Origin of the sequence: Bradyrhizobium icense, assembly GCF_001693385.1 — a bacterium.
GTDB lineage: Bacteria > Pseudomonadota > Alphaproteobacteria > Rhizobiales > Xanthobacteraceae > Bradyrhizobium > Bradyrhizobium icense.
The window spans coordinates 7,883,230-7,940,518 of the sequence record NZ_CP016428.1; the positions used below are offsets into that span (position 1 = coordinate 7,883,230).

54 protein-coding genes and 1 riboswitch (2 of these 55 running past the window's edge) are annotated in these 57,289 nt (G+C 63.2%); of the genes, 37 read left to right on the top strand and 17 right to left on the bottom strand.

The features are described 5' to 3' along the window. From LMTR13_RS36555 to LMTR13_RS36595, 10 genes are all read left to right on the top strand, one after another. Positions 1-1,518: the 3' portion of an ATP-binding response regulator gene (locus tag LMTR13_RS36555; RefSeq protein WP_065731972.1), read on the top strand. It extends 228 nt beyond the left edge of the window; only the last 1,518 of its 1,746 coding nucleotides appear in the window; its start codon lies beyond the left edge, outside the window; its stop codon occupies positions 1,516-1,518. Continuing rightward, positions 1,515-2,252, top strand: a complete 738-nt coding sequence (locus tag LMTR13_RS36560; protein WP_065731973.1) for a response regulator — start codon at positions 1,515-1,517, stop codon at positions 2,250-2,252. Before LMTR13_RS36555 ends, LMTR13_RS36560 begins: the two co-directional genes overlap by 4 nt. Positions 2,253-2,599: 347 nt before the next feature. Continuing rightward, positions 2,600-3,211, top strand: a complete 612-nt coding sequence (locus LMTR13_RS36565) for a sigma-70 family RNA polymerase sigma factor (RefSeq protein WP_065731974.1) — start codon at positions 2,600-2,602, stop codon at positions 3,209-3,211. Between the two features lie 178 nt (positions 3,212-3,389). Next, complete coding sequence (locus LMTR13_RS36570; protein ID WP_065731975.1) at positions 3,390-3,590, top strand: hypothetical protein; 201 nt, start codon at positions 3,390-3,392, stop codon at positions 3,588-3,590. Positions 3,591-3,773: 183 nt separating this feature from the next. Further along, complete coding sequence (locus tag LMTR13_RS36575; RefSeq protein WP_065733269.1) at positions 3,774-4,742, top strand: hypothetical protein; 969 nt, start codon at positions 3,774-3,776, stop codon at positions 4,740-4,742. A 149-nt stretch (positions 4,743-4,891) separates the two neighbouring features. After that, entirely contained in the window at positions 4,892-6,292 is a 1,401-nt protein-coding gene (locus LMTR13_RS36580; RefSeq protein WP_065731976.1) for a cytochrome ubiquinol oxidase subunit I, read from the top strand. Beyond that, positions 6,289-7,299, top strand: a complete 1,011-nt coding sequence (gene cydB, locus LMTR13_RS36585) for a cytochrome d ubiquinol oxidase subunit II (protein WP_065731977.1) — start codon at positions 6,289-6,291, stop codon at positions 7,297-7,299. The genes LMTR13_RS36580 and cydB overlap by 4 nt, the downstream gene beginning before the upstream one ends. Positions 7,300-7,328: 29 nt before the next feature. Next, complete coding sequence (locus tag LMTR13_RS41455; RefSeq protein WP_197427214.1) at positions 7,329-7,427, top strand: DUF2474 domain-containing protein; 99 nt, start codon at positions 7,329-7,331, stop codon at positions 7,425-7,427. A 177-nt stretch (positions 7,428-7,604) separates the two neighbouring features. After that, complete coding sequence (locus tag LMTR13_RS36590; RefSeq protein WP_065731978.1) at positions 7,605-8,204, top strand: L,D-transpeptidase; 600 nt, start codon at positions 7,605-7,607, stop codon at positions 8,202-8,204. 57 nt (positions 8,205-8,261) lie between these two features. Further along, positions 8,262-9,302 carry an amino acid ABC transporter substrate-binding protein gene (locus LMTR13_RS36595; protein WP_065731979.1) on the top strand — a complete coding sequence of 347 codons (1,041 nt, stop codon included), beginning with the start codon at positions 8,262-8,264 and terminating at the stop codon, positions 9,300-9,302. A 164-nt stretch (positions 9,303-9,466) separates the two neighbouring features. On the opposite strand, the gene LMTR13_RS36600 is transcribed toward LMTR13_RS36595, so the two are convergent. Together LMTR13_RS36600 and LMTR13_RS36605 are read right to left on the bottom strand one after the other, a co-directional pair. After that, the gene (locus tag LMTR13_RS36600; protein ID WP_065731980.1) at positions 9,467-10,606 is read right to left on the bottom strand and encodes an acyl-CoA dehydrogenase family protein; all 1,140 of its coding nucleotides are present in this window, start codon (positions 10,604-10,606) and stop codon (positions 9,467-9,469) included. Between the two features lie 173 nt (positions 10,607-10,779). Then, entirely contained in the window at positions 10,780-11,964 is a 1,185-nt protein-coding gene (locus LMTR13_RS36605) for an acyl-CoA dehydrogenase family protein (protein ID WP_065733270.1), read from the bottom strand. A 163-nt stretch (positions 11,965-12,127) separates the two neighbouring features. Between LMTR13_RS36605 and LMTR13_RS36610 the strand changes: the two genes are divergently transcribed. Together LMTR13_RS36610 and LMTR13_RS36615 are read left to right on the top strand one after the other, a co-directional pair. Then, complete coding sequence (locus LMTR13_RS36610; protein WP_065733271.1) at positions 12,128-12,673, top strand: carboxymuconolactone decarboxylase family protein; 546 nt, start codon at positions 12,128-12,130, stop codon at positions 12,671-12,673. Between the two features lie 65 nt (positions 12,674-12,738). Beyond that, on the top strand, positions 12,739-13,233 hold the full coding sequence (locus LMTR13_RS36615) for a VOC family protein (protein WP_065733272.1): 495 nt from the start codon (positions 12,739-12,741) through the stop codon (positions 13,231-13,233). A gap of 72 nt (positions 13,234-13,305) precedes the next feature. Here LMTR13_RS36615 and LMTR13_RS36620 read toward each other — a convergent pair whose 3' ends face one another. From LMTR13_RS36620 to LMTR13_RS36640, 5 genes are all read right to left on the bottom strand, one after another. Then, on the bottom strand, positions 13,306-14,541 hold the full coding sequence (locus LMTR13_RS36620; protein WP_065731981.1) for an MFS transporter: 1,236 nt from the start codon (positions 14,539-14,541) through the stop codon (positions 13,306-13,308). A 179-nt stretch (positions 14,542-14,720) separates the two neighbouring features. After that, positions 14,721-15,080 carry a nuclear transport factor 2 family protein gene (locus tag LMTR13_RS36625; protein ID WP_065731982.1) on the bottom strand — a complete coding sequence of 120 codons (360 nt, stop codon included), beginning with the start codon at positions 15,078-15,080 and terminating at the stop codon, positions 14,721-14,723. Positions 15,081-15,108: 28 nt separating this feature from the next. Next, the gene (locus LMTR13_RS36630; RefSeq protein ID WP_065731983.1) at positions 15,109-16,353 is read right to left on the bottom strand and encodes an MFS transporter; all 1,245 of its coding nucleotides are present in this window, start codon (positions 16,351-16,353) and stop codon (positions 15,109-15,111) included. 105 nt (positions 16,354-16,458) lie between these two features. Continuing rightward, entirely contained in the window at positions 16,459-17,154 is a 696-nt protein-coding gene (locus tag LMTR13_RS36635) for a DUF938 domain-containing protein (RefSeq protein WP_065731984.1), read from the bottom strand. A gap of 46 nt (positions 17,155-17,200) precedes the next feature. After that, complete coding sequence (locus tag LMTR13_RS36640) at positions 17,201-17,566, bottom strand: ArsR/SmtB family transcription factor (RefSeq protein ID WP_083219372.1); 366 nt, start codon at positions 17,564-17,566, stop codon at positions 17,201-17,203. A 218-nt stretch (positions 17,567-17,784) separates the two neighbouring features. Between LMTR13_RS36640 and soxC the strand changes: the two genes are divergently transcribed. The 10 genes from soxC (at position 17,785) to LMTR13_RS36690 (ending at position 25,586) form a co-directional block, all read left to right on the top strand. After that, entirely contained in the window at positions 17,785-19,029 is a 1,245-nt protein-coding gene (gene soxC, locus LMTR13_RS36645) for a sulfite dehydrogenase (RefSeq protein WP_083219373.1), read from the top strand. Beyond that, positions 19,013-19,687 carry a c-type cytochrome gene (locus LMTR13_RS36650; protein ID WP_083219374.1) on the top strand — a complete coding sequence of 225 codons (675 nt, stop codon included), beginning with the start codon at positions 19,013-19,015 and terminating at the stop codon, positions 19,685-19,687. Before soxC ends, LMTR13_RS36650 begins: the two co-directional genes overlap by 17 nt. Positions 19,688-19,755: 68 nt before the next feature. After that, on the top strand, positions 19,756-20,079 hold the full coding sequence (gene soxX, locus LMTR13_RS36655) for a sulfur oxidation c-type cytochrome SoxX (protein ID WP_065733276.1): 324 nt from the start codon (positions 19,756-19,758) through the stop codon (positions 20,077-20,079). A 56-nt stretch (positions 20,080-20,135) separates the two neighbouring features. Further along, positions 20,136-20,627 (top strand): thiosulfate oxidation carrier protein SoxY, encoded by a 492-nt coding sequence (soxY, locus tag LMTR13_RS36660; RefSeq protein ID WP_065731985.1) that lies wholly within the window; start codon positions 20,136-20,138, stop codon positions 20,625-20,627. A 20-nt stretch (positions 20,628-20,647) separates the two neighbouring features. Next, on the top strand, positions 20,648-20,959 hold the full coding sequence (soxZ, locus tag LMTR13_RS36665; RefSeq protein WP_065731986.1) for a thiosulfate oxidation carrier complex protein SoxZ: 312 nt from the start codon (positions 20,648-20,650) through the stop codon (positions 20,957-20,959). Beyond that, complete coding sequence (soxA, locus tag LMTR13_RS36670; RefSeq protein WP_065731987.1) at positions 20,956-21,822, top strand: sulfur oxidation c-type cytochrome SoxA; 867 nt, start codon at positions 20,956-20,958, stop codon at positions 21,820-21,822. The genes soxZ and soxA overlap by 4 nt, the downstream gene beginning before the upstream one ends. Before the next feature lie 8 nt (positions 21,823-21,830). Next, entirely contained in the window at positions 21,831-22,136 is a 306-nt protein-coding gene (locus LMTR13_RS36675) for a hypothetical protein (RefSeq protein ID WP_065733277.1), read from the top strand. Positions 22,137-22,299: 163 nt separating this feature from the next. Further along, positions 22,300-24,048, top strand: a complete 1,749-nt coding sequence (gene soxB, locus LMTR13_RS36680; protein WP_065731988.1) for a thiosulfohydrolase SoxB — start codon at positions 22,300-22,302, stop codon at positions 24,046-24,048. A gap of 14 nt (positions 24,049-24,062) precedes the next feature. Then, entirely contained in the window at positions 24,063-24,506 is a 444-nt protein-coding gene (locus LMTR13_RS36685; protein ID WP_083219535.1) for a DsrE family protein, read from the top strand. Between the two features lie 39 nt (positions 24,507-24,545). Further along, positions 24,546-25,586 carry an MBL fold metallo-hydrolase gene (locus LMTR13_RS36690; protein ID WP_065731990.1) on the top strand — a complete coding sequence of 347 codons (1,041 nt, stop codon included), beginning with the start codon at positions 24,546-24,548 and terminating at the stop codon, positions 25,584-25,586. 146 nt (positions 25,587-25,732) lie between these two features. Here LMTR13_RS36690 and LMTR13_RS36695 read toward each other — a convergent pair whose 3' ends face one another. From LMTR13_RS36695 to LMTR13_RS36705, 3 genes are read right to left on the bottom strand one after another with little or no spacing between them, the layout of a single operon-like run. Then, positions 25,733-26,569, bottom strand: a complete 837-nt coding sequence (locus LMTR13_RS36695; protein WP_236843238.1) for an ABC transporter substrate-binding protein — start codon at positions 26,567-26,569, stop codon at positions 25,733-25,735. Then, complete coding sequence (locus LMTR13_RS36700; protein ID WP_065731991.1) at positions 26,569-27,351, bottom strand: ABC transporter ATP-binding protein; 783 nt, start codon at positions 27,349-27,351, stop codon at positions 26,569-26,571. Before LMTR13_RS36700 ends, LMTR13_RS36695 begins: the two co-directional genes overlap by 1 nt. Further along, positions 27,348-28,391 carry a FecCD family ABC transporter permease gene (locus LMTR13_RS36705; protein ID WP_065731992.1) on the bottom strand — a complete coding sequence of 348 codons (1,044 nt, stop codon included), beginning with the start codon at positions 28,389-28,391 and terminating at the stop codon, positions 27,348-27,350. Before LMTR13_RS36705 ends, LMTR13_RS36700 begins: the two co-directional genes overlap by 4 nt. Before the next feature lie 145 nt (positions 28,392-28,536). Further along, a riboswitch (cobalamin riboswitch) is annotated at positions 28,537-28,736 on the top strand. Between the two features lie 113 nt (positions 28,737-28,849). On the opposite strand from LMTR13_RS36705, the gene LMTR13_RS36710 reads away from it, so the two are divergent. From LMTR13_RS36710 to LMTR13_RS36720, 3 genes are all read left to right on the top strand, one after another. Continuing rightward, a complete protein-coding gene (locus LMTR13_RS36710; protein ID WP_065731993.1) occupies positions 28,850-31,144 on the top strand; it encodes a TonB-dependent receptor in 2,295 nt (764 codons plus the stop codon). A gap of 294 nt (positions 31,145-31,438) precedes the next feature. Beyond that, entirely contained in the window at positions 31,439-31,678 is a 240-nt protein-coding gene (locus LMTR13_RS36715; protein ID WP_051379883.1) for a hypothetical protein, read from the top strand. 6 nt (positions 31,679-31,684) lie between these two features. Then, complete coding sequence (locus tag LMTR13_RS36720; protein WP_065731994.1) at positions 31,685-31,975, top strand: hypothetical protein; 291 nt, start codon at positions 31,685-31,687, stop codon at positions 31,973-31,975. 30 nt (positions 31,976-32,005) lie between these two features. Here LMTR13_RS36720 and LMTR13_RS36725 read toward each other — a convergent pair whose 3' ends face one another. Beyond that, a complete protein-coding gene (locus tag LMTR13_RS36725; protein WP_065731995.1) occupies positions 32,006-32,248 on the bottom strand; it encodes a hypothetical protein in 243 nt (80 codons plus the stop codon). Between the two features lie 173 nt (positions 32,249-32,421). On the opposite strand from LMTR13_RS36725, the gene LMTR13_RS42035 reads away from it, so the two are divergent. Then, positions 32,422-32,583 (top strand): hypothetical protein, encoded by a 162-nt coding sequence (locus LMTR13_RS42035; RefSeq protein WP_197520970.1) that lies wholly within the window; start codon positions 32,422-32,424, stop codon positions 32,581-32,583. Positions 32,584-32,612: 29 nt separating this feature from the next. On the opposite strand, the gene LMTR13_RS36730 is transcribed toward LMTR13_RS42035, so the two are convergent. Further along, positions 32,613-33,908 (bottom strand): ATP-grasp domain-containing protein, encoded by a 1,296-nt coding sequence (locus tag LMTR13_RS36730; protein WP_065731996.1) that lies wholly within the window; start codon positions 33,906-33,908, stop codon positions 32,613-32,615. Between the two features lie 173 nt (positions 33,909-34,081). On the opposite strand from LMTR13_RS36730, the gene LMTR13_RS36735 reads away from it, so the two are divergent. Beyond that, complete coding sequence (locus LMTR13_RS36735; RefSeq protein WP_065731997.1) at positions 34,082-35,296, top strand: MFS transporter; 1,215 nt, start codon at positions 34,082-34,084, stop codon at positions 35,294-35,296. A gap of 98 nt (positions 35,297-35,394) precedes the next feature. After that, the gene (locus tag LMTR13_RS36740) at positions 35,395-37,137 is read left to right on the top strand and encodes an N-acyl-D-amino-acid deacylase family protein (protein ID WP_065733279.1); all 1,743 of its coding nucleotides are present in this window, start codon (positions 35,395-35,397) and stop codon (positions 37,135-37,137) included. A 316-nt stretch (positions 37,138-37,453) separates the two neighbouring features. Here LMTR13_RS36740 and LMTR13_RS36745 read toward each other — a convergent pair whose 3' ends face one another. Together LMTR13_RS36745 and LMTR13_RS36750 are read right to left on the bottom strand one after the other, a co-directional pair. After that, positions 37,454-38,536, bottom strand: coding sequence for a transposase (locus tag LMTR13_RS36745; RefSeq protein WP_197520971.1), 1,083 nt, complete (start codon positions 38,534-38,536; stop codon positions 37,454-37,456). A 108-nt stretch (positions 38,537-38,644) separates the two neighbouring features. Beyond that, on the bottom strand, positions 38,645-39,943 hold the full coding sequence (locus LMTR13_RS36750) for an MFS transporter (RefSeq protein ID WP_065731999.1): 1,299 nt from the start codon (positions 39,941-39,943) through the stop codon (positions 38,645-38,647). 244 nt (positions 39,944-40,187) lie between these two features. Here LMTR13_RS36750 and LMTR13_RS36755 point away from each other — a divergent pair, with 244 nt between their 5' ends. Genes LMTR13_RS36755 through LMTR13_RS36770 form a run of 4 tightly spaced genes read left to right on the top strand, consistent with a single transcriptional unit; the run spans position 40,188 to position 44,831 of the window. Further along, entirely contained in the window at positions 40,188-40,874 is a 687-nt protein-coding gene (locus LMTR13_RS36755; RefSeq protein WP_197520972.1) for an ABC transporter ATP-binding protein, read from the top strand. After that, positions 40,871-43,333 (top strand): ABC transporter permease, encoded by a 2,463-nt coding sequence (locus LMTR13_RS36760; RefSeq protein WP_065732000.1) that lies wholly within the window; start codon positions 40,871-40,873, stop codon positions 43,331-43,333. The genes LMTR13_RS36755 and LMTR13_RS36760 overlap by 4 nt, the downstream gene beginning before the upstream one ends. Beyond that, positions 43,323-44,408 carry a lipocalin-like domain-containing protein gene (locus LMTR13_RS36765; RefSeq protein ID WP_065732001.1) on the top strand — a complete coding sequence of 362 codons (1,086 nt, stop codon included), beginning with the start codon at positions 43,323-43,325 and terminating at the stop codon, positions 44,406-44,408. Before LMTR13_RS36760 ends, LMTR13_RS36765 begins: the two co-directional genes overlap by 11 nt. 30 nt (positions 44,409-44,438) lie before the next feature. Then, a complete protein-coding gene (locus tag LMTR13_RS36770) occupies positions 44,439-44,831 on the top strand; it encodes an MAPEG family protein (protein WP_065732002.1) in 393 nt (130 codons plus the stop codon). 161 nt (positions 44,832-44,992) lie between these two features. On the opposite strand, the gene LMTR13_RS36775 is transcribed toward LMTR13_RS36770, so the two are convergent. From LMTR13_RS36775 to LMTR13_RS36785, 3 genes are all read right to left on the bottom strand, one after another. Continuing rightward, the gene (locus LMTR13_RS36775; RefSeq protein WP_065732003.1) at positions 44,993-46,186 is read right to left on the bottom strand and encodes an ABC transporter substrate-binding protein; all 1,194 of its coding nucleotides are present in this window, start codon (positions 46,184-46,186) and stop codon (positions 44,993-44,995) included. Positions 46,187-46,312: 126 nt separating this feature from the next. Further along, entirely contained in the window at positions 46,313-49,465 is a 3,153-nt protein-coding gene (locus LMTR13_RS36780) for an efflux RND transporter permease subunit (protein ID WP_065732004.1), read from the bottom strand. Further along, a complete protein-coding gene (locus LMTR13_RS36785; RefSeq protein ID WP_083219375.1) occupies positions 49,462-50,670 on the bottom strand; it encodes an efflux RND transporter periplasmic adaptor subunit in 1,209 nt (402 codons plus the stop codon). The genes LMTR13_RS36780 and LMTR13_RS36785 overlap by 4 nt, the downstream gene beginning before the upstream one ends. Positions 50,671-51,170: 500 nt before the next feature. Here LMTR13_RS36785 and LMTR13_RS36790 point away from each other — a divergent pair, with 500 nt between their 5' ends. From LMTR13_RS36790 to LMTR13_RS36810, 5 genes are all read left to right on the top strand, one after another. Further along, positions 51,171-52,325, top strand: a complete 1,155-nt coding sequence (locus LMTR13_RS36790; protein WP_065732006.1) for an iron-containing alcohol dehydrogenase — start codon at positions 51,171-51,173, stop codon at positions 52,323-52,325. A 16-nt stretch (positions 52,326-52,341) separates the two neighbouring features. After that, positions 52,342-53,892, top strand: coding sequence for an AMP-binding protein (locus LMTR13_RS36795; RefSeq protein ID WP_065732007.1), 1,551 nt, complete (start codon positions 52,342-52,344; stop codon positions 53,890-53,892). A gap of 293 nt (positions 53,893-54,185) precedes the next feature. After that, positions 54,186-55,781, top strand: a complete 1,596-nt coding sequence (locus LMTR13_RS36800; protein ID WP_065732008.1) for an ABC transporter substrate-binding protein — start codon at positions 54,186-54,188, stop codon at positions 55,779-55,781. Between the two features lie 146 nt (positions 55,782-55,927). Beyond that, positions 55,928-56,875 (top strand): ABC transporter permease, encoded by a 948-nt coding sequence (locus LMTR13_RS36805; protein WP_065732009.1) that lies wholly within the window; start codon positions 55,928-55,930, stop codon positions 56,873-56,875. A 4-nt stretch (positions 56,876-56,879) separates the two neighbouring features. Beyond that, positions 56,880-57,289: the 5' portion of an ABC transporter permease gene (locus tag LMTR13_RS36810; RefSeq protein ID WP_065732010.1), read on the top strand. The gene runs 484 nt beyond the window's last position; the window shows 410 of its 894 coding nt (coding positions 1-410); its start codon is at positions 56,880-56,882; its stop codon lies off the right edge, out of view.

Consider the following 57,289-nt stretch of genomic DNA (forward strand, 5'->3'; position numbering starts at 1 on the left):
GCAGCCGTGCTGCTCGACGTCATCATGGAGACCGACGTCGCGGGGCTGGAGCTCGTCGAATACATCCGCAACGAGATCAAGAACGAGACCGTCCGCATCATCCTGCGCACCGGCCAGCCGGGACAGGCGCCCGAGCGCCGCGTCATCGTCCAGTACGACATCAACGATTACAAGGCCAAGACCGAGCTGACGGCCGACAAGCTGTTCACCTCGCTGACGGCAGCGCTGCGCAGCTACCAGCAGCTCGAGCGCATGGTGCAGACGAGGCGCGGGCTCGAGATCATCATCGACGCCGCCTCGACGCTGTACGATTTCAAATCGATGCAGCGGCTGGCCGAAGGCGTACTGACCCAGCTCGCCTCGCTGCTCAATGTCGATTGCGCCGGCATTCTGGTGCTGCGCGACGACGGCGCCCCGGGGAGCGAATTCTCGGTGCTGGCCGGTTCGGGCTGCTACAGCCGCTTCATCGGCAGCACGAGCTCCAAGGCGCTCGATCCGGACTTGCGGGCCATGGTCGAAGCGGCCTTCCAGCGCCGCAAGAACGAGTTCGCCGACCACCGCAGCGTGCTCTATTTGCGCACCGGTTCTGGCCGCGAAGTGGTGGTGCTGCTGCAGGCCGAGCGCCAGCTCTCCGACACCGACCGCGCGCTGGTCGAGATTTTCTCCAGCCGGCTGTCGATCGCGTTCGACAACGTCATCCTCTACCGGCAACTGCACGAGGCCAATACCCAGCTCGAAGACCGCGTCGCCCAGCGCACCCGCGCGCTGATGCAGGCCAACCGCAGGCTCTCGGCGCAGTGGCTGCGGCTGCAGCGCGCCAACGGCTTCAAGAACGAAATCCTCGGTACTGTCGCCCATGATTTGAAGAATCCGCTCGGCGTGATCCTCGGCCGCACCGAGATGCTGACCGAATTGATTGGCGCGGGCTCGCCGAAGGAGAACGTCACCGCGCAGGTCGAGCACATCAGGGACGCCACCAAGCGCCTGACATCGATGGTCGATCACCTGATCTCGGATGCGATGGCTGATGCCTTCGACATCACCATCCGCCGCGAGGCGGTCGATGTCGCAGCCCTCGTGACCGAGGTCACCGATTCCAACCTGCCCTCGGCCGTCAACAAGCAGCAAGCCATCACGGTATCAGCTCCGCCGAACATCGTTACCATGTGCGACGCCGACCGGATCCGCGAGGCGATCGACAACCTCGTCAGCAACGCCATCAAATATTCGCCGATCGGCGGCAAGATCACGGTGACCGTCAGCCAAGAGGGCGGCGGCACGGCGATCCGCATCGCCGACCAGGGTGCCGGCCTTTCGCCGGAGGATCTCGGCCGGCTGTTCGGCCGTTTTCAACGCTTATCGGCCAAGCCGACCGCCGGCGAAAGCTCGACCGGCCTCGGCCTATCGATCGTCAAACGTATCATCGACATGCATGGCGGCCATGTGACTGCGGAAAGCGCCGGCCCCGGACAGGGATCGATGTTTACGGTTACACTGCCTGCGACAGAGACGACATGACCCAGAGCCCGCACATCTTCATCGTCGACGACGAGGCGCCGGCCCGCGAGATGGTCGGCGATTACCTCAAGATGCACGGTTTCGGCGTTACCTTGTGCGACGGGGGCAAAAGCCTGCGCAAGGAGATCGAAAACGCCGTGCCCGATCTCGTGGTGCTCGACCTCAACATGCCCGAGGAAGACGGGCTTTCGATCATCCGCGACCTCAAGAGCCGCATCAACGTTCCTGTCATCATGCTGACCGCGACCGCAAGTCCGATCGACCGCGTCGTGGGGCTCGAACTCGGCGCCGACGATTACATCGCAAAGCCCTGCGAGCTGCGCGAACTGATGGCGCGCATCCGCTCGGTGCTTCGCCGCAGCACGCCGGCCAAGGCGGCGACGCCCGAGCCAGCGGCGGCCAAGGCGGAAAAGGAGCAACTGGTGCGGTTCGGCACCAAATGGCTCGACCTCGAAGCCCAGGCGCTGCGCGACGACGAAGGCAACGAGCATCCGCTGACGGCGTCCGAATTCGGCCTGTTGAAGGTGTTCGCGGCGAACCCGAAGCGGGTGTTGTCGCGCGAGCGGCTGCTGGAGCTGGCCAATGCGCGCGACGCCGAAGCCTTCGACCGCGCCGTCGATCTGCGCATCATGCGTATCCGCCGCAAGATCGAGATCGATCCCACCAAGCCCGCCGTGATCCGCACGATCAGAGGCGGTGGCTACCTATTCTCGCCGACCGGCGAGAAGGGCTAGCTTTCTCCGTCCGCGAACGCAGGGACCCATACCACAGGCGTTCGTAATTTCGCCCGGCTAAGGCTCCAGCGTATTTTGACAATCAACACAGGTGGTCATGGGTCCCCGATCGCGCTTGTCCGGGACGCCGGGATTTGTTCCCAGGACCCAAATCTCATCCCTTCCAATTTTCCGCATATTGAAATTATTGGCATTTCTGGCCCGAATGTTTCGTCGCAGGGTCCGCGACGAAACAATTCTCTCCCGCACGAAACCATTTTCCTCTTTTGGTGCAGACATCCCGAAACCGAGCCTAATTAACAATTCTCCCAACGAAACGCCGCCCGGCGTGGAATTGGGAGCCTGTCATGTCGAACGTCATCGCCATCAACGCCGCAGCCAAGAAGTCGATTGCCGCCGCCCGTGCGACATCCGACGAGATGCTGCTGCAGGATATTGCCAAAGGCGGCCGTACGGCGATGCATGTGCTTTACTCCCGCCATAACGTCCGCGTTTACCGCTTCGTGTTGCGCATGGTGCGCGATACCACGATGGCGGAAGACCTCGTCAGCCAGGTGTTCCTCGACGTGTGGCGGACCGCAGCCCAGTTCGAGGGCCGCTCGCAGGTTTCGACGTGGCTGCTGTCGATCGCCCGTTTCAAGGCGCTGACCGCGCTGCGCCAGCGCAAGCATGAGGACATCGAGCAGGAGGACGTGCTGGAGATCGCCGACGAGGCCGACACGCCGGAAGCCTCGCTCGACCGCAGCAACACCAGCGCCATCCTGCGTGCCTGCGTCGCCAAGCTGTCGCCGGCGCATCGCGAGATCATCAACCTGGTCTACTACCACGAGAAGTCGGTGGAAGAGGCCGGCGCGATCATCGGTATTCCCCAGAGCACGGTGAAGACCCGCATGTTCTATGCCCGCAAACAATTGGCCGAGTTGCTTAAGGGCGCCGGCGTGGACAGCATCGCCGCTTAAAGATAAGCGACTTCAAATACTTAGATCGGAGATAGGGGCGGAAAAACGGGGCGGTTTCGACGGACTAAGGTTACTTCCGGCGAAACAAATGAAACATTTCACGACATCACCCGGAAAAACTCACCCCCTATACCGATCATCAACGACTTGAACGCCAACGCCGAACACGAGAGCGATCATGCTGAAGCCGTCCTTCCGCTTTTTCATCGTCCCGCTCGGCGCCGTCGCAACGCTGGCCACCCTGTCGGCCCAGAACGTCCAACCCCGCGCTCAGCGCGATGCCGGTTCGACGTTCGTGCGCGAACAGGTGGTCGATTGCGGCACCAAGAATCCCAAGGAGGTCTGTGTGATCTCCTACGACAGCGAGACCAGCCGCTGAACTTCCTCTCACCTCCCAAGCGACCTCCAACGACCCGGCCGGGATGCCCCCCAGCCGGGTCGCTCTGTTTTGGGAAGGCAAACAGCAAAGCCTTGCTGCGCGCGCAACCATCTGGCTTGCCGTATTTCAGCCGTACACTTGGCCGCTTACGTGACCACGTCGGTCATTATGCTTGCGCCATCGATGGACGCTGCGGCAAACGAAAATGAAGTCAGGCTACGCAAGGGCACGTCGCTCAACGAGCGGCTCGTTCTCGCAAGCCTTGCCGTAGTTTTGTGTCTGATCGCTTTGCCCGGCCTCGCTCACCTGGCAACTGGCCATTGGCTTGGCATCGCCGCTCTCTTTGCGCTGCTGTTCGGATGCCTCCTGCTGGGCGCAGCCCTGCTCGATCGCAATGTCGTCTGGATCATTACGTCAGGCGAAATCCTGATCGGCGAACAGCGTCCATTCGGCAAGCTGCACCGAAGATTGATCAGGGATGACGAAATATCGGGGATGCGTCTGCGAAAGAGCGTCGGCAAATCAGCGGAGTTCAGCCTCGTATTCGAGACCGAATCGGGAGACTTGCTCACCTCGCCTCCCCTGCCTGATATCACCCAGGTGCACCAAACCACCGTCCGAATTGCCCGGTTGCTTCGGCTTCCCGATCCCGAACCGATCGAGAACCCGCTCGACGCCGCCAATGCCGGAATACGACTGGGCAAGCCGGTCAACCGCCATAAAGTGCGAGGACTCAAGATTCTCATCGTACTGCTCGCCGGCTTGCCTAGCGTTCACTTCATCTATGCGCTCTGGAGCGGCAAAATGTCCGCGCTCGTGATTGCCGTCTGGTCGCTCGGCGCGATCGTGGCCTTCGTGCTGCTCAGATATCTCCATCGGATCAATGCATGCTGGATCGTCCACGATGGCGCGATCAGGATCGAACGGCTTTCATGGAACGGCGCGACAGAGGTGGAGACAATCGGCGGTGACGATATCGACGCCATCGACGTCGAGAGTGGCGGTCGCAAGCATAGCCTCTATGCGATCGCAATCCGGCCTCGTACGGGAAAGAAGATCCGCAGTCCCCCGCTGGCTGGCAAGGATCAAACCCGAGCCGTGCAGGCCGAGATCATCAGGCGATTGGGACTGAAACGATCGGCTGCCGGATAGGCTTGCACGCCTGTCCCGCGCGTCACGCAGTATAATCGTCGCATCGGCCGTGGTAAGGTACACGTCTGGTTCGGACGCAATTTTCGAAAACTGTAGTTCCGTTTTTCGAAGAAGATTGTGCCCGGCGAAACTAGCGACGGGTGGTGCCGATGTTCGAAGGCTGGGATGCGGTCGTATTGGCCCGGGCGCAGTTTGCTTTCACGATGTCGTTCCACATCATATTTCCCGCCTTCTCGATCGGACTCGCCAGCTATCTCGCCGTGCTCGAAGCGCTGTGGCTCGCGACCGGGCGGGAGGTCTACATCAACCTGTTCAACTACTGGCTGAAGATCTTCGCCGTCGCTTTCGCGATGGGCGTGGTGTCGGGCATCGTGATGTCCTACCAGTTCGGCACCAACTGGTCGGCCTTTTCCGACAAGACCGGCCCGGTGATCGGCCCGCTGATGGCCTACGAGGTGCTCACCGCATTCTTCCTCGAGGCGGGTTTCCTCGGTGTGATGCTGTTCGGCCTGAATCGCGTCGGCCCAAAACTGCATTTTCTGGCGACGCTGATGGTCGCGATCGGGACGCTGATTTCGGCGTTCTGGATCCTGTCGGCCAATTCCTGGATGCAGACGCCGACCGGGCACACCGTCAATGAGGCCGGACAGTTCATCGCCGCCGACTGGCTCAAGGTGATCTTCAATCCGTCGTTTCCCTATCGCCTCGTGCACATGGTGCTGGCGGCGTATCTGACCACGGCGCTGGTGGTCGGCGCGGTCGGTGCCTGGCACCTGTTGCGCGACCGGCACCTCGCCGGTCCGCGCGTGATGTTTTCGATGGCGATGTGGATGGCGACGCTGGTGGCGCCGATCCAGATCATCGCCGGCGATCAGCACGGCCTCAACACGCTGGAGCACCAGCCGGTGAAGATCATGGCGATGGAAGGTCATTTCCACAGCCACAAGGATGGCGCACCTTTGATCCTGTTCGGCCTGCCCAACCAGAGCGCCGGCAGGGTCGACTACGCGGTCGAAGTGCCTAAGCTCGGTTCGCTGATTCTAAAACACTCGACGGATGCGCCGATGGCCGGCCTCGACACGATTCCGCGCGAAAACTGGCCGCCCGTGGCGATCACGTTCTGGTCGTTCCGGATCATGGTCGGCATGGGATTGCTCATGCTGGCGCTTGGCCTGTTCAGCCTGTTGATGCGTGTGCAGGGCAAGCTCTACGATTCCCGGCTGTTGCACATGTTCGCGGTCGCAATGGCCCCCGCGGGCTTCATCGCCGTGCTCGCGGGCTGGATCACCACCGAAGTCGGCCGACAGCCGTTCACGGTCTATGGATTGCTGCGCACGGCTGAATCCGCCTCGCCGTTGGCGGCGCCCGCGGTCGCCTCCTCGCTGGTCGCCTTCATCATCGTCTATTTCGCGGTGTTTGCGGCCGGCGTGATCTACCTGCTGCGCCTGATGGCGGCGCCGCCGCATCCGGGCGAAGAGGGACCGTCGCAGCACGAGGCGCCGATCCGCACCGCGGGCATCACGCCGGCTGCCCAGGGGGCCGGCTCATGAACGTCGCGGTCGATCTCGCCACCGTCTGGGCCTTCATCATCGCTTTTGCCGTGTTCGTCTATGTCGTGATGGACGGCTTCGATCTCGGCCTCGGCATTCTGTTTCCGCTGTTTCCGGAGAAGCGCGACCGCGACATCATCATGAACAGCGTCGCCCCGGTGTGGGACGGCAACGAAACCTGGCTGGTGCTCGGCGGCGGCGGCCTGATGGCGGCCTTCCCGCTGGCCTATGCGGTGCTGATGCCGGCGCTCTACACGCCGATGATCGCGATGCTGCTCGGCCTGGTATTCCGCGGCGTCGCCTTCGAATTCCGCTGGCGGACGACCAAGGCGCGAAACAGGTGGGACATCGCCTTTTTCGGCGGTTCGTTGCTGGCAACATTGGCGCAAGGCATTGCGCTCGGCGCTATCCTGCAAGGCGTGCATGTCGAAGGCCGGAGTTATGCCGGTGGCTGGTGGGACTGGCTGACGCCGTTCAGCATTCTAACCGGCATCTCGCTCGTGATCGGTTACTCGCTGCTCGGCGCGACATGGCTGGTCATGAAAACCGAAGGCGAATTGCGTGACCGCGCCTATCACCTGAGCTGGATATTTTTGCTCGCGATGCTGGGCGCGATCGGCGCTGTCAGTATCGCGACGCCGTTCCTGCACGTGCAGTACACGCAGCGCTGGTTTGCCTGGCCGAACGTCCTCCTGACCGCGCAGGTGCCGATCTCGGTGGCCGCCATCACCGCGCTCTTGCTGCGCAGCCTCGCCAACAAATACGATTATCAGCCGTTCTTTCTGGCGCTGGCGTTGTTCGCCCTGTCCTATGCCGGCCTCGGCATCAGCATGTATCCCTATATCGTGCCGCAGAGCATCACGATCTGGCAGGCGGCGGCGCCGGAAAACAGCCAGCTCTTCATGCTGGTCGGCGTCGCCGGGCTGATCCCGCTGATCCTCGGCTATACCGCCTGGGCCTATTGGGTGTTCCGCGGCAAGGTCAAACCCGAGAGTGGATACCATTGAAGCCCAACGAGCCGGCCCCTCGTCCTCTCATGCAGCGCTTGCTGTGGTTTGCCGCGCTCTGGCTCGGCGGCGTCGGCACCGTCGCGCTGATTTCGTTTTGCCTGCGGCTGTGGATCGCGCCGAAATGAGGCAGGCGGGATATCCCATGAATTTGGTGGATGGCGAAAATGGACGACATTTCAGTCACGTATCCGCCGCATTCGCCCTAAACTTGCCATCAAGCTGGCCCTGAGATTTGATGGTTCCGCTGATTTGCCAAAGCGCCAATCATTTTGGCCGCCGCGCCAACAAGGAGAATTTCCGCGATGAAAAAATTTCGGCACCTGATCTGGATGTTGATCGCCGCGGGCGGTCTGGTCCTTTCGGCCTCGCAGAGCCAGGCGCAGATGCGGCAGCCCGACGTCGGCGACCAGCCCGGCCTGCTTCCCGATGAATCCGTCGAACTCGATCCGCAGTTCAGGAAGACCGCGGTGCTCTATCGCACCAACGAACCGCCGGGCACCATCATCATCTCGACGCAGGATCGCCATCTCTATCTGGTGCAGGGCAATGGCCGCGCGTTGCGTTACGGAATCGGCGTCGGCCGCGAAGGATTTCAATGGCAGGGGCTTGTGAACATCACCCGCAAGGCGGAGTGGCCGGACTGGACGCCGCCGCCGGAGATGATCGCGCGCCAGCCCTATCTGCCGCGTTTCATGGCTGGCGGCCCCGGCAACCCGCTCGGTGCGCGTGCGATGTATCTCGGCACCACCGTCTACCGCATCCACGGCACCAACCGGCCCGACACCATCGGCACCGCCGTCTCTTCCGGCTGCTTCCGGCTGGTCAATGCCGACGTCGCGGATCTCTATGAGCGCGTGCCCGTCGGCACCAAGGTGATTATCCGGCAGAAGCCCGCACTGTAATTGCGACGCGGCCGCTCTGGCCGATCCGTTCCCCCCGACATTAGCGAGTTCAAAAAAATGCTACGGACATTTCGAGGCGGCCTCCTGATTGGGCTGGCGGTCGCAATCGCGATTGCGGCTGGCGCGATCACCTATGAGCGTTACGACACCAAGACGCTGAAGCGGACCATCCGCCGCGGCGAAGTGCTGTGCGGCGTCAACAAGGGCCTGCCCGGCTTCTCGATTCCCGACAACAAGGGCGACTGGACCGGCTTCGACGTCGATTTCTGTCGCGCAGTGGCCGCGGCGATCTTTGATGATCCCAAGAAGGCGAAATTCGTAGCCCTCGATGCCAACGAACGCTTCAAGGAGCTGCAGAGCCGCAAGGTCGACATCCTCTCCCGCAACACGACCTGGAGCATGTCCCGCGAGAGCAACTACGCCCTCTATTTCCCGGCGGTCGCCTATTATGACGGCCAGGGCTTCATGCTGCCGCGCTCGCGCAACATCGATTCCGCGCTGGACCTCAACAACAGCAAGGTTTGCGTGCAGGAAGGGACGACGACGGTGCTCAATGCCGCCGACCATTTCCGCGCCAACAACATGAAATATACCGAGGTCAAGTTTCCCAAGCTGGAAGACGTGCTCAAGGCCTATGAGGGCGGCAAGTGTGACACGTTCACCGCCGACGTCTCTCAGCTCTATGCGCTTCGCTTGAACCTGATCCAGCCGAGCGATCATGTCATCCTGCCCGACGTGATTTCCAAGGAGCCGCTGGCGCCCGTGGTGCGCCAGCGCGACGACGACTGGATGATGCTCGTGAAGTGGACGCTGTATGCGATGATCAACGCCGAGGAACTCGGCATCACCTCGAAGAACATCGACGAAGCGCTGAAGTCGAAGAAGCCCGACGTGATGCGGCTGGTCGGCACCGAAGGCAGTTATGGCGAGGACCTCGGCCTGCCCAAGGACTGGGCCGCCCGCATCATCCGCCACGTCGGCAATTACGGCGAAGTCTACGAGCGCAATGTCGGCGAAGGATCGAAGCTGAAGATCCCGCGCGGCCTGAATTCGCTGTGGAGCAACGGCGGGATTCAGTACGCTCCGCCGATCAGATAAGACGCAACGCAGTCGCCACACAATGACTTGTCATCACCCGCGAAGGCGGGTGATCCAGTACGCCGCGGCCCCATTACTTAAACACTAACGTCTCTGGAATACTGGGTCGCCCGGTCAAGCCGGGCGATGACGGTAGAGTGCGGGGCACGCGCCCCGAATAACAATCAATACCCCTTCGTCCGCGCCAACTGGTCGGCGTGGTAGTTGCTGTCGCCGAACAGTTCCTGGCATACGCGCGCGCGCTTCATGAAGAAGCCGATGTCGAACTGGTCGGTCATGCCCATGCCGCCGTGCATCTGCACGCCCTCTTGCACCGCCAGCGTCGCCGTCGTTCCGGCGCGCGCCTTTGCTACTGCCACGGCGGCACCGGCGCGATCGAAATCGCCGTCCAGCGTCTGCAGCGCCTTCAGCACGGCCGCACGCGTGATCTCGATGTCGATATAGAGCTGGGCCGCGCGGTGCTGCAGCGCCTGGAATTCGCCGATCAGTTTACCGAACTGCTTGCGCTCTTTCAGGTAGGTGACGGTGCGGCCAAACACCTCCTCGCTCAGTCCCACCATCTCGGAGGCGACCGCGCCGCGGCCGATATTGAGCACGCCTTCCAGCAGCGCGCCGCCCTGGTCGACCTCGCCGAGCACCTGATCGGCATTGACCTCGACATTGCTGAACTCGATCCGCGCGGCGTTATGCGCATCGACCATGATGGTGCGTTCGGTGGCGAGGCCCTTGGCTTTGGGATCGACCAGGAACAGCGTGAGCCCGTGGCGTTCGCCGGCCGAGCCGCCGGTGCGTGCCGCGACGATCAGGAGATCGGCCGTGTGGCCGTCGACCACCAGCGCCTTGGCGCCGTTCAGCTTGAAGCCGTTGCCGGAGCGCACCGCCTGCAAACTGATCTGTAGCGGCCGATGTTTTGCGCCTTCATCGATCGCGAGCGCCGCCAGCAGCGATCCGTCGGCGATCTTCGGTAGATGCGCCGACTTCTGCGCTTCGCTGCCGCCACGCGCGAGCGCGGACGCGGCCAGCACCGCGGTCGAAAGAAATGGCGACGGCATCAAAGTGCGGCCGATTTCTTCCATCACGACACCGGCCTCGACGCAGCCGAGCCCGCTGCCGCCGAAACTTTCCGGCACCAGCAGGCCGGAGAAGCCCATCTCGGCGAATGCCTTCCAGAGGTCGCGGGAAAATCCCGTTGCGTCCTTGCTGTCGCGCAGGTGACGCAGATGCGACACCGGTGCCTTGTCGCTGATGAGGCCGCGCGCGCTGTCGCGCAGCATGGATTGTTCTTCGGTGAGGACGAGGGGCATTGGGGTGCTTTCGGTTCAGATATGCATCAGGTTATTTCGTCGTCCCTGCGAAAGCAGGGACCCATACGCCGCGGCTTCTCGAGTATGAATGGGGCTAGCGTCACAATACTCAAACAACGGTGGTGGTTATGGGTCCCTGCTTTCGCAGGGACGACGTGGGGAGGTTTTCGCGCCTACGCCCCCGGCAGATCGAGGATGCGCTTGGCGACGATGCCGAGCATCACCTCGCTGGTGCCGCCTTCGATCGAATTGGCCTTGGTGCGCAGCCAGGCGCGCGGACGGGCGCCGCCTCTGGAGCGCTCGCTTTCCCATTCCAGCGCGTCGATGCCGCCGGCCGACATCAGGATTTCGTGGCGGCGCTTGTTGAGCTCGGTGCCGTAATATTTCATCGCCGAGGAGAACGCCGGGTGCGACTGGCCGGCCTTCGCCAGATCGATCGCGCGTTCGGCGGCTGCCGCCAGCGCCGCCTCGTCGACCTCAAACGTCGAGATCTGGCTGCGCAGCATCGTATCTTCCAACCGGCCCCGCTCGTCGGTGCCGACCGAATCCGCGGCGACCTGGCCGAGCGGCCGGCCGACACCGCGCTCGCCCATGCCCGAAATCATCGCGCGCTCATGCTGCAGCAGGTATTTCGCGACATCCCAGCCACGATTGACCTGGCCCACCACTTGCGATTTCGGCACCCGCACATTGTCGAAAAAGGTTTCGCAGAACGGCGAATAGCCGGAGATCAGAAGAATGGGCTTGGTCGACACGCCCTTCGAGGCCATGTCGAACAGGATGAAGCTGATGCCGTCATGCTTCTTCGCCGCAGGATCGGTGCGCACCAGGCAGAAGATCCAGTCGGCATAGTTCGCATACGACGTCCAGATCTTCTGGCCGTTGATGATGTAATCGTCGCCGTCGCTTTCGGCGCGGGTTTGCAAGGAGGCAAGGTCTGAGCCGGCGTTCGGCTCGGAATAGCCCTGGCACCAGCGGATCAGGCCGGCGGCAATCTTCGGAAGATGCTCTTTCTTCTGCGCCTCGGTGCCGTATTTCAGCAGCGCCGGCCCGAGCATCCAGATGCCAAAACTCGACAGCGGCGAGCGCGCACCCATCGCCGCCATCTCCTCGCGCAGCACCTTGTGCTCCGCGGGCGAAAGTCCACCGCCGCCATATTCCTTCGGCCAGTCCGGCACGGTCCAGCCCCTGTCGCGCATCCGCTCGAACCAGACGCGCTGCGGCTCGGAGGAGAATTTTGCGTTACGGCCGCCCCAATAGGTGTCGTTCTCCGAGGTCATCGGACGGCGCATCTCCGGCGGGCAATTGGCCTCGAGCCAGGCGCGGGTTTCACGGCGGAATGTTTCCAGATCGGACATATCAGGCATTTCCATGTGGGAATGTTTGGAAGCGACCTTAGCCCTCGCGTTGCGGAATTCAATATATGTCTGACGTCAGCCCATGCCGTTCTGGCGGTGGTCACGATGCCCGATCGGGTGTATGCGCAAGACGATAACGATTGAAAAACAAGAGGAAACGGGCATGCGGCTGAAGTTGCTTTCGCCTGGCGAAATGAGCGCCGAGCAAAAAGAAACCTACGACGAAGCCATCGCCGGCAAGCGCGGCGCCCCTCCGGCGCCGATGATGGCCTGGCTCAACAGCCCGGAGATGGCGCGGCACGCGACGCGGCTCGGCGAGCAACTGCGGTTCAACACGATGTTTCCCGCAAAGCTTTCGGAGATTGCCATTCTCGTTACGGCGCGGCACTGGACCTCGCATTACGAATGGTACGCGCACAAGCGCCTGGCGCTGAAAGGCGGCATGGACCCGAAGATCATCGAGGACATCAGAGACCGCCGCACGCCAACGTTCGACGATCCCAAGGGGCAGATGATCTACGACCTCGCCAAATCGCTGCATGACGGCAAGGGCGTGTCAAAAGCGCTGTATGACGAGGCGGTGAAGGTGCTCACCGAACGCGGGATTGTCGAAGTGATCGGGCTGTGCGGCTACTACACGATGGTCTCGATGACGCTGAACACGTTCGAGTTCGGATTGCCGGAGGGGGAGGTATCCGATCTTGTGTGATGAAGATCGGCGCCTACGTGTCCTGGACGCGGTGCAGCGCACGAGCCTGCCGAATGGAGGACAGCATGCCTCAATCCCCACCCATCATCGCCGGCACCCGCATCGGGCATGTCCATCTCAAGGTCGCCGATCTCGACCGAGCGCTCGGCTTCTATTGCGGCGTGCTCGGCTTCGAGGTCATGCAGCGGATGGGTTCTGGTGCCGCGTTCATTTCGGCCGGCGGCTATCATCATCACATCGGTCTCAACACCTGGGAAAGCAAAGGCGGCCATCCGCCGCCGCCAGGCACCACGGGACTATTCCACACCGCCATCCTCTATCCCACGCGCGCGGCCCTGGCAGATGCGCTGTATCGCGTGATCCAGGCCGGCATCGAGCTCGATGGCGCCAGCGACCACGGCGTCAGCGAGGCGCTCTATTTGCGCGATCCCGACCAGAACGGCGTTGAACTCTATCGCGACCGGCCGAGGGAAGAATGGCCCCGCGCGCCCGACGGCTCGCTCGCGATGTTCACCAGGAGGCTGGATCTGGAGGATCTTTTGCGCCAGCGGGAGGCGTAAGCCTCCGCCGTCATTGCGAGCGAAGCCAAGCAATCCATCTCTCCACTTGCGGTACCATCGATTGCTTCGTCGCTACGCTCCTCGCAATGACGAGGTTCTACCGCGGATCATGATCAGCACCGCCGCCGTCAGCTCGACTCCGATACAGCCATAGAACGGCAGCGCGTAACTGCCGGACAGATCGCGCAGCAGTCCGACCACGCCGGGACCGAAGGCATAGGTGATCTGGTTGATCGCCGTGATCAAACTGACCAGCACGCCGAACGAACGCGGATCGAATTCGCGCTGCACGATCAGCGCCGGCAGCGTGATCAGGTTGCCGACGGAAAAGCCGAACAGCGCGCAGGCTGCGATCAGCACGTAATCATTATGTACATTGATGACGATGAGCAGCGCCACCGCCTGGCTGACAAAGGAGAGCGAGGACGCCAGCCGCTGGTTCATCCGGTCGATCACGAAGGAAAACAGCACCCGGCCGACCACCGCCATCGCCGTCAACAGCGCCACCGCGATCGCCGCGCGCTGCCGGCCGATCACCGAATCCAGAAATGCGATCAGGTGGACGATGAAGCCGACCTGCGCGAACAGCACCAGCGCGAACGCCGATGACACCGAGAGAAAACCGATATCGCGAAACGCGCGTGCGCGAATTTGCGTCGGCGACGGCGCGTCCGCGGCGTCGACCGCGCCCGCGCTCAAGTGGAGCGGCGGCCGTTTGACGAAGAGCAGGATCACCGGAACCATCACCGCGACCATCACCACAGCCGAGGCGGTCATCGCGCCGGAAAAACCAAAATAGCCGATCGCGGTCACCAGCAGCGGCACGCCCGCGATGCCGCCAAAACTTGCGCCGTTCAGCGCCAGGCTGATCGCCATGCCGCGCTTGTTGTCGAACCAGAGGCCCAGCGTATTGGTGATGATGCCGAGGCTGGTTCCCGCCCAGCCGAACGCCAGCACGGCATTCGCAAGGTAAAGCTGCCAGGGTTCGCGCACCTGACCGATCGAGATCGCCGCAGCAGCCATCGCGAACGTCCCGGCGATCAGGCAGTTACGCGGACCGAACGCCTTGATCGCTTCGCTGACGAACGCGACCAGCGCCGCACCGAACAGATAGAAGAACGTGGTGCCGGCGGAGATCAGCGACGCCGGCCAGCCGTGCAGCCGCTGTAGCTCGGCGACGTAGACGCTTTGGCCGTAGAAGCCGAGCCCCCAGCCGAAAGTTGCCAGCAGGAAGCAGACGACGACGATGCGCCAGCCGTCATAGCGGATAGAGGTCTCGTCGATCGGAGTGTAATTAGAGGCGTCCAACGTCTTTCTTCTTATGTTGTTCTCTCGCCGTCATGGCCGGGCTTGTCCCGGCCATCCACGTCTTTGTCTCCGGCAGCAAGGAAGACGTGGATGCCCGGGACAAGCCCGGGCATGACAATGAGTTAACAGATCGAACCGCCCATTGCTTCGGTCCAGACCGAACTGTCAGCAGGTGGCAACTAGGTCGGCTTCGACGGATCGTAGAAAAACCGCTCGCGAAACACCCGGTCGCCGCGCCATTCCTGCAGCGCGACTTCGTCGAACCGGCCGGTCTTGCCGGAATGATAGGTAAACTCGAACACCCAGTGGATCGCGACATGGTCGCCCTCGACGATCGAGGTCACGCAGGTCGAGGTCACGCTCTTCACCCGTTCCAGCACCGCCCGCTCATGCGCCACCAGCACGTCGCGGCCGACCCGCGGCGCTGCGGCGTTCTCCTGCATGCTGGCGTCCTCGGTGTAGAAGCGCTCGATGGCGCCAGCATGATCGCCGGAAACGACGGCAGCGATGAATTCATCGAGACGAGCGCGCGACGGCATAAAGCCCTCCAGGCCATCAAATTGAGACTTAGATACTCGGATCCGGAATTTTCTCGACCGCCTGCATTTTCGCGCGGCGCTTGGCAAAAGACGCAAACGACAGCACTGCAAGGCCGAGCAGCACCGGCGGAAACACCACCATGTTTACCATCGACCAGCCGTAATGCGCCAGCAACTGGCCGGACGAGAACGAACCTAGCGCCATCATCCCGAAGATCAGGAAATCGTTGAACGCCTGCACCTTGTTGCGCTCCTGCGGCCGATGCGTTTCCAGCACCAGCGCGGAGGCGCCGATGAAGGCAAAATTCCAGCCGACGCCGAGCACGATCAGCGTCGCCCAGAAATGCAACGCAGTGATGCCGGCAAGACCGATTCCCGCTGCGGCAGCTTCCAGCAGCAGACCGACCGCTACGATGGTGGGCGCGCCGAAACGCGCGATCAGCGTGCCCGTGAAGAAGCTCGGGCCGTACATCGCCACGATGTGCCATTGAATGCCGAAATTGGAATCGCTGACCGTGAGCCCGCACATCTTCATGGCGAGCGGCGCCGAAGTCATGACGAGATTCATCATGGGATACGCAATCACGCCGCACAGCGCCGCGGCAATGAAGCGCGGTTGCCGTGCGATCTCGAACAGCGGCCGGCCGCCGTGCATATCCGACGGTGCGGGCTTCGGCGCGTCGACGCCCCACAGCACCGCCGTCGCCACCAGCGCGACGAACGCCTGCACCACGAAGCTGAACGCAAACAGATAGGGCGGCCAGATATCCATGGTCCATTGCACGAGCTGAGGACCGAGCACGCCGGCAAAGACGCCGCCGGCCATCACCCAGGACACGGCTTTCGGCCGGAACGCGACGCTGGCGCCGTCAGCGGCGGCAAAACGATAGGACTGCGCCACAGCGCCGTAGAGGCCGCCGAGGAAAGTCGCGAAGCAGAACAGCCAGAATGACGCATAGAGAACGGCGACGGCCGCGAGCGCGCCGGTGAGGATGCCGCAGAAGGTGCCGATGATGAACGCGACACGACGGCCATAGGCGCGCGAGATCGCGCCCGTCGGCAGCGTGCCGGCGGCGAGCCCCAGCACGTACATCGATAGCGGCACGGTAGCGAGCGAGATATCGGGCGCCAGCGTCGCGCCGACGATCGAGCCGGTCGCGAAAATCACCGCCGAATTGGCCCCGGTCAGCGCCTGCGCCGCAGCGAGCCGCAGCACGTTGGCGCGCGCGCGTGCGTCGTTGGCGATCTCTTGGGTGGCTGTCGTATCCAGCATCGGCATTCCCGCCCGGCAGGCCCCGGGCCGGGAGCCTCGTTGATTGATTCCGCGGCACTATGAAGACGCGGGGCGGTGCAATCAACCGACGCAAACGGGCGCGCGCTATGCGGCGATGTCACCCTTTGTGGATGGCGCGAAGGCCACAATCATGTTGTTGGCCGGCATTGGCACGGTTTCGACCAATGAAAGGCCGACGCTCCCAGCCAATGTACTGAGTTCTCCGATGTCGCGCACTCCCCATTCGGCATCCTGCTCGCGCAGGCTGGTGTCGAACACGGCGTTGCTCATCGCGGTGTGCTTGCCGTCGCGCTTGAATGGGCCATAGAGAAACAGTCGCCCGTCATCACGGAGATGACGCGCCGCGCCGGCGAACAGCCCTTCGGCGACGGGCCAGGGCGCGATGTGGATCACGTTGGCGCAGAACACCGCGAGCAGCTTGCCCGGCCCGCTACCGCTTTGCATCGCCGGACACCAGGCGGGATCGGTGAGATCGATCCGCAGCACTGGGCGAATGTTCGGCAAGCCGGCATGCACGCGCCACGCTTCGATGCTCTTGAGATGACGTTCATGGAGATCGCTCGGCCACCAGATGATGTCGGGAGCATTCTTGGCGAAATGCAGCACATGCTGGCCGGTGCCGCTGCCGGCCTCCAGCACGTCGCCGGATTTGCCGGCGAGAAATTTCTGCAGCACCGCCCAGATCGGTTCGTGGTTGCGGTGGAATGCCGCCGCGTCGAGCCGGCCGTCGGGCTCGACCGGCCGGCCATCCTTGCCGAATTCCATCGCATATTCGGGCATTCCAGCCTCGTCTGAAAATCGTTGCAGGTCTGAAACGCTGGAAGCGTCACTTCAGTTCGCCGCAATAGATCTCTTTGAGCACCTGCAGGAGGCGCAATGCGCGTGGATCGGCAACCCGATAATGCAGCGTCTGCGACGTGCGCCGGAATTCCACCAGGCCGTCGGCGCGCAATTTCGCCAGATGCTGCGACAATGCCGACTGGCTCAGCTTCACGACGCCGACGAGTTCGCCGACCGTCATCTCGCCGCGGGCGGCGAGAAAGCAGAGGATCAGCAGGCGCTTTTCATTGCCGAGCATTTTCAGGAGCTGCGCGGCATCGCCGGCCTGCTTCGCCAACTTCTTCAGTGCTGCCGCATCCTCGGCGCGGGGGGCAAATTGCGTCTCGTGGGCTACCGCCGCGACTGCTGTCATAGCATCCTATCCGGTATCGTTCTTCCGTGCTTGCGAGCACAGATATCATCCTAGCGCGCCAGCTATTATTTAGCATTGACTAAATTAGCAAATATGGATACCGATTGAAAAAAGCAAGAAATAATGCGGCGATGTGGCCGCGAGGGGAAGAAAACGTGCGGCCTGACCCGTTGCGCAGCAAAGCTGTTCTCTCTGATCCCGCCACCCCGGATAGCCCGATGGGCCGCCGCAGTTTCCTCGGCCTCGGCGCAGTCCTGACCGGCAGCCTCGCCCTTGGCGGCAAGCCGGCCATAGCCAACCCCGCGCAGGAATCGCCTCCCGCAGACGCGCCCTGGTCGCAATCGATCGGCGCCGGCGTGGTCGACCGACCCTACGGCCGTCCCGCCGATACCGAGGCCTCCGTCATCCGCCGCAACGTGCCCTGGTTGACCGCGAGTGCGGAATCGTCGGTGAGCTTTTCCCCGCTGCAGGACCTGCACGGCATCATCACGCCGAACGGACTGTTCTTCGAACGCCACCATGCGGGGCGGCCGGACGTCGATCCGGCCCAGCACAAGCTGATGATCCACGGGCTGGTCGAGCGGCCGCTGCTTCTCACCATGAAGGACATCATGCGCTTCCCGTCGGTGTCGCGCATTCATTTCATCGAATGCCCGGCCAATGGCGGCATGAACTGGCGCGCCGCGCAGATGAATTCGCTGCAATTCAGCCACGGCATGGTCAGTTGCGCGGAATGGACCGGGGTCAGGCTGTCGACGCTGCTGGAGGAAACCGGCATCAAAAAGCAGGCGAAGTGGGCGATGGTCGAAGGCGCCGACGGCGCGCACATGAACCGCAGCCTGCCGCTTGACAAATGCCTCGACGATTGCCTCGTGGTCTACGCGCAAAACGGCGAGGCGCTGCGGCCCGAACAGGGTTATCCGCTGCGACTCGTGGTGCCGGGCTGGGAAGGCAACGTCAACATCAAGTGGTTGCGCCGGATCAAGCTCGGCGAAAAGCCGTGGCATTCCCGCGAAGAGACCTCGAAATACACCGACTTGATGCCGGATGGCACCTCGCGCGGCTTTACCTGGCTGATCGACGCCAAATCGGTCGTCACCTTTCCCTGCCCCGAGAAGCCGCTCGATGGGCCCGGCCTCTATGAAATCCGGGGACTGGCCTGGACCGGCAACGGCAGGGTCAAGCGCGTCGATGTCTCCGTGGACGGCGGCGTCAACTGGCAGACCGCGCGGCTGCACGAGCCGGTGCTGTCGAAAGCGCTGACCAGATTTTCGCTGCCCTGGCGCTGGGACGGCCGGCCAGCACTGGTCGCTTCCCGCGTTATCGACGAGACCGGTTACGTGCAGCCGACAATTGCGCAACTGCGCGCACAGCGCGGCTCGAACTCGGTCTACCACAACAACTCGATCCAGACCTGGCAGGTCAAACCCGACGGAAGCGTCTTCAATGTACAGCTCGCGTAAGATTTGCCTGCCGATCGCTGCCATCCTGCTTGCCTTCGCCGGAAGCCTCGCCGGCGCGACCGAACCGGGCTCGTTCGGCTACGGCAGCGTGGCGACGCCGGCGCAGATCGCCGGTTGGGACATCGACGTGCGCGGCGAGGACGGAACGGGCCTGCCGCCCGGCAAGGGCACAGTCGACAGGGGCGCGGAGGTTTATGCCGAACAATGCGCTGCGTGCCATGGAACCTTCGGCGAAGGCGAAGGCCGCTACCCCAAGCTGGCGGGTGGCGTCGGCTCACTCCGGGACGAGCGCCCGGAGCCGACGGTCGGCAGCTACTGGCCATTCGCCCCGACCCTGTGGGACTATATTAACCGCGCCATGCCGATGCAGGCGCCGCACACATTGTCAGCGGATGAAGTTTATGCTTTGACCGCCTATATTCTGAACCTGAACGATCTCGTTCCAAATGAATTCGTTGCCGATCGCGATAGTTTGCCGAAAGTCAAAATGCGCAATCGCGACAATTTCGTCTGGACCGACCCGCGACCCGATACGATGGCAAAACCCTGCATGAACGATTGCGTCAACGCCGCCGATGTCAGGATATCGTCGACGGCCGAGGGCAGGAATCTGACGCCGCGCACGACCGGGCCGCTCGACACGATGCAACCGAAATAGCAATTACGGAAACGCCTGTGACCGATCATTCCCCGACGAAATCCGTGTTAAGGCTCCCGGCTTTCGCCCTGGCGCTGTCGATCGGCGCTTTCGTATCTACCGGCACCGCGCAAGCGCAGTCCGCGGTGGATGAAGGCCGCAAGCTGGCCTTCGACCGCAGCAAGGGCAATTGCCTGACCTGTCATGTCATCAATGGTGGTAACCTTCCCGGCACGATCGGGCCCGAGCTGGTCGATATCAAGAGCAAATACCCCAAGCGCGAGGATCTCGTCGCCATTCTGCATGACGAGACCTTGCGCAATCCGCTAACCGTGATGCCTCCGTTCGGACGCAACCGGATCCTGACCGAAAAGGAAATCAGCGCGGTCGTGGATTTCCTGCAGACGCTGTGACGCAAGACGAGAGATTAAGCCTGTGACGTGCCTGCGCACGCTTTAGGAGATTTTCGATGACCAAGATTGATGTTGGATTTTCGGCCACGCGGCGGCTGATCCTGCAGGGGGCAGGCGCGGTCGCACTCATCGGCCTCGGCAATCTTCCCTTCCTGACGCCGGCGCTCGCCGCGGCCAACGACAAATATCCGGAAGAGGCATTCAAGCAGAAGAGCGACGCCGACGTCATCAAGACGCTCTACGGCAAGACCGCTGAGCCCTCGGACAAAGTGAAGATGGACGCGCCTGAAATAGCCGAGAACGGCGCCGTGGTGCCGGTTTCGGTCTCTACGACGCTTGCCGACGTAACCTCGATCGCATTTCTCGTCAGCGAGAATCCGAACGTGCTGATCGCAAAGTACAACGTTCCGGCCGGGACGCTGCCGAACGTCGCCAACCGTATCAAGATGGCCAAGACCAGTAACGTGACCGTGCTGGTGGAAGCCGGCGGCAAGCTCTACAGCGCCTCCAAGGAAGTCAAGGTAACCGTCGGCGGCTGCGGCGGTTAAGGCATCGAGGGAGAACTCACATGGCATCGACCATTCGCGTGCGCGCCACTTCGAGCGGCGAGACCACCGAGGTGCAGGTGCTGATCCAGCACCCGATGGATTCCGGCTTCGTTAAGAACGCCAAGGGCGAGACCATTCCGCCGCACTTCATCCAGCAGCTCACCTTCGAGCATGACGGCAAGAAGGTGTTCACGGCCGATTGGGGCGGCGGTGTCTCCAAGGATCCTTACGTCAAGTTCGCGTTCAAGGGCGCCAAGAAGGGTGACGAACTGAAAATAAGCTGGGTCGACACCAAGGGCGCGACCGACACCACCACGGCGAAGATCCAATGAAGCTGCGATCCGCAATATTTCTGGCATCCGCAGCCGTCGCGCTTGCCGCGCTGACGCTGGCGGGCGCCCTGCCCTCGGACGCCGCCGACAAGATCGATCCTGTCGCCGACGCCAAGGCGTTCCAGAAGTTCTTCAGAGACAAATTTCCCAAGGTAAAGTTCGAGGACTTCGTCAACGGCCCCTATTCGATGAACGAGGACCTGTACCGGCAGTGGCAGGAGAAGGAGCAATTCCCGCCCTACGAGTTCTCGCTCGAAATGGGCAAGGAGATGTTCTCCAAGCCGTTCAAGAACGGCAAGACCTATGCCGATTGCTTCCCGAACGGAGGCATCGGCATTCGCCAGAACTATCCCTACTTCGACGAGAAGGAAGGCAAGGTCATCACGCTCGAACTGGCCTTGAACCGCTGCCGCGAGGCCAATGGGGAACCGCCCTACTCCTATGTGAAGGACGAAATGGCGGCTTTAACTGCCTATATGGCCTTCACCTCGCGCGGCAAGCCGATGGACATCAAGATTCCGAACGATCCGCGCGCGCTCGCGGCGTACGAAAACGGCAAGGAATATTTCTACACGCGGCGCGGCCAGCTCAACTTCTCCTGCGCCACCTGCCATGTGCAGAGCCCGGGCGAGCGCATCCGCGCCGAAATCCTCGCGCCCGCGCTCGGCATCGTCAACGCGATGCCGATCTACCGCTCGGAATGGAGCGGCATGGGCACCACCAGCCGCCGCTTCACCACCTGCAACAGCCAGATCCGCGCGGTGCCGCTCAGCCCGCAGGACGACGAATATCGCAACGTCGAATATTACCTCTCCTACGTCAGCAACGGACTGCCGATTTCAGGTCCGGGAGCGCGGCCATGAGGAACTTGATGCAGAAATCCGCATTGGTTCTGGCGCTCCTTGCCGCGGGCGCTGTGCCTGCGCTCGCCGCGGGCTCCGAGGATGACTTCAAGGCGGCCTACGCCGCGGCCGAAGCCGCCAACAAGGAGGCCGGCAAGCTACGCAACCAATGGACCACCACGGCGAACACGCTGGCGGCGGCAAAGAAGGCGGCGGATACGGGCGATTTCGACAAAGCCACCGCATCGGCCAAGGAAGCCGAGGCGCTCGCCAAGGCTTCGATCTTCCAGGCCACCAGCGAGAAGACCCGCTGGAAGGATTTGGAAATACGCTAGAGCATGATCGCGACCCGGAGGGCCACGTTAGTGCAAAGTGGATACCGGTTTTCCCTCACGACGCGGAACGCATTTGCGCGGAGATCATGCTCAAACAATGGATGAGATCGTGATCCGATTGCTATATCGTATCGCGATCTAGTTACGACGCGCGGAGACCCGCATGACCATCCGCCGCCGCGATTTTCTAACGCTAGCGGGCGCTGCCACCTTGTCCGGCAGCCTGCCACGGCTGGCGCGCGGCGCCGACAATGGCGGCGTTTACGATCTCGAGCGCTTCGGCAACGCCCGCATCCTGCATATCACCGATACGCACGCGCAGCTCCGGCCAGTGTTCTTCCGCGAGCCGAGCGTCAATCTCGGCGTCGGACCGATGCAGGGCAACCCGCCGCACCTGGTCGGACGCGCCTTCCTCGACCGTTTCGGCATCCGGCCCGACAGCGCCGACGCCTATGCCTTTACCTTTATCGAGTTCGAAAAGGCCGCCGGGCGGTTCGGCAAGCTCGGTGGTTTCGCGCATCTGAAAACGCTCATCGATCGCATGCGCAGCGAAGCCGGCTCCGGACGTTCCCTGCTGCTCGACGGAGGCGATCTCTGGCAGGGCACCGGCCTCGCCAATACCATGCTGGGCGCCGACATGGTCGAGTCCGCCAACCTGCTTGGCATCGAGGCAATGACCGGCCATTGGGAATTCACCTATGGCGAGAAGACGCTCCGCGCCAACCTCGAACGCTTCAAGGGCGAATTCCTGGCGCAGAATGTCTACCTAACCGAGGAAGCCGCCTTCAACGACGCCAAAGCGTTCGACCCGGCATCGGGCCGCGTGTTCAAGCCGTCCATCATCAAGGAGATCGGCGCGTATCGCGTCGCCGTGATCGGGCAGGCCTTCCCCTATGTGCCGATCGCGCATCCCAAGCGCTTCACGCCGGACTGGAAATTCGGAATCCGCGACGAGGAGCTGCAGAAGCTCGTCGATACGCATCGCAACAACGACAAGGTCGACGCCGTCATTCTGCTGTCGCACAACGGCATGGATGTCGATCTCAAGCTCGCCAGCCGCGTCACCGGCATCGACGTCATTCTCGGTGGCCATACTCATGACGCCGTGCCGCAGCCGATTGCCGTGACCAACGCGAGCGGCACCACGCTCGTCACCAACGCGGGCTCGAACGGAAAATTTCTGGCGGTGCTCGACCTCGACATCGGCAAGGGCAAAGTCAAGGATGCGCGTTACCGGCTGCTGCCGGTGTTTTCCGAATTGCTAAAACCCGATCCGGCGATGCAGGCGCTGATCGACAAGACCCGCGAGCCGCATGCGGCGACGTTCGACGAGAAGATCGCATCTGCCGACCGCCTGCTCTATCGCCGCGGCAATTTCAGCGGCAGCATGGATCAACTGATCTGCGACGCGTTGCTCGGCGAATTGAACGCGGAGATCGCGCTGTCGCCGGGTTTTCGCTGGGGCACCACCGCGCTGGCGGGCCAGCCGCTGACGATGGAGGACGTGATGGCGCAAACCGCCGTCACCTATCCGGAAACCTATATCCAGACCATGACCGGCAGCCAGATCAAGGACGTGCTGGAAGACATCTGCGACAATCTTTTCAACACCGATCCCTACTACCAGCAGGGCGGCGACATGGTCCGTATCGGCGGGCTCGCCTACACCTGCACGCCGGCCGAAACCGTGGGCAAGCGGATTTCCGAGCTCAAGCTCGACAATGGCCGCGCGCTGCAAGCCGGCAAGAGATACAAGGTGGCAGGCTGGGCTTCGGTCAACGAGCAGACCGGCGCGCCGGTCTGGGATGTGGTCGCCAGGCATCTGAGGTCGGGTAAGCCGCCCAACCGCTCGCCGCCGGGCGTGACGCTCAAAGGCGTTGAAGGCAATCCGGGCATTGCGGGACAGGCATGACGGGCTTTTCGACCATGCTTCGCGTGACGGCCACGGCGCTTCTGATCGCAGCCGCCGCGTCTGGCGTCCGCGCCCAACAGGCGCCGCTGCAGGACAAGCCGTTCGCCGAGCACAAGATCGTGCTGCAGCTCTCCGACAACGATCCGCGCAAGCAGGGCCTCGTGCTCAGCGTCGCCAGCAACCTGATGAAGCACTACGACCCTGACAAGGTCGCGATCGAGGTCGTCGCGTTCGGTCCCGGCATCGATCTGCTGCGCCCGGAAAATCCCAACCGCAAGATGGTCGAGAGCCTGGTCGCGCAAGGCGCGCGTTTCGACATCTGCCTCAACACCCTCGATACACTCGAACGCGAGGCCGGCAAACGGCCGGAGTTCATCGCCGCGGCCACGCCGGTTCAGGTCGGCGTCGCGCAGATCCTGTTTTTGACGGAGAACGGGTATACGCTGGTCCGGCCATGATGTGGTAAGGTCGAGAAGCAACATAGGGCGGCATCGATCATGATCTTTCGTCAGCTCTTCGACAGCGTTTCGGGCACCTACAGCTACCTGCTGGCGAGCCGCGCCGGCGGCGAGGCGCTGATCCTCGATCCCGTGCTGGAGAAGGCCGACCGCTATTGCCAGCTCCTGCGCGAACTCGATCTGCGGCTGGTGAAGGCGGTCGATACCCATCTGCACGCCGACCACGTTACGGGCCTCGGCGAACTGCGCGACCGCACCCAGTGCATCACCATCATGGGCGAGCAGAGCAAGGCCGACGTGGTGTCGATGCGGGTTTCCGACGGCGACAAGGTGACGATCGAGGGGTTGAGCCTGGATGTCATGTACACACCCGGCCACACCGACGATTCCTATAGTTATTTGATGGGCGATCGCGTCTTCACCGGCGACACGTTGTTGATCCGCGGCACCGGCCGCACCGATTTCCAGAACGGCTCTTCGCGCGCACAGTACGAATCGATCTTCAACCGGCTTTTGAAACTGCCCGACGAAACGCTGGTGTTTCCCGCCCACGACTACAAGGGCGACACTGTTTCCACCATCGGCGAGGAGAAGCGCTACAATCCGCGGCTGCAGGTACGCAATGTCGACGAATACATCGAACTGATGGCGAACCTGAAGCTGCCGAACCCGAAGATGATGGACGTCGCCGTGCCCGCCAACATGCATGTCGGCCTGCATCAGGAGGAGCTTGCCAAGCAGGGGCTTGCGCTATCGGCTCGCGATGCGATTGCGAGCCTTGGCCGGCCGGACATTCTGCTGGTGGATCTGCGCGAGACCGGCGAGCGCGCCAAGCACGGCACGATCTCGGGCGCACTGCATGCGCCGTATCCTGCCATCGCCGAGAGCCTCAAGCCCGGCGGCATGCTGCGCGAAGTCGCCGCCGCCACCGGCCGCCGCGTGGTGTTCTTCTGCGCCTTCGGCGAACGCTCGGCAATGGCGGTGGCCGCGGCCAAAAATGCGGGGCTAGCCAACACCGCGCACATCGAAGGCGGGCTGGACGCATGGAAGAAGGTGGGTGGGCCAGTGGTTCAAGGGTAGCATATCGATGGGCGCCGTCGTCCCTGCGCAGGGACCCATACGCCGCGGCGCCGATGATAGAAGGCAGTGGCCGACACCTTGCTTAAATTACAGCGTCCTGTGGTTATGGGCCCCTGCGTTCGCAGGGACGACGCGTGCTTGCGGCCCTACCGCCCGACCCGCTTCAACTCCGCCGCCAGCGCATCGAGCGCATCCGCCAGCATTACGCCGCCGCACTCGGTTAGGCGTTCCGGAATCACGATGCGCTTTTCCGGCGGGTAGAAGCGCTCCAGCGCCGGATGGACCAGAAACGCCTGGCCGTCATCGCGCGCATAATTGCCGGCGTTCGAAACCACGATGAAGTCGGGTTTCAAATTCACAATCGCCTCCAGCGAGGCAAACCCGCCGAAGGCAAAGCCGAGATCGCCAGCCGCGCTGCGTAGCCCGGTTTCGGCCAGCAATGAGCCGACAAAACTGTCGCTGCCCGCCACCCAGCCACGCCGCGACAGCGGCAGCACGCGATAGTGCCGCTCCGCAACCGCACGGCGGGCGCGCGCCAGCGCAGCATCGAGCCGCGCGATTTCCGCCGCCGCGCGATCGGGATGCCCTGTAATATCGCCGGCTTCCCGGATCTGCTGGCGCGCCTCATCGAGGGTTCGCGGCACGGCGAGTTCGGCGAGACGAAGCCCCTTGGCCTTCAACAGCTCCCGTGTCGAGCGCTTGTCGAATGCGCTGGCGACGACGATGTCGGGTCGGATGAGCAACACGTCCTCGGCTCCGCCCGACAGAACCGGATAGCGGCTGATGTCGCCCGCCTGGATTTGCCAGCCGTCGCGCGAGAACCGGCTCAACCCCAGAATCTGCTCGGGGTCGGCGAGCGTCAGCAGCAATTGATCGGTGCAGACATTCATCGACACCAACCGCGGCAGATTGGCGGCAAACGCGGTGGCGCCCGGGGACACCAGGGTCATCATCGCGGCCAGAAATGCCAGGCTCCGTCGCATCAGACATCCGCCCATGGCACGATCACGGCCTCGCGCTGGTATTCCGCGCGGTAAGCCGCGACCCTGAACACGTCCGCCATCACCTGTTCGGACAGCGCCTCCGCCGGCGTACCCTGCGACACTAGGCGCCCTTCGCGCAGCACCAGCACATGGTCGGCAAACCGCGCAGCGAGGCCTAAATCGTGCGTCACCACGATGACCAGCACGCCCTTGTCGGCGGTGGCGCGCAAATTCTGCATGACGTCGATCTGGTGCCGCGGGTCGAGCGAGGCGGTCGGCTCATCGGCCAGAATGATCGGCGCCTCCACCGCCAGCGCACGCGCCAGCGCGACGCGGCTGCGCTCGCCGCCGGACAGTTCGGTCACGCGACGGTCGCTGAACTCCATCACGTCGACCGCCTGCATCGCCCGCAGCACGGCCTCGGCGTCCTTCGGCGACAGCCGCGCCGGATCGGTCGCGCCATGCGGGTAGCGGCCGAGCGCCACGATATCGCGCGCCGGCAGCGGCCAATGCACGAGATGCCCCTGCGGCAGATAACCGAAGCGCTTGGCGCGCTCGCGCAACGGCAGCGAAGCCAGCGCGTCGCCACCGACCGCGATCTCGCCCTCGGACGGGATCAATCCCGCCAGCGCCCGCAACAACGTCGTCTTGCCGGCGCCGTTCGGGCCGACCAGCGCCACCAGATGTCCCGCCGACAGCGCCAGCGAAACGTCCTTCAGCACGACGCGGCCGGCGAGTCGCACGCCGAGTCTCCTTGCGGTCAGAAGCAGTGCCTCGCTCATGCAACGCCTCCGCCGAGCGCACGGCGCTCGCGCATGATGAGATAGAGGAAGAATGGCACGCCGATGATCGAGGTCAGCACACCGACCTTGATGTCCGAGGTCGAGGGAATGATGCGCACCGCGATATCGGCCGCCAGCAATAGCGCCGAGCCCGCGAGCGCGCTCGGCACCAATAGCCGCCCGGGATCGTGGCCGATCAGGGGCCGCATCAGATGCGGCGCGACCAGGCCGATGAATCCGATGGTGCCGGTGACCGCGACCGCACCGCCGACGCCGAGCGCGACGCCCGAAATCACGAACAGCCGCAAACGTCCGACATCGACGCCCAGGCTCTGCGCGGTTTCCTCGCCGAGGCTGAGCGCGCGAAAGGCATGGCGCTGGCTGAACAGCATGATCGCGCCGGCAACGATGAATGGAAACGCCAGCATGACGTGCTGAAAGCTGCGGTCCTCCAGCGAGCCCAATAGCCAGAACGCGATCTCCAGCACCACGAACGGATTGCTGGAGAGGTTCATCACCAGCGCGGTGGCGGCGCCCGCAAAGCTCGAGATCGCGAGACCCGACAGGATGAGAATCAGCAACCCCGCATTGCGCCCGGCGATCGAGAGCAGCACGAACACCGAACCGAACGCCGCAACGATCGCTGCGACCGGCAGCGCATAGGAACGCACATCGGCCAGCCCGAGCGCGATCACCAGCACCGCGCCGAATGCGGCCGATTGCGGCGCGCCGAACAGCGAGGGCGAGGCCAGCGGATTACGCAGCAAACCCTGCAGCGCCGCGCCCGACAGCCCGAGGATGGCACCGATCGCCAGCGCCAGAAGCGTGCGCGGCAGGCGGATTTCCCGCACGATCACCTGCGCCACCTCGCCGCCGCCGCCGAACAGCGCTTCCGCCACGGCAAGCGGCGACAGCCGCACCGGCCCTATGCCGAGCGAGATCAGCATCAGGAGCACAACGAGGGCGGCAAGCGCCGCGGTCGCGCCGATCCGGCGGCGCGCGGCGCCCTCATTGGTCAGGGCTACGGCTTCAACACTCATCGATCGTCCTAAAGCAGGTTTACCCGCCCCGGTACAGGCGGCGGGCAAGGGACCTCAGGCAGTGCTCATGCGGCAAAAATAGCGCACTCGTCCAGTGAGGATCGCCGGACGCCCCGGGGCGCATTGACTCGGACTTTGTCAAACTTCTACCATAGTTCCCGACGGTTCCCGTTCTGGGGATCAAAAGGGAATGCGGTGCGGGGAAATCCCCCAATTCCGCGGCTGCCCCCGCAACTGTAAGCGGCGAATCCTTCGTCATAAGCCACTGGGCATCTCGGTCCTGGGAAGGCGACGATGGGGTAACGACCCGCGAGCCAGGAGACCTGCCGTCAGCCGTGGTCACACGCGAAGATGTCGGTCGGGGAGTACAGACATTAGCTTCACCTAAGCTGCTCTAAGCACATGGTGAGACTTGGTTCGCTGTGACGTGCCACTGACGTCATACCGAGGTCTGAACCATGTCTTCCACCAATACAGCCACGCGGCGCCGCCGCTTTTGGCTCGCCTCCAGTTTTCTCGTTCCCATCGTGTCGCTCGGCATTTCCGGCGCGCACGCGCAGGCGCCGTCGTCCGAACAGTTGCCGCCGATCGAGATCATTTCGCCTACCGACCCGAACCGAACTCGCGCAAAACCGACCTACGATGAAGGATCAACCTCGCGCCGCGTCGTGCCGGCAGCCGCGCCGTCGACCGGCAGGCGGCCCGCATCCGGGACGCGCTCGAACGTCGCAGCGCAAAGTGCTTCTCAGGGTGCGGGCGGAAACGGCCGGCAGTTCTCCGGCATCGTCGGCACCTCGGCGACCGTGATCACTGCAGAGGAGATCGCGAATTCGCCGGCCCAGACGCTGTCCGAGATCATCGCGCAGACGCCCGGCGTACAACTGCAATCGCTCTATGGCGGCGTGAACGGCGCGAAAACGACGGTCGATCTGCGCGGGTTCGGCGCGTTCGCCACCGCCAACAGCCTCGTCCTGATCAATGGCCGCAGGCTCAACGATATCGACATGGCCGGCGTCGATCTCTCGACCATTCCGCTCACTTCGATCGAGCGCATCGAAATCACCCGCGGCAACAGCGGCGCGGTGCTCTACGGCGACAACGCGGTCGGCGGCGTCGTCAACATCGTCCTGAAGAACGGCGTCGGCGGCCCGCCGGTCACGATCCGCAGCGAAGCCGGCGTCGGCTCGTTCAATCAACGGCTTGCGAATATCTCGGCCGCGACCAACTACGGACCTTGGTCGACGTCCTTCTACGGCAACGCCATCAAGTCTGACGGTTACCGGGTCAACAACGCCCTCGATCAACGCAACGGGGTCGGCAATCTCAATTATACCACACCGGACCTCAAGGCCTTCCTTACGGTGACCGGTGACGACCAGAAGCTCGGTTTCCCGGGCGGACGTACCGTCGATCCCTCAATCGGACTCAATCAACTCGTCACCGATCGCAGGGGCACCAATACGCCGTTCGACTACGGCAACCAGCAGGGCGCCAGCGCAACCACCGGCTTTACCAAGACAATCATGAACGGCGTCGATCTGATCGTCGACGGCGGCGTTCGGAAGAAGGATACGCAAAGCGGTTTCTTCGGCGCGGTGCCGTTTGCCTCGCCACTTCCGAGCTTCTCCTCGACCTATAACGACGCATCATTGCAGACCTGGTCGATCACGCCGCGACTGAGCGTCAAGAATTCGATCTTCGGAATTCCCTCCCAGATCCTGACCGGCATCGACTATTACAATGCGACGTTCAACCAGGAGCGCGGGGCGTTCAAAGGCCTCGCTCCGACCCACATCTACGATCTGTCGCAACAGACGCTGGCCGGCTACTGGCAGCACACGGTAGGCCTGTTGCCGACGACCGATTTCTCCTATGGCGCCAGGGTTCAAAACACCAGCCTGAGCGCCCGAGATCGGTACGATCCCAGTGCGCCCGGTTGCGCCATGTTCTTTAATTGCAGCGCTCAAGCCTTCCCATTGGACAGCAACGAAACACAATACGCGCTGCATGCCGGTCTCGAGCATCGCTTCAATAGCGTGTTCTCGGTATTCGGCCGCGCCGCACGCGCGTTCCGCACCCCGACCGTGGATGAACGCGTTTCGTCGGGACCGGCCTTCGACCCCTTCTTCATCCCGCTGCCCGGCGACTTCAAGCTGAAGACCCAGACCTCGCATGACATCGAGGGCGGATTCCGCATCAAGAGCGGCGGATTCCAGATGCAATCGAGCATCTACACCATGGATCTCGAGAACGAGATCCATTTCAATCCTGTGCTGTTCTTCAACGTCAATCTCGATCCAACCCGCCGCTACGGCTCCGAGACGAGCGCCGCGCTACGTGTCAGTGACAGCGTGACGCTCCGCGGCGGCATGGCGTATACGCGCGCCGTCTTCCGCGAAGGGCAGTTCACCGGCAATGACGTGCCGCTGGTGTCGCGCTACACCGCGAGCGGCGGCGTGACCTGGAACATCTGGCAAAACTATCTCGTGTTCGACGCCACGGTGCGCGCCTGGAGCGAACGCGTCATGGACAACGACCAGGCCAACACCCAGCGCCGCATCCCGGCCGACGCCACTGTCGATCTCAAATTGAGTGGCGCTTACGAGCATTTCTTCTGGTCGCTTAGCGTGATCAACGTGCTCGACGCACAGTATTACGACTACGCCATCGCCAGTTCGTTCACGCCGGGCCGCTTCTCGGCCTATCCGCTCCCCGGCCGCACCTTCATGGTGAAGGCCGGCGCGACGTTCTGACCGACATTAGAGCGTTTTCAAGCGAAGTGGACACCGGTTCGCGTCAAGAAAACGCGTCAAAATAAGAATCTAGAGCCTGGTTCTGATTCAATCAGAACCGAAAATGCTCTAGCCGGTTCGGCTTCCTGCCGGACCGGCTCCACGCTCCGTGTTCCCGTCAATCTTTCATCTCAAGGCAGATTCTGTCAGAAACCACGCCATTTTCGACCGAAAATAACATCCTCTGCGCGCCGATCCGTGGTAAATGGGCCACAGACCGCTCGACGATATCAGTCGTGATTTCAGAGGTATGACATGAATGATGAGCCGAAGAGCGCCGCCGAGCTGAAGGAAATGAGGCTCAACCGCAAGCGCGCCCAGGAAGTCGACGGCATCAAGGCGATGGCCGAGATCGCGGCTGCCGATATCGCGATCCGCCAGCGGACCGAGAAGCTGCGCGCGCTGCGTCTGGCGAAGGAAGCGGCCGACCGCGCAAATCCGCCGGAATCGAAGGTCAAGGGCAAGACCAAAGCCAGGATCGCGAAAAGAGGCTGATTTGAAATGACGAAAGAGGATCGCGATCGCGCCCAGGCGCGCTTCGACAAGGCGGCCAAAGCAGTTCAGGACGCAAAGTCCGGCAAGGCCGAACGCGACGCAGCGGCGAAAGCCGTGCTCGACAATATGGCGAAGCTGAAGGCATTGCGGCTCGCGCGCGAAGCAGCCGAGCCGCAACGTCCGCCCGCCGCAAAGACCGCAAAGAAGGCGCGCAGCAGCACAAAGCGGCCCGAGGAGAAGCCGGTGGCCCTGTCGGAGTGGCTGGCGAGCCAGCAGAACGGCGGACGGCGAACCTGAGATCGGCCGATCCAGCTCGGAGATCCGGCGTTACGCCGGCCCCGGCCAATCGATCATCGATCGCGTCTTGTTCTCGGCATCGTAAACCTGCACCTGAAGCATCTGGAAGCGGTTCTTCAACGCCATGCCCGCTTCCTCAGCCGCCTCGACCGTATCGTGATGCGACTTGAAGTGGCCGTCCACGACCAGCGAGTAACCGGTGCTCGGTGCCTTGTCGGCGCGAAGGATCTTGCGCTGCTGCGGTTCATCGAGCGCAATGCGGGGCTTCTTCATACTGGCTCCATGCGATGCCCTTCGGACGAGGCGAAAAAGGGCGGGAATAATCGTTTGACCGGCGCTAGGATACCGTCCGGACGGTCAGATTGAGGTCATGCCGTTACCCTGAGTCGGCATGCAGCGCAAATGCCGATTGATCCGGCGAAGAGGCATCACATGGGTGAAATCATATGGGCGGAACAGGCAGGAAGAGCAGCGAGCCTCCGAAACAAGGCGATGACAAACCGAAGAAGCCGCCGCGCCCGCCGGTTGAGGACGAGGAGGACTACGAGGACGGCGACATCGCCACGCCGAAGCGGGACCGTTATGGTCCTGACGATGAGCCGTTGTGAGGTAGCCGTAAGGTGACCAGACCGGCGCGTCACTCACCGCCGTCATCGCCCGCCTTCGCGGGCGATGACGAGTTGTGTTGATAGAAGCCTTCGCTTTCAATCACCCGAATGCTCATTGCATCGAGCAGATGCGCGCCAAAACCGCCGAGCGCTAGTTTGATCGCCAGCTTCGGCGAAACCGCCAGCACGGCTGCCGTCACTGCCAGCGGCACGGCGCTGATCCAGTCCGATTGCACTGGTGTGAGTTCTTCGCTGCTGCCGGCATAGGGCCCGCGCGCCGCAGCGAGATGCAAGCATTCCCTGAGAATGTCGGGCCGCGTTCCGCCGCGCGCCGCACATCCGAGCAACGCCTGCATCGCCAGGCGCGTGAGCACGCCCTCGCGACTTGCGAGCAGCGGAGCCGGCGTCTCGCCCAGCGAGATCAGAAGCAAAAGTCCGACGAGATCGACGCCGGAGCGATAGGCATTCATCGGCTCGACCAGCCGCGGATTGCAATCGATCAGCAGTGGCGCGGTATCGACGTCCGGCACGATGTAATCGACCGACAGCGCGCCGTGCCAATCGAGCGCCCGGCCGATCTGTTCGACATAAGCGCGGACGACCGGCCGGTTCACACTTTGCTTGATCGCCTCGCCGCCACCGACGCCCGCCGCGATCTGCCGATAGGCATGAAAGCCGAGCATCCGGCCGCGGCAGAACACGGATTGCGCCTTCTCGGTGGTGCCTGCGACGAGGTCTTGCACCAGCACCTCACCGGCGAATGCATCGCCGCCGCCGAGATCATGCAGCGCGCTCATCAGATCGTCCGCGCTGCGCACGAACCAGATGCCGCGGCTTGCGGTGCCGACCGAGGTTTTCACGACGGCCGGAAAGCGAACCGCATCGCGCACACCTTGCGCGGATTTCACGATGCGCGTCGGCGGCTGCGGCAATCCCAACCGATCGAGCAGCCGGCTGAAGCCGGCCTTGCTATGCGCTTGCCGATAGCTCTCGAAGCTCGGCAGCGCGATTCCGGCGCGGCCTTCGATGCGCTGCCCGACCCGCGCAAACAAAAATCCCTGCTCATGCGTCGGCAGCAGCACGTCGAACTTCCTGTCGGCCAGTTGCCGCTCGACGAAGGCCAGGTAACCGGCGGGGTCGTCCCGCAATCCGGGGCAGCGGTGAAATTTGCGGACGAAGCGCGAGAACCGCGACAGGCACCAAGGCGAGGGATCGCAAATCTCGACGTAATGGCCCGAAAGACCGAGAATCGTAACGACCTCCCGGGCCGAGGTCGAGGAACCTTCGGAGACCAGTACGCGGAGCGGCTTTGCGGGATCAAGCATGCCGGATCATTGCCGCGTCGACCTGCCTTTGTCTCCCCTCCTGACGTGTTTTCTTGCGCGCCCTGCCCTGCGCCGGGGCAGCCATGCAACGGCATTCATGGACAAATAACGGTCGGCCTATATTTTCGGCACGGCCCAGCCGGGCCGCAAGCAATACAGGGTTTTGAGCTGACATGGTCGACATTCTGGCCGCACCGCACCAAGCCAAAGCGGATACATCGCTGCGCACGCTCGCAGCGATTTCGGTCGCCCATTGGGTCAGCCATTTCCATCTGTTCGTGCTGCCGATGCTGTTTCCGTTCCTGAAGGAGCAGTTGGGCGTCGGCTATATCGAGCTCGGCTTCGCGCTGACTGTGTTTGGCGTCGTCTCCGGCCTGACGCAGGCCCCGATCGGCTATCTCGCCGACCATATCGGCGCACGAAAGGTGCTGCTGATCGGGCTCACCGTCGGCGGCCTCGCGCTGATCATGCTCGGCCTGCACCTGAGCTACGCCTCGCTGATCATCTGCGCCGCGCTACTCGGCCTTGCCAACAGCGTCTATCACCCGTGCGACTATGCGATCCTGTCGACGCATATGGATGAAGCGCGGATGGGCCGCGCCTTTTCGATCCACACTTTTGCGGGTTTCCTTGGCGGCGCGGTGGCGCCCACGATCATGCTCATGCTGGTGACAGCCGTCGGCGGGCTCGGCGCGCTGATCGTGGCCGGCGCGGTGGGACCAGTGGTGGCGCTGCTATTGATCGCGATCAGGATTCCCGATGCCAGTTCGGCCGATCGCAAGACCGATGACTCTGCGGCGCCGCAGCAGAGCATCGTGACGCCTGCGATCATCGTGCTGACGATCTTCTTCATGTTGCTCGGCCTGTCCAGTGCCGGCATCGGCAATTTCGGCGTGGTTGCGCTGATGAGCGGCTATGGCGTGACGTTCTCGGCCGCCAACATCGCGCTGACCGCCTATCTCGGCGCCAGCGCGGCCGGCGTGCTGGCCGGCGGCTATCTTGCCGACCGCACCAAACGCCACGGCAATGTCGCCGCCGCGAGCTTTGCGATCAACGCCGTCATCATAACAATCATCGCGACGGTCAACCTGCCGTCGGTGGTGCTGACCGCCGCCATGGCGCTCGCCGGATTCCTCGGCGGCGTCATCGCCCCCTCGCGCGACATGCTGGTCCGCAACGCAGCTCCGGCGGGCGCCGCGGGCCGCGCCTTCGGCATCGTCTCCACCGGTTTCAATTTCAGCGGCATCCTCTCCCCGCTGTTGTTCGGCTGGATCATGGACCAGAGCCTGCCGCATTGGGTGTTCGGCGCTTCCGTCGCCTTCATGGTGCTCACGGTCCTGCTGGCGCTGGTCACCGACCGCAAGCCGGCGGAACCCGCCAGGGCGTAGCTCTCGGTGATGCATTCCTGAGCCTCATCCCCGGCGGTTGACAGCATTCGATGACGTCGGATGATGCGCCAACAAAAACCAGAAGCGGGATGGAAGCCATGACCTCGACCCCCGATCTCGTGATCCGTGGCGGCACCATAGCCGATGGCAAGGGTGGCGAATTGTTCGAAGCCGATGTTGCGATCACCGGCGGCCGCATCACCGAAGTCGGCAAGGTTGCCGCAAAGGGCAAGGAAGAGATCGACGCCCGCGGCAGACTGGTCACGCCGGGCTTTGTCGACGTCCACACCCATTATGACGGCCAGGTCACCTGGAGCCAGGACATCACGCCCTCCTCGCAGAACGGCGTCACCACGGCGATCATGGGCAATTGCGGCGTCGGTTTCGCGCCGTGCCGCCCTGCCGACCATGTCCGGCTGATTCAGCTAATGGAAGGCGTCGAGGATATTCCCGAGCCGGTTCTGAGCGCCGGCATCCCTTGGGCCTGGGAGAGCTTTCCGGACTACATGGACTGGCTGTCCAAGCGCAACTTCGACATGGATATCGGCGCGCAACTGCCGCATGCGGCGCTGCGAGTGTACGTGATGGGCGAGCGCGGCGCGCGCCGCGATCCGTCGACGCCGGAAGACAACAAGGCGATGGCGGCAATGGCTGCCGATGCCGTGCGAGCTGGCGCACTCGGCTTCTCGACCTCGCGCACGCTCAACCACCGCACCTCGACCGGCGATTTTACGCCGACGCTGAAGGCCGGCGAGGATGAACTGACCGCCATCGCGGCAGCGATGCATGCGCAGGGCCGCAGTGTGTTGCAGTTCGTGCTCGATCTCTCCACCATCGACGAAGACCTGCCGATGATGCTGCGGGTCGCCGAGAATACCAAAATCCCGGTGTCGTTCTCGATCACCCAAAACGACAAGGCGCCGCAGCGCTGGCGCCAGACGCTCGACAGCATCCGCGAAGCGTCGGCGCGCGGCCTGTCGATTACGGCGCAGATCGCCGCCCGCCCGGTGGGACTGATGCTCGGACTCGAACTGTCGCGCAATCCGTTCCAGACTCATCCGAGCTACCAGGCGATTGCGCATTTGCCGCTCGCCGAGCGGCTCGCACGGTTACGCCAGCCCGAGCTACGCAAAGCGATCCTGAGCGAGCACGCCACCGCGACCGACGATCCGCTGTTCTTCCGACCGAACTACGACAAGATGTACCTGCTCGGCAATCCGCCGGACTACGAGCAGCCGCCGGAAAATACTCTGGGCGCACAGGCCCGCCGCCTGGGCAAACAGCCGGAAGAACTTGCCTATGATGCGATGCTGACGGATGACGGCCGCGGCATGCTCTACGTGCCGTTCCTCAATTATGCCGAGGGCAACCTCGATGCTGTCAGCGAGATGCTGCGCAATCCCAATGCCGTGCCTGGGCTATCCGACGGCGGCGCGCATTGCGGCATCATCTGCGACGCCAGCTTCCCGACCTATCTCCTGACGCACTGGACGCGCGACCGTACCCGCGGCGAGAAGTTGTCGATCCCGTTCGTCGTCGCCGCGCAATCGCGCAAGACCGCGCTCTCGGTCGGTCTCTACGACCGTGGCGTGATCGCGCCCGGCTTCAAGGCCGACGTCAACGTGATCGATTTCGACCGCCTGCACCTGCATCCGCCAAAAGTGCATTATGACCTGCCGGTCGGCGGCCGCCGCCTGATGCAGCAGGTCGATGGCTATGACGCTACCATCGTCTCCGGCGTGGTGACGCAGCGCGCCGGCAAGGCCACCGGCGCCCGCCCCGGCAAACTGGTGCGCGGCACGCAGGGCCGTAAGCCGCAATTCGACGCGGCGGCGAGTTAGGCCGGCGCAGTTTCGTCGTACTCGGTGTCGTCCCTGCGAAAGCAGGGACCCATACGCCGTAGCCCATCGACTAAGGCGATGTGGCAGACGCTTGGCTTGAACAATCGGTAGTCGTGGTTATGGGTCCCTGCGTTCGCACATGGGCGCTAAGATAGCTGGAGCATTGTTTGATACGTGCGTTTTCTTGGAGGCTCGCGAAGATGGCGCTGGAGCGCTGACGTTGACTGGCGCAGGCAGGCGATAGTGGGCTGTGGGATGATCGCCTGAAGCAGCGAGGCGATAAGTTGCTGGAGCAAACGCCAGGCGCCAGGCAGCGTCAGGCGGCTTCGGCCAAGCGGGGAGAGTCCTCGAGTTCGTCGACGAACGGCTCGAGCAGCAGAATGGCCAATAGATGAGCCAGAATGTAGGGTCTGGCGGAGCCTTCATCAGCCCCCGGCGGGCCCTTCAGGCGGATCAGGCTCTTCAGCCGTTTGAAGCCGAGTTCAATCCGCCATCGCAGGCGATACAGGGCCAGAACATCAGCGGTTGCGAAGTCCCTGGGCTTGAGGGAAGTGACCAGGATCACCCAATCGGCAGCATCGAGGGTTTGCTTGGAGAGCTGGTGACCGCCCCGTTGTGCATCCCGGTGCGCCTTGCGTCGCGCGTCGGCAGCCGCCTGCACCGGCTTCTTGACGGCGACCAGACGCAAGGCGAGAGGTGCGCCACGTTTGCGTTTTATCCAGATCGGCCGATCGATCAGCCCGCGCCCCGCCGCCTTACGCAACGCCGCGATGAGATCGAACACATTGCCCTCGGCATCGAGCCAGCGCGCGCTCTTCCAGCCGGCCCGGATCACGATGTCCGCGCCGGCTTCGAGCAGAGGCGCCATGCGGTCCGGTTGCAAATAGGCGCGATCGGCAAGACGGATCTCGCCCGCCACCGCCGGTATCCGGTCGAGCGTCTCGCCCGCCTGCTGATCGGTCAGTTCGAAGTAGCCAAAGCGTTCCTGCGGTAGATCGAACGCGCTATGGATACGCCACACCTTGTTCTTTTTCCTGGCTTCCGATCCTTTCTTCGGCACCGAGGTGGCATCGATAATGCGGATCATTCGCCCCCGGCTCGCTGGCGGAGCAGTGGCCGCGAGCACCTGACCCACCAGCATTGCGAGCCAGTCCCCGCACTGACGCAGACAATACAGCAGCGCCACGTTGGAAATATCGACAAGACCTATCGACGTCGCCCATGCGGCGGTCGAGCGCAATCCGCGCTCGCCCAGACAGTAAGCCAGGATCAACCTCAGCAAATCCACCGCATTGGTGATCTCGCGCGGACGCAGGAACGCTTTCGTCTCGCGCGCCGTAACTTCAAGCGTTTCTGCCCCGCCAAGCCGGACGACGACGTTCGTCCAGTCTTCGTTCACAAGCGATTCGTGTCCCATGACACGCTGGAATCACAAACGATTCCGCCCAGCAACACTATTTTAGCGCCTATGTGCGTTCGCAGGGACGACGGATGATTTGTTATTGCTTCACGCGAATTTCGGCTGCGTCGCTGCTTGCGCCATCAACCGCTTGCGTTCCGTGTTCGGCCACAGCAGCAACAGCCCGAGCAACCCTGACGCTGCCATGATCACGGCGTTGATGGTGAAGCCGGACATGTAGCCGTCGAGCGGCACCGCCGCATTCTGAATCACGGCGCCCATCACGAACGGCGCGATCATTCCCGCCAGCGTGTAGATCGCGCCATAGATTGCGATCACGGCGCCGCGCTGCTGTACCGGGGTGAATTCGCCGAGCATCGGCGGGCAGACCACATAGATCGAGCCGCAGAGCCCGGAGCCGACGACGAGGAACGCGATCTGCCATCCAGCGCCGTTGACATAGGGCAGCACCGCGAGGATCAGCCCGCCGACGATCAGCGGCACAGAGCCGAGCACACCCCGAGCGCCGCGCGTCGTGTAACCGCGCGTCAGCATCACCTGCGAAATCCAGCCCGTCAGCAGCACGATGGCCGCGCCGAACACCCAGGGCAAAACGGAAATCCATCCCGCATCCGTTTGCGAGAAGCCCAGCCCCTTGACGATGAATGGCGTGAACCAGGTCAGCCCGAGCGACAGCGCCCAATAGGCGCCGAAGGTGGCGGCGACGCAGCCGATGAATGTGCGCGACGTCAGAAGCTGGAGATAGGGAACGCGCGGATCGGTTGCAGCCGTCGTAACGGTGTGAACCAGCGGCCCTTCCTTGCCCATGACGAGCCACGCCGCAGCCCACATCAGGCCGACGATGCCGAGCGCGCCGAATGCGTAGTGCCAGCTATGATTGACGATGATCCAATTGAGCGCCGGCACCGCGAGAATGACGCCGAACGCCGAACCCTGCGAGAGAATGGCGGTGGGAAGCGTCCGCTTTTCGTCGGGAAACCATTTGTAGATGGCATGCGCGGCCACTGCGAACGCCGGCCCTTCACCGGCGCCGAGGATGATACGACAGATCACGAGCGTCGCAAAACCTACAGTGCCGACCATCGGAAACTGCGCCACCGACCAGATCACCGCCATCGCGAGCAGCACCCAGCGGGTGTCGATGCGGTTGACGATGAAGCCGACGACGATGGCCGAGATCGAAAACAGGAAAAAGAACGAGGAGCCGAGAAAGCCGAACTGTTCTGGCGAGAGCTTCAGCTCATCCATGATCGGCCCGCCGGCAAGTCCGACGACGATCTTGTCGGCAAAGTTCACCAGCATGAACAGAAACAGCAGGAAGGTGATGGTCCAGGCGCCCTTGGGCGTCCCCGTGGACGTCCCCTTGGGCGTCGCTTGCGCGGTCATGGCTGCTTTCCCCCTGGCTCTTTAGGATCGGCCGGTTCCAATGCTACAAGGGGGCTTGCGGGCAAGGCAACCGGCATTTTTCCGCAAATGCCCGCCGTGCAACTGCCGGCTGCTGCGACGGGCATACGCCACAACCGGGATCACGATCGCGGCGCGGCGCGATTGAGACCGTGATCGGGGACGCGTCCCCTGGTATGTTGCATGCGTCAGGGGTTTTCATGGCCGGATCGGTCCATCGTCGCGCATGACCAAAGGCAATCCCAATGCGATCGGCCCCGTGCTTCACGTGACTGGCCTGACCAAGAGCTACCGCACCGCCGGCGAGGACGTCGCGGTGCTGCGCGGCGTAAACCTGACGGTCGCTGCCGGTGAGAGCGTCGCGCTGACAGGAGAATCCGGCAGCGGCAAGAGCACGCTCCTGCACCTGATCGCTGGCCTCGATGCGGCCGATGACGGCGAGATCAGGCTCGCCGACGTCTCGGTCGCCGAACTCAGCGATGCTGAGCGCGCGGAATTGCGCCGCGACCGCCTCGGCCTGGTGTTTCAGCAATTCAATCTGATCCCGAGCCTTACCGTGGAAGACAACCTCGCTTTCCAGTCACGTATCGCCGGCCGTCATGATGCCGCCTGGCACCACGAAATGGTGGAGCGGCTCGGGCTCGGCCGCTTCCTGAAGCGCTATCCCGAGCAATTGTCCGGCGGTCAGCAACAACGCGTCGCCATCGGCCGGGCATTGGCGGTCAAGCCGCTATTGCTGCTCGCGGACGAGCCGACCGGCAATCTCGACGAGGACACCGCGGACGAGGTACTCGCGCTGGCGCGCGACCTGGTGACCCGCAGCGGCTGCGGCTTTCTGCTGGTGACGCACAGCGCGCGGCTCGCCGCAACGCTCGACCGCCAGGTCAACCTTCATGCCGGGGTGATCGCGTGAAACGCGCGCTGTGGACGCTGGCCGTGTTGCTGAGCCATTGGCGGCGGCATCCGATGCAGTTGGCGACCCTGCTGATCGGCTTGATCTCGGCAACCGCGCTGTGGAGCGGCGTGCAGGCGCTCAATCAACAGGCGCGTGCCTCCTACGATCGTGCCGCCGCTACGTTTGGCGGCACGCGCACGGCCATGCTGGTCGCCCGCAACGGCGTAAGCTTCCCGCAACAACTCTTTGTCGATCTTCGCCGTGCCGGCTGGCCGGTCTCGCCGGTGCTGGAAGGCCGCATCCAGATCGAGGGACGGTCGTTCCGGTTGCTCGGCATCGAACCTGTCACGCTGCCCGCCGAAGTCGGCGACGCGCCGACAGTCGGCAAGGCCAGCCTGCAATCCTTCATGACGCCGCCGGGCGAGATGCTGGTGGCGCCGGAAACGCTTTCCGATCTCAGGTTGGCCGAGGGCACGCGCCCGCAACGCGATGGCGGCGCACCGCTGCCGCCGCTTCGCGTGCAGCCGAACCTGGTGCCCGGCGTGCTGGTCGTCGACATCGGCATTGCGCAGAACCTGCTCAAGATGCCGGACCAGATCTCGCGGCTCCTGATCGGCAAGGCGGCAGGCCGGCACGCGCCGCTCGAAAGCGTTGCCGGCGACAAGCTTCGCCTGGTCGAGCCCGATGCGGAAACCGACCTCGAACGCCTCACCGACAGTTTTCACCTGAACCTGACCGCGTTCGGGTTGCTGTCGTTCTTTGTCGGCCTGTTCATCGTCAATTCGGCGATCGGGCTGGCCTTCGAGCAACGGCTGCCGACCTTGCGCACCTTGCGCGCCTGCGGCGTCTCGGCGCGGATGATGAACGCCGTGCTGGTGCTCGAGCTGGTGTCGCTGGCGCTGGCCGCGGGGCTGATCGGACTGGTATGCGGTTACTTCATCGCCGGCGCGCTGCTGCCAGATGTTGCGGCCTCGCTGCGCGGGCTCTACGGCGCGCAGATTCCGGGGCATCTCACGCTCAAGCCGCAATGGTGGTTCGCAGGTCTCGCCATCAGTATTCTGGGCGCGCTCGCGGCAGCCGCCGCCAGCCTGGCCAAGGCGCTGCGGCTGCCGCTGCTCGCCACCGCTCAGCCCTTCGCCTGGCAACAGGCGCAGCGGCGCTGGCTGACCTATCAGAGCGCGCTGGCGCTCGCGGCGTTCGGTGCAGCCGGTTGCTTTCTCTGGTTCGGGGACTCCCTGATTTCAGGTTTTGCCGTGCTCGCTGCATTGATGCTCGGCGCAGCGCTGATCCTGCCGATGTTTCTCGAAATCGTGCTGTCGCTTGGCCAGCGCTATGCACGAGCCCCGCTCGGCATCTGGTTCTGGGCTGACAGCCGCCAGCAACTGTCCGGGCTGTCGCTCGCCCTGATGGCGCTGTTGCTCGCGTTGGCAGTCAATGTCGGCGTCTCCACCATGGTCGAGAGTTTTTCCCGCACCTTCCTGGTCTGGCTCGACGGGCGGCTGGCGGCGGATGTCTATGTCAATGCCGCCAACGACGCGCAGGCACACGAGATCAAGGCGTGGCTGCGCGAGCGCCCCGAGGTCGAGGCGATCCTGCCCGGCGGCCGCGCCGATACGCAATTGGCCGGCGCGCCGCTCGAAGTGCTGGGCCTGCCCGATCACGCGACCTATCGCGACAACTGGCCGCTGCTGCAATCGATTGAGGACGCCTGGGTCAAGCTTCGCCCCGGCGATGCGGCCCTCGTCAGCGAACAACTGGCGCGGCGGCTGCACCTCTCTGTCGGCGACCGCATCGAGGTGCCCGCGTCGGGCGGAAACTGGACGCTCAACGTGGTCGGCATCTACGCCGATTACGGCAATCCCAAGAGCCAGATCGCAGTGAACTTCGCCGCGCTGACCCGGCGCTTTCCGGAAATCCCCCTGACGCGCATGGGACTGCGGGTCTCCTCGTCCAAGATCCCGGCGTTGATCTCGGCCCTGCAGGCAAAGTTCGGCCTCGACAATCGCAATGTCGCCGACCAGGCGACGATGAAGGCGGAATCGACGCGGATCTTCAACCGCACTTTCTCGGTCACGGCGGCGCTGAACGCCTTCACGCTCGGCGTCGCCGGCGTGGCGCTGTTGACGAGCCTCTTGACGCTTGCCAATTCCCGCCTGCCGCAACTGGCCCCATTATGGGCGATCGGCGTCACGCGGCGGCGGCTCGCGGCAATCGAACTATTGAAGGCGATGTCGGTGGCGCTGATCACGACAATCTTCGCGCTGCCGCTGGGCCTGCTTGTCGCGTGGTGCCTGCTCGCGATCGTCAACGTCAAGGCGTTCGGCTGGCGATTGCCGTTTCATGTCTTTCCGCTGCAATTGCTGTGGCTCACCGGCGTCGCCATGGCGGCGGCGCTTGCGGCTTCCGCGCTCCCCGTCATCAGGCTGGCGCGCATGCAGCCGGCCAGCCTGATCAGGATCTTTGCCAATGAACGGTAGCGGCCTCATTACCCGGCGCGGCTTCATCGGCAGCGCGCTGGTCGCCGGATCCAGCAGCAAGGCACTCGCGCAAGGTTTTGCGGGCTTGGGCGAAAGCGCGGATGGATTTGCGCCGGTCGTGCCGGGCAGGACATTTACGTTTCCCGCCGATCACGGACCACATCCGGAATTCCGCATCGAGTGGTGGTATGTGACGGCCAATCTCACCGATGCGCGCGGAACGGCCTACGGCGCCCAATGGACGCTGTTTCGCCAGGCTATCGCGGCGGGCGGGCCGCAGGAGGGCTGGGCCAACCAGCAGATATGGATGGGCCATGCCGCCGTCACGCGCGAAGATACCCATCGCTTCAGCCAGACCTTCGCGCGCGGCGGCGTCGGCCAGGCCGGCGTCGAGACCACCCCGTTTCACGCCTGGATCGATGCCTGGGAGATGCGCGCCCTCGATTCAGTGAATGACGACAATATCGCACCGCTGGAACTGAAAGCATCGGGCGCCGACTTCAGCTACACGCTGCGCCTGGACGCGGATCGGCCGCTGGTGCTGCAGGGCGAAGGCGGCTACAGCCGTAAATCGCTGCGCGAACAGGCCTCCTACTACTACAGCCAGCCGCACTATGCGGCGACGGGCATCCTCACCATTGACGACAGGCCCATCGACGTTACCGGCATGGCCTGGCTCGATCGCGAGTGGAGCAGCCAGCCGCTGGCCGCGGATCAAAGCGGATGGGACTGGCTCTCGCTGCATTTCAACGCCGGCGACAAGTTGATGCTGTACCGGATGCGCCAGACCGACGGCCAGCATTATGGCTCGGGCAAATGGATCGCGCAGGACGGCCGCGCCGACCAACTCGCCTCCGCCGATATCGCGATGACGCCGCTGGCGTTCACCGAAGTCGCGGGACGAAAAGTCCCGACCGCGTGGCGCATCGAAATCGCAAGCAAGGCACTCAGAATCGAATGCATGCCGCTCAATGCCCGAAGCTGGATGGGCACGAGCTTTCCCTATTGGGAAGGCCCGATCCGCTTCGCAGGCAGCCACACAGGAGTGGGCTATCTGGAAATGACGGGTTATTAAGCCCGCGCACGAAACAGGGGAGTTTCAACGGTGTATCACTTCACTGCGCTCGTCACCTTGCTGGCGATCCTGGTCTACTTCTACTCGTCCGTCCTGGTGTCGCAGGCGCGCGGCAAATTCGGCGTCAAGCTGCCGGCGATTTCGGGCAATCCCGATTTCGAGCGGGTGTTTCGAGCGCAGATGAACACGCTGGAATGGCTGCCGATCTTCCTGCCGTCGCTATGGCTGTTTGCGATTTACATCGGCGACGGCATCGCCGCTACGCTCGGCCTGGTCTGGGTCGTCGGCCGCATTCTCTATATATTTGGTTACGCGAAGTCGGTCCCCCAACGCAGCCCCGGCTTTGCGACTCAGGCGCTGGCGACGATCGCGCTGTGGGTCGGCGCATTCGGCGCGATCGTGTGGCGATTGGTGCAGGGGTGATGGACACGCTTCTCTCTCTCGCCACGTCGTCCCGGGCAAGCGAAGCGCGACCCGGGACCCATAACCACTGAGGGCAATTGCTGCGCGACGCTCGGGCCGCCGCTCGATGTAACAACAACCGCCTGTGGTTACGGGTCCCTGCTTTCGCAGGGGCGACTGCCCTACTTCACCAGCGGGCAGCCGGAATCCTTCGCCGCCGGGAACGCCTTGTCGCCGGGCACCACGGCGAGCTGCTTGTAGTAATCCCACGGCTTCTTCGACTCCGACGGCTTCTTGACCTCGAACAGATAGAGGTCGTGCACCATGCGGCCGTTCTCCAGCACCTTGCCACCCTGTGCAAAGTCGTCGTCGACCGGAAGCTCCTTCAGCTTCTTCGCCACCGCCTCGGTATCCTTGGTGCCCGCGGCCTTGACCGCCTTGAGGTATTGCAGCGTCGCCGAATAGGTACCGGCCTGGATCATGTTCGGCATGCGGCCGGTGCGCTTGAAGAACCGTTCGGCGAGATTGCGGCTCCTGGCATCGCGGTCCCAGTAGTAGCCTTCCGTCAGCACCAGGCCCTGCGCCGCATCGAGCCCGAGGCCGTGCACCTCGGCGAGCGTCAGCAACAGACCGGCGAGCTTCTGGCCGCTCCTGACGATGCCGAATTCCGCCGCCTGCTTGATCGAGTTGGTGGTATCGAGGCCGGCATTGGCGAGACCGATGATCTTCGCCTTCGAACTCTGCGCCTGCAGCAGGAAGGAAGAGAAGTCCGACGAGTTCAGGGGAATGCGGACCGCGCCGAGCACCTTGCCGCCCTTTGCCCTGACGAAATCGCCGGTGTCTTTCTCCAGCGCATGCCCGAAGGCGTAATCCGCGGTCATGAAGAACCAGGTATCGCCGCCGGATTCGACCAGCGCGCCACCGGTACCGTAGGCGAGCGCGTGGGTGTCGTAGGCCCAGTGGAACCCATACGGCTGACAGGAATCGCCGGTGAGCCGCGAGGTCGCGGCGCCGACGACAATGTCGATCTTCTTCTTTTCCTTCGACAGCTCATGGATCGCGAGCGCGACCGAAGAGGTCGTCAGCTCCGTGATCATGTCGACGCCTTCGACCTCGTACCAGCGCCGCGCGATCGCGGTGCCGAGATCCGCCTTGTTCTGGTGATCGGCGGAAATGACCTCGATCTTGTGGCCGAGCACTTCGCCGCCGAAATCCTCGACCGCCATCTTGGCGGCCTCGAACGACCACTTGCCGCCGTAATCGGCGTAGACCCCGGACTGGTCGTTCAGAATGCCGATCTTGACGCCCTGCGCCGAGGCCGGCGCGGCGAGCAAAAGACCCGCTGCCGCAACGGCGGCCAACAATCCCGACTTCATACTTTTCTCCCGGAATTTTTTGTCAGAGGAACCTGGCGACATTATTCAATAACCCCACGAGTGCCCATCCATTTCGGATCAGCCAATGGTAAGGGGGCTTGGGGTGTGGCGAACGGCCGCTGCAGCTCAAGAAGCAGCCGGCTTCTTACCCTTGCCATCGGCGAGGTTCCGCACGATGACGTAGAAGATCGGCGTGAACACCAGGCCGAACAGCGTGACGCCAATCATGCCGAAGAACACGGCGACGCCCACCGCCTGCCGCATCTCCGAGCCCGAGCCCGACGCGATCACCAGCGGCAGTACTCCGAGGATGAAGGCGAATGACGTCATCAGGATCGGCCGCAACCGCAGCCGGCAGGCTTCGATCACCGCCTCCAGCCGCGACCGGCCTTCCATTTCGATGTCGCGCGCGAACTCGACGATCAGAATGGCGTTCTTGGCCGCCAGCCCGACCAGCACGACGAAGCCGATCTGGGTGAGAATGTTGACGTCCTGCCCCGTGATCCGCACGCCGATAGTCGCAGCCAGCAGGCACATCGGCACGATCAGGATGACCGCGAACGGCAGGCTCCACGAACCATATTGCGCCGCCAGCACCAGGTACACGAACAGCACGCAGATCGGAAACACGTAGAGGCCGGTATTGCCGCCGGTGACCTGCTGATAGGAGAGATCGGTCCATTCGAACGAGAAGCCGCTCGGTAGCGTATCCTCGGCTATCCTCTTCATGGTGTTGATCGCGGTCGCCGAACTCGTTCCTGGAAGCGTATCGCCCTGCAGCTCGGATGCGGGATAGAGATTATAGCGCGCGACACGGTCCGGGCCGGAGATGTCGCTGAAACTCACAACGCTGCCGAGCATCACCATGTCGCCGGCGGCGTTGCGGGTGCGCAGGCGTGCGAGATCGGACGTCTCCTTGCGGAACGGCAGATCGGCCTGCGCCGTGACGCGGTAGGTGCGGCCGAACAGATTGAAGTCGTTGATGTAGGACGAGCCGAAATAGGTCTGGATCGTATCGTTGATGTTCGCAATCGGCACGCCGAGCTTCTGTGCCTTGACGCGGTCGATGTCGACGAACAGTTGCGGCGTGTTGGCAGCAAAGGTGGAGAACACCTGGGTCAGTCCGGGCGCCTTGCGCGCGGCACCGATCAGTTCGTCGGTTGCGGCCGCGAGCATTTCCGAGCCGCGGCCCTGACGGTCCTGGATGCGCATGGTGAAGCCGCCGCCGGTACCGATGCCGGGCACCGCGGGCGGCGGGATGACGATGATGAAGGCACCCTGGATGCTCGCCAGCCGCGTGCGCAGATTGTTGGCGATCGCGCCTGCGGAAAGTCCCTTCTTGTGACGCTCTTCCGGATCTTCGAACACGGGGAACAATGCGGCGGCGTTGCTCGCCTGCGTTCGCGTTGCGCCCGAGAAGCCGGCAAATGCCGCGACGCGAATGATGCCCGGCGTATCCAGCGCAATGCGCTCGATCTCGCGGACCACCTCGGTCGTCCGCGCCAGCGAGGCCGCGCCCGGCAATTGCACGGAAACGATCACGTAGCCGCGGTCCTGCGCCGGGATAAAGCCTTGCGGCGTCGTCATCAACAGCCAGCCGGCACTGCCGATCAGCGCCGCATAGAGTACCAGCATCATAACCGCGTGCCGGATCACGAAATCGGCGGCTCGGCCATAGCCATGCGCCAGCCGGTCGAAGCCGCGATTGAACACGCCGGTAAAGGCGCCCCAGCCGCGGGCGATGACATTCCAGCTTGCCGGCGGCCGTTTGTGTTCGTGCGGCTGCAGGATCAGCGAGGCCAGCGCCGGCGACAGCGTCAGCGAACAGAAGCAGGAAATCGCGGTCGCGACCGCAATGGTGACGGCGAACTGCTGGAAGAACTGCCCCGAGATGCCGCCGAGGAACGCCGTCGGCACGAACACCGCGCACAGTACCAGCGCAATCGATACCAGCGCGCTGCCGACTTCTTCCATGGTGCGGAGCGCCGCATCGCGGCGGCTCATCCCGTGCTCGAGATGGCGCTCGACGTTTTCGACCACCACGATGGCGTCGTCGACCACGATGCCGACCGCCAGCACGAGACCGAACAGAGTAAGGTTGTTGATCGAGAACCCAAGCGCCGCCATCACTGCAAAAGTGCCGACCAGCGACACCGGAATCGCAATGATTGGGATGATCGCCGGGCGCCAGCCCTGCAAAAATACCAGCACGACGATCACGACCAGCGCCATCGCCTCGTAGATCGTCTTGATCAGCTCGCTGACGGACTGCGCGATGAATTCGGTCGGGTTGTAGCCGATGTTGTAGTCGAGCCCCTTCGGGAAGCTCGCCTTCAGCCGCTCCATCGTGTCGGAAATGCCCTTGGCGGTCGCCAGCGCATTCGAGCCCGGCCGCTGCGTCACCAGCATGGCAACGGCGGATTTGCGCAGCAGAAAACTGTTGGTCGAATAGGCCAGCGCGCCGAGTTCGATCCTCGCGACGTCGCGCAGCTTGACCGTACGCCCGTCGGAGCCGGCCTTGACCACGATCTCCTCGAATTGTTTCGGGTCTTTCAGCCGGCCGGTAAAGGTGAGGTTCGGCGAAAAGGCGCGGTCGGCGATCGGCGGCTCCGCGATCTGGCCGCCTGCAATCTGCACGTTTTGCGAGCGGATCGCCGCCACCACCTCGCCCGCGGTCAGACCGAGCGTCGATATCTTGTCGGGATCGAGCCACAGCCGCATCGAATAGTCGCGCGCGCCGAAGATCTGAATGTCGCCGACGCCGTCGAGCCGGAGCAACTGATCGCGGACCTGCAGCAGCGCGTAGTTAGAGATGTAGAGCTGGTCGAACGTGTCGTCCGGCGACAGCATGAACACGACCATCAGGATGTCGGGACTGTTCTTGCGGGTGATGACGCCGTTGCGCTGCACTTCTTCCGGCAGCCGCGGCTGCGCGATCGCGACACGGTTCTGCACCAGCACCTGGGCCTTGTCGAGATCGGTGCCGAGCTTGAAGGTGACGGTGATCGTCAACTGCCCGTTCGAGGTCGCCTGGCTGTAGAGATACAGCATGTCCTCGACGCCGTTGATCTCCTGCTCGATCGGAGCAGCCACCGTATCCGAGACGGTTTGCGCGGACGCGCCCGGATATTGCGTGGTGACCGTCACCGTCGGCGGCACCACTTGCGGATATTCGGAGACCGGCAGCGTGGTGTAGGCGATCGCGCCGACGATCAGCAGCACGATCGACAGCACCATCGCCAGGATGGGCTGGTTGATGGAGAGACGGCCGAGATTCATGTCTTGGCACCGGCCGGCTTGATCTCGCCCGTCTGCGGGCTGACTTTCGCGCCGACACGGGCCCGCTGCAGGCCGTCGATGACCACGCGATCTTCCGGCTTGAGACCCTCGCGGATCACGCGCAGCCCGTCGTCGAGCGGTCCGAGCGTCACCGGCTTCGCCTCGACGGTGTCGTCGTCCTTGACGACGAAGACGATCTTGCGCGACTGGTCGGTCGCGATCGCCGTATCCGGCAGCAGCAGCGCCTCATAGGGCGCGCTGCCGATGATCCGCACGCGGCCGAACTGACCGGGCAGGATCGAGAGATCCTTGTTCGGGACAACCGCGCGGCTGCGCAGCGTGCCCGTCGAGACGTCCAGGCGGTTGTCGAGGAAATCCATCTTGCCCTCATGCGAGGGCTTGGTCTCGCCGGTCAGCGTCACCTGGACCGGGTTTGGCGTGTCGCGCGAGCTCGGCCGCTTGCCTTCGAACCACAGCTTGCTGTTGCGCTGATAGGTCGCTTCGTCAACGTCGAAATAAACGTAGATCGGATCGAGCGAAACGATCGAGGTGAGTAGCGTGGCGCCACCCTCGCTGCCCTGGACGAGATTACCGGGCGTGACGAGATGGCGGCTGACGCGGCCGGTGATCGGCGCCATCACATGGGTGAATTCGATATTGAGCTTAGCGGCTTTGAGCGCACCTTCGGCCTGCATCTCGGCGGCGCGGGCAGCCTGCAAAGTCTGGCGACGCTGGTCGACGATGGAATCGGACACGGCCTGGGTCTGGTTTAATGTCAGCGCGCGGTCGAGTTCGCGCCTGGCAAGCTCCGCCCTTGCGCGCGCATCGGATAACTGGCCATCCGCCTGCTCAGCGACCGCCTCGAACGGACGGGCGTCGATCACATAGAGCAGGTCGCCGGCCCGAACGATGGCGCCGTCGCGGAATTCGACACTGGTCACGAACCCGCCGACGCGGGCGCGAACCTGGACTTCCTGGACGGCCTCGAAGCGGCCGGTGAATTCGTCCCAATCGGTGACGGTGCGTTTCACCGGCTGCGCGACCGTGACTGTCGGCGGCGCCGCTGCAGCCGGTTGTTGCGCCGGCTTGTCGCCGCAGGCGGACAGCGCTAGCGCGAGCAATGGGGGTAACAATTTGAGACCGCGAAGTGAATCACGGCTTGCTGCAGGCGGATGTTTCAATGGCTCAGTCGTGCTCAATCCCATCTCCCCTGCATTCTCGACATCCTGATTGATGGAAAAAGCTTGCCGTGGAACTTAGTGGCGGAGGCCACAGATGTGATCGGTTCCCAGTCTCGTCAAGAACCGGCCGGGATCAAGCACAATCGTTATGCATCGGTGTAATCAACGCTCTTCGCAACGCGCGATTCCACATTTTCGCACTGCGATGAAAGCGGAACCCGTTGCAATGCATAGTCAGCTAATCGTCGCCTGATGACGAAAACGTGACATCATGCAAAGACCTCTCGCAGAGTCCCTCTCGGGATTGCGCGGCGCGCCTCTCGGCACAAGCCCGGAAATCCATCAGGCCCCATCTTCGGTCGCAACCCCCAGCCTTCCCCCGCAAGGGGGGAGGGAGCCGACTGCCCGAGCGTCGAGATGGTCCGCTCATATTGCCGCCTTCAGGCATGACGCCGCGAATTTCCTCCGCTAACCTTGCGGCAAGGCCCGCCACAAGGGCCGGAAAATGTCCGGGGAGGACAAGCGTGCACAGAGGGCGTGTCGTATTCGGCGCCATGGACGAGGTCGTGTTCGGGCGGCCGGCGTCCGAGGCGCTCGTCGCGCAGTTGGATCGGCTCGGCACGAGGCGTGCCTTCCTGATGGTCAGCGGCACGCTCAACCGCGAAACCGATGTGATTGACACCATCCGCCGTGCGCTGGGACCGCGCTGCGTCGGCACGTTCGACGCGATGCCGCCGCACACGCCGCGCTCAGCCGTGATCACTGCCAGCGAACAGGCCCGCGCCGCGGATGCCGATCTCATCGTCACGATCGGCGGCGGCTCGATCACTGACGGCGCCAAGGCAGTGCAGCTCTGCCTCGCCAACGACATCCGCAGCGCGGATGACATTGACCGGATCAAGGCAGGTCGTGGCGGCTCACGGCAGCTCACCGCGCCGACGGTGCGCCAGATCAGCGTGCCGACGACGATCGCCGGCGGCGAATTCTCCTCCACGGCCGGCGTCACCAACGAGAAGACGAAGGTCAAGGAAGCGCTGCGCCATCCGTTGATCATGCCGCGCGCCGTGATTCTCGATCCCTGGCTTGCCCAGCACACGCCGGAATGGCTGTGGTTGTCGACCGGCATCCGCGCCGTCGATCATTGCGTCGAAGGCATCTGCTCGCGCGAAGCTCATCCGTATGGCGATGCGCAGGCGTTGCAGGGCCTGTCGATGCTGGCGCAGGCATTGCCGCGGGTGAAAGCCGACGCCGGCGACCTTGACGCGCGGATGGATTGCCAGATCGGGACCTGGCTTTCGACCGGGCCGCTCGCTTCCGGCGTGCCGATGGGCGCCAGCCATGGCATCGGCTACGTGCTCGGCGCCGAATTCGGTGTGCCGCACGGCTACACGTCCTGCGTGATGCTGCCGTCGGTGATGCGCTGGAACAAGTCAGCCAATGCCGAACGTCAGGCGTTGGTTGCAGCCGCCATGGGCCATCCGAACGATGACGCCGGCGACGTGCTCGACCGCTTCATTCGCAACCTCGGCATGCCGCGCAGCCTGCGCGAGGTCGAGGTTGCGCCTGAACATTTCGACCGCATCGCGCAACAAGCGATGGCAACGCCCTGGGTACCACGCAATCCGCGCAAGATCGAGGGACCGGCGCAGGTGCGCGAGATTCTGGACATGACCGCGTAAGGAGACCGATCCAAAGATGTACACCGGCAAGCATGCTCAACTTCGCCCGCTGCAGCCCGCCTTCATCATGGCTTCGACCGGCGAGGCCGTAACCTATCGGGAGCTGGACGCGCGCACCAACCGGCTGGCGCATCTGTTTCGCAGCCGCGGCCTCCAGCGCCTTGATCACTATTCGATCTTCATGGAGAACAACAGTCGCTACCTCGAAGCGTGCGGTGCCGGCGAACGAAGCGGACTCTATTATACCTGCGTCAACTCCTACCTGACCGCGAGCGAGCTCGCCTACATCCTCACCAACAGCCAGTCGCGCATTCTCATCACCTCGAAAGCGAAGCTCGACGTCGCCCGCGAGGCACTGAAGGAATGTCCCAAGGTCGAATTATGCATTGTCGCAGATGGCGACGGCGAAAGCGACCGCATCGTCGGGTTTGAGCAGGCGACGTCAGGCCTGCCGAAAACACCGATATCAGACGAATGCATCGGTACCGCGATGCTCTATTCGTCGGGCACCACCGGCCGGCCGAAAGGCATTTTGCGGCCGCTGCCGGAGCAACCGCCGGTACAAAACCTGCCGATCTTCGATTTCCTGCACAAGCTCTGGCACTACCGCGAAGGCATGATCTACCTGTCACCCGCGCCGCTCTACCATTCGGCGCCGCAGGCGGCGGTCAATCTGACGATCCGCGCCGGCGGCACCGTCATCATCATGGAAAGTTTCGATCCGGAAAAATATCTGGAGCTGGTTCAAAGATGGGGTGTCACCCACACCCAGCTTGTGCCGACGATGTTCTCGCGCATGCTGAAGCTGCCGGAGGATGTCCGCAAACGCTACGACCTCTCATCGCTCGATATCGCCATCCACGCTGCCGCGCCCTGCCCCGCTGCCGTGAAGGACGACATCATCAGATGGTGGGGACCGATCATTCATGAATATTACGGCGCCACCGAAGGGCTCGGCTTCACCGCCTGCAACAGCGAGGAATGGCTCGCCCACCGCGGCACCGTCGGCCGCGTGCTGCTCGGCGATCTGCATATTCTCGACGAGAATATGCAACCCTGCCCGGTCAGTACGCCCGGCACGGTGTGGTTCAAGACCGCAACCCCGTTTGAATATTTCAACGACCCCGGCAAGACCCAGGAGGCGCGTTCGCCAGACGGCAGCATGAGCACGGTCGGCGACGTCGGCTATGTCGACGACGACGGGTTTCTTTACCTGACGGATCGCGCCACGTTCATGATCATCTCCGGCGGCGTCAACATTTACCCGCAGGAATGCGAGAACCTCCTGATCACCCACCCCAAGATCGCGGATGCGGCGGTGTTCGGGGTGCCGAATCCCGATCTCGGCGAGGAAGTAAAGGCCGTGGTGCAGCCGATGCCGGGCGTCTCGCCGGGACAGGAATTGGCCGACGAACTGATCGCCTTCTGCAGCCGGTCGCTGTCGCGCCAGAAAGTACCCCGCTCGATCGATTTCGAGGCCGAACTGCCGCGGCTGCCGACCGGCAAGCTCTACAAACGCCTGTTGCGCGATCGCTATTGGGGCAACAAGACCTCGCGGATCGTGTGAGCATGCGACGATGTGAGATAGTGGAATCGGATTTGGGCATCTCGAGGGGTAGTGGTGCACTGCATCATCGGGGTGAGGCATCGTGGCGCGAGCCGCGAGATAGCGGCTGCTGTGCTACGAACCTGCGATTTGCAACCAATGGCCGAAGCGGCGCGCAATTTCCGCCACGGGGATATCGATTAATCCAAATTGCGGATTCTCATGCCGCCTTGCCCGGTTGCCCCGATGCGCGGTCATGCTATCGTCTGGCGCAATCGGCCAGTTTGAGACCGAGTAAAAATGTGGAGGGGTGCATGGGGAGCATGCGGGCACTTGCCGTCGCGGCATTGTTGTTGCTGCCGGCTTACGACGTTGCGTCGGCGGCCGAGCCGAAACAGGGCGGGATCCTCAGGGTCTATCATCGCGACAGCCCCGGCAGCGCCTCGATTCATGAAGGCGCGACCTTCTCGATCAACATTCCCTTCATGCCGGTCTTCAACAACCTGGTCATATTCAAGCAGGACGTCGCGCAGAACAGCGTCGATTCCATCGTCCCGGATCTGGCGGAGAGCTGGGCCTGGAGCGACGACGGCAAGAAACTCACTTTCAAACTGAAGCAAGGCATCAAGTGGCATGACGGCAAGCCGTTCACCTCTGCCGACGTCAAATGCACCTTCGACATGCTGATGGGCAAGTCGCAGCAAAAATTCCGTCAGAACCCGCGAAAGTCCTGGTACAATCAGGTCGAGGACGTGACGACAAACGGCGATTTCGAGGCATCGTTCAGCCTGAAGCGGCCGCAGCCGGCGTTGTTGTCGTTGCTCGCATCCGGCTACACCCCGGTTTACCCCTGCCACGTCTCCCCGGCCGACATGCGTACCAAGCCGGTCGGCACCGGGCCGTTCAAATTCGTCGAGTTCAAGGCCAACGAATCGATCAAGCTCACCAAGAATCCCGATTACTTCAAGAAGGGTCTGCCGCACCTCGACGGCATCGAGTTCACCATTATCACCAACCGTTCGACGGCCATTCTCGGATTTGTCTCCGGGAAATTCGACATGACGTTCCCGACCGAAGTGTCGATCCCGCTCTTGAAGGAGGTCAAGTCGCAGGCGCCGAACGCAGTGTGCGTGGTCGAGCCGGTCAATGTCTCGACCAACATCATCGTCAACTCGTCCGCCCCGCCGTTCGACAATATCGACATTCGCCGCGCGCTGGCGCTGGCGCTCGACCGCAAGGCCTTCGTCTCGATCCTGTTCGAAGGACAGGCCGACATCGGCGGCACCATGCTCCCCGCGCCGGGCGGCTTGTGGGCGATGCCGAAGGAAATGCTGGAATCGATTCCGGGTTACGGCCCCGACGTCAACGCCAACCGGGAAGAGGCGCGCAAGCTGATGCAGAAGGCGGGCTACGGCCCGGACAAGCATCTCAGCGTGAAGGTCTCGACGCGCAACATCCCGATCTACCGCGATCCCGCCGTTATCCTGATCGATCAGATGAAGAGCATCTATGTCGACGCCGAGCTCGACGTCGTCGATACCGCGCAGTGGTTTCCGAAGGTCGCCCGCAAGGATTACTCGCTCGGCCTGAACCTCACCGGCAATGCCGTCGACGATCCCGACCAGTCGTTCTACGAGAACTATTCCTGCGGCTCGGAGCGCAACTACACCAACTACTGCAACAGGGAAATCGAGAAGCTGTTCGACCAGCAGTCGATGGAGAAGGATGCCGCCAAGCGCAAGAAGCTGGTCTGGGAGATCGACAAGAAGCTTCAGGAGGACGTGGCGCGGCCTATCATCCTGCATAGCCGAGCGGGCTCCTGCTGGCAGCCTTATGTCAAGGGCATTACCATCATGGTGAACAGCTCCTACAACGGCTACCGCTACGAAGACGTCTGGATGGACAAGTAACGTCGATCCGCAACCATGGCGTTTTCCTGCGAAGTGGATGCCGGTTCGCGTGAAGAAAACGCGTCAAAGCAAAAAGCCAGAACCCGGTTCTGAGATGCATCGGAACCGAAGCGGCTCTAGCCAGTGGGGCCAGGGAGAGTAGCCAGGTGTTTGCTTATATCGTGCGACGCCTCGCCTTGATGCTCGTGACCCTGATCGGGATCTCGATCATCATCTTCGTGTTGCTGCGCGTCGTTCCCGGCAACATCGTCGACATCCTGTTCGACGCCGCCGGCTTCGTCGATCCCACCGACAAGGCCAACATCGAAAAGGAGCTGGGCCTCGACCTGCCGATCTACCAGCAATATCTGAACTGGATCGGCGGGCTGCTGCACGGCGATCTCGGTTATTCATACGTCTCGGAAAAGCCGGCGCTGCAGGAGATCCTGCCGCGCATTCCGATCACCGCGCGGCTGGCGGCGCTGGCGCTGTTGTTCTCCGCCTCGATCGGCATTCCCTTAGGGGTTATCAGCGCGGTGCATCAGGGCTCGCGGCTCGATTACACGCTCCGCGTCGTCAGCCTCAGCGGGCTGTCGCTGCCCTCGTTCTGGCTCGGTCTGTTGATCCTGATGGCGTCCGTTTCGCTGTTCGGCAGCATGCCGATCTACAATCCGAACCCGGCAACATGGACCGAGGCGTTCGCGATCTATGCCGTGCCGGCGATGGCGGTCGGCTTTCGCAGCGCCGCGCTGACGATGCGCATCACGCGCTCCTCGATGCTGGAGATCCTGCGGCAGGATTATATCCGCACCGCGCGCGCCAAGGGCGCCTCCGAGGCCTCGGTCAATTATCGCCACGCGCTGAAGAACGCCGTCCTGCCTGTGATTACCGTGATCGGCATCGAGGCGGCGTTCCTGATCGGCGGGCTGATCGTCACCGAAACCGTGTTCAACATTCCCGGCGTCGCCCGCTTTCTGGTCGAGGCGCTGCGCTGGCGCGATTACCCGATCGTGCAGAACCTCGTGATGCTGATCGCGGTGGTGGTGGTGGTCGCAAACTTCACAGTCGACATGCTTTACGCCGCGATCGATCCGCGCATCCGGTATGGGGATTAGCCACTTGGCCACGATTAACTTCGAAAGCGAGTTGAGACGGGCCGGCGCCCATTCGACGCATGGCTGGCGCCGGCTGCTATTCCTTGCGCAACGCTACCTGCTCGGAACTATCGGCCTCGTCATCATGGTGATGTTCGTCTGGATGGCGATCTCGGCCGACCTGATCGACCGCTACGACCCGCTCAGCGTCGATTCCGCGCAGCGGCTGGCTGCGCCCAGCGCGCAGCACTGGATGGGCACCGATTCATTCGGTCGCGACGTCTGGAGCCGGATCATTCACGGCGCCCGGATATCGCTGGCCGTCGGCATCGGCGCCACCGCCCTGGGATCGTCGATCGGCGTCATCGTCGGCCTCGCCTCGGGCTATCTGTCGGGCTGGGTCGATCTCCTGTTCCAGCGCATTACCGATATCCT

Coding starts and splice junctions, on each gene's coding strand:
- LMTR13_RS36595 (WP_065731979.1), top strand. CDS start 8,262: ATGCTACGGACATTTCGAGGCGGCCTCCTGATTGGGCTGGCGGTCGCA.
- soxC (WP_083219373.1), top strand. CDS start 17,785: ATGGGCCGCCGCAGTTTCCTCGGCCTCGGCGCAGTCCTGACCGGCAGC.
- LMTR13_RS36795 (WP_065732007.1), top strand. CDS start 52,342: ATGTACACCGGCAAGCATGCTCAACTTCGCCCGCTGCAGCCCGCCTTC.
- LMTR13_RS36725 (WP_065731995.1), bottom strand. CDS start 32,248: ATGAAGAAGCCCCGCATTGCGCTCGATGAACCGCAGCAGCGCAAGATC.
- soxY (WP_065731985.1), top strand. CDS start 20,136: ATGACCAAGATTGATGTTGGATTTTCGGCCACGCGGCGGCTGATCCTG.
- LMTR13_RS36580 (WP_065731976.1), top strand. CDS start 4,892: ATGTTCGAAGGCTGGGATGCGGTCGTATTGGCCCGGGCGCAGTTTGCT.
- LMTR13_RS36780 (WP_065732004.1), bottom strand. CDS start 49,465: ATGAATCTCGGCCGTCTCTCCATCAACCAGCCCATCCTGGCGATGGTG.
- LMTR13_RS36775 (WP_065732003.1), bottom strand. CDS start 46,186: ATGAAGTCGGGATTGTTGGCCGCCGTTGCGGCAGCGGGTCTTTTGCTC.
- LMTR13_RS36730 (WP_065731996.1), bottom strand. CDS start 33,908: ATGCTTGATCCCGCAAAGCCGCTCCGCGTACTGGTCTCCGAAGGTTCC.
- LMTR13_RS36690 (WP_065731990.1), top strand. CDS start 24,546: ATGATCTTTCGTCAGCTCTTCGACAGCGTTTCGGGCACCTACAGCTAC.
- LMTR13_RS36800 (WP_065732008.1), top strand. CDS start 54,186: ATGGGGAGCATGCGGGCACTTGCCGTCGCGGCATTGTTGTTGCTGCCG.
- LMTR13_RS36700 (WP_065731991.1), bottom strand. CDS start 27,351: ATGAGCGAGGCACTGCTTCTGACCGCAAGGAGACTCGGCGTGCGACTC.
- LMTR13_RS36685 (WP_083219535.1), top strand. CDS start 24,063: ATGCTTCGCGTGACGGCCACGGCGCTTCTGATCGCAGCCGCCGCGTCT.
- LMTR13_RS36610 (WP_065733271.1), top strand. CDS start 12,128: ATGCGGCTGAAGTTGCTTTCGCCTGGCGAAATGAGCGCCGAGCAAAAA.
- LMTR13_RS36615 (WP_065733272.1), top strand. CDS start 12,739: ATGCCTCAATCCCCACCCATCATCGCCGGCACCCGCATCGGGCATGTC.
- soxB (WP_065731988.1), top strand. CDS start 22,300: ATGACCATCCGCCGCCGCGATTTTCTAACGCTAGCGGGCGCTGCCACC.
- LMTR13_RS36565 (WP_065731974.1), top strand. CDS start 2,600: ATGTCGAACGTCATCGCCATCAACGCCGCAGCCAAGAAGTCGATTGCC.
- LMTR13_RS36650 (WP_083219374.1), top strand. CDS start 19,013: ATGTACAGCTCGCGTAAGATTTGCCTGCCGATCGCTGCCATCCTGCTT.
- LMTR13_RS42035 (WP_197520970.1), top strand. CDS start 32,422: ATGGGCGGAACAGGCAGGAAGAGCAGCGAGCCTCCGAAACAAGGCGAT.
- LMTR13_RS36695 (WP_236843238.1), bottom strand. CDS start 26,569: ATGCGACGGAGCCTGGCATTTCTGGCCGCGATGATGACCCTGGTGTCC.
- LMTR13_RS36765 (WP_065732001.1), top strand. CDS start 43,323: ATGAACGGTAGCGGCCTCATTACCCGGCGCGGCTTCATCGGCAGCGCG.
- LMTR13_RS36715 (WP_051379883.1), top strand. CDS start 31,439: ATGAATGATGAGCCGAAGAGCGCCGCCGAGCTGAAGGAAATGAGGCTC.
- LMTR13_RS36750 (WP_065731999.1), bottom strand. CDS start 39,943: ATGACCGCGCAAGCGACGCCCAAGGGGACGTCCACGGGGACGCCCAAG.
- LMTR13_RS36705 (WP_065731992.1), bottom strand. CDS start 28,391: ATGAGTGTTGAAGCCGTAGCCCTGACCAATGAGGGCGCCGCGCGCCGC.
- LMTR13_RS36570 (WP_065731975.1), top strand. CDS start 3,390: ATGCTGAAGCCGTCCTTCCGCTTTTTCATCGTCCCGCTCGGCGCCGTC.
- LMTR13_RS36710 (WP_065731993.1), top strand. CDS start 28,850: ATGTCTTCCACCAATACAGCCACGCGGCGCCGCCGCTTTTGGCTCGCC.
- LMTR13_RS36675 (WP_065733277.1), top strand. CDS start 21,831: ATGCAGAAATCCGCATTGGTTCTGGCGCTCCTTGCCGCGGGCGCTGTG.
- cydB (WP_065731977.1), top strand. CDS start 6,289: ATGAACGTCGCGGTCGATCTCGCCACCGTCTGGGCCTTCATCATCGCT.
- LMTR13_RS36625 (WP_065731982.1), bottom strand. CDS start 15,080: ATGCCGTCGCGCGCTCGTCTCGATGAATTCATCGCTGCCGTCGTTTCC.
- LMTR13_RS36600 (WP_065731980.1), bottom strand. CDS start 10,606: ATGCCCCTCGTCCTCACCGAAGAACAATCCATGCTGCGCGACAGCGCG.
- LMTR13_RS36590 (WP_065731978.1), top strand. CDS start 7,605: ATGAAAAAATTTCGGCACCTGATCTGGATGTTGATCGCCGCGGGCGGT.
- LMTR13_RS36755 (WP_197520972.1), top strand. CDS start 40,188: ATGACCAAAGGCAATCCCAATGCGATCGGCCCCGTGCTTCACGTGACT.
- LMTR13_RS36740 (WP_065733279.1), top strand. CDS start 35,395: ATGACCTCGACCCCCGATCTCGTGATCCGTGGCGGCACCATAGCCGAT.
- LMTR13_RS36720 (WP_065731994.1), top strand. CDS start 31,685: ATGACGAAAGAGGATCGCGATCGCGCCCAGGCGCGCTTCGACAAGGCG.
- LMTR13_RS36560 (WP_065731973.1), top strand. CDS start 1,515: ATGACCCAGAGCCCGCACATCTTCATCGTCGACGACGAGGCGCCGGCC.
- LMTR13_RS36605 (WP_065733270.1), bottom strand. CDS start 11,964: ATGTCCGATCTGGAAACATTCCGCCGTGAAACCCGCGCCTGGCTCGAG.
- LMTR13_RS36630 (WP_065731983.1), bottom strand. CDS start 16,353: ATGCTGGATACGACAGCCACCCAAGAGATCGCCAACGACGCACGCGCG.
- soxZ (WP_065731986.1), top strand. CDS start 20,648: ATGGCATCGACCATTCGCGTGCGCGCCACTTCGAGCGGCGAGACCACC.
- LMTR13_RS36575 (WP_065733269.1), top strand. CDS start 3,774: ATGGACGCTGCGGCAAACGAAAATGAAGTCAGGCTACGCAAGGGCACG.
- LMTR13_RS36735 (WP_065731997.1), top strand. CDS start 34,082: ATGGTCGACATTCTGGCCGCACCGCACCAAGCCAAAGCGGATACATCG.
- LMTR13_RS36635 (WP_065731984.1), bottom strand. CDS start 17,154: ATGCCCGAATATGCGATGGAATTCGGCAAGGATGGCCGGCCGGTCGAG.
- LMTR13_RS36640 (WP_083219372.1), bottom strand. CDS start 17,566: ATGACAGCAGTCGCGGCGGTAGCCCACGAGACGCAATTTGCCCCCCGC.
- soxA (WP_065731987.1), top strand. CDS start 20,956: ATGAAGCTGCGATCCGCAATATTTCTGGCATCCGCAGCCGTCGCGCTT.
- LMTR13_RS36785 (WP_083219375.1), bottom strand. CDS start 50,670: ATGGGATTGAGCACGACTGAGCCATTGAAACATCCGCCTGCAGCAAGC.
- LMTR13_RS41455 (WP_197427214.1), top strand. CDS start 7,329: ATGCAGCGCTTGCTGTGGTTTGCCGCGCTCTGGCTCGGCGGCGTCGGC.